Origin of the sequence: Halomonas aestuarii (assembly GCF_001886615.1) — a bacterium.
Classification (GTDB): Bacteria; Pseudomonadota; Gammaproteobacteria; order Pseudomonadales; family Halomonadaceae; genus Halomonas; species Halomonas aestuarii.
On sequence record NZ_CP018139.1, the window covers coordinates 1,468,840 to 1,524,124 of the forward strand.

Consider the following 55,285-nt stretch of genomic DNA (forward strand, 5'->3'; position numbering starts at 1 on the left):
GACTGGCCGTACATATGAGGCTCATTGAAGAGGACCGAGTTGATTGCCCCTGACCACTCGACGGTTTCCTCGAACAGCGGTATGGCGACATCGACGCCCTCCGCCTTCAGCCTTTCCGCAATCTCCATGGACCGATCGTTCAGACGGGTAAAATCCCATGGGATGAAAGGGATCTTGTTGGCCGTACAGAAATCTTCCGCCCAGTCAGGAGCCACCACGATATAGCGGCGGTCGAACTTCTGCGCAGCCTTGATCGCATTGACGCTCCAGCCAAGCAGGGCGATGTAGCCCTTGTCGGGATCCTTTGGCGTTTCCGTCCCACGAACCGAGTCCATGGTGGGATCGCGCCAGGCTGATACATCTCTGGATAATGGAGTTTCTGACGTTACCGACATTCGAGCCTCCCCTTGCTGATTAACTCAGCACGACACCCACAATGTAACGCACCAACTGAGCGGACCCGGTAGTCAAGGCAGTTCTCATCGGGCAGATTCAGCGTTTCAGTGCATTCCAAGCATCAACGTAAAATACAAACCTGCCCAGGGACAAACTGACGCGGCGGCACCGCCACACGGCAGTTCTTCCATGAGGCGGCCGACCGCCACCACACTGCCCCATGAGAGGGTCGACAGCAGTCTAATGACATTAGGCCTGCCCCCGGTGACCCGACCTCCCCTTCATTCACTCCGCCGCTGTCACCTTCCCCTCGGCATCCAGCCGCTGGGCTGTCTGGTCCACCCGACGCAGCCACACCAGCAGCAGCGCGCCCAGCGCCACGAAGCCGCCGGCCAGCCACAGGCCGATGCCATAGTGGCCGGTGGCCTCGGCGAGCATGCCGGTGAGCGCCGGGGCGATGATCTGTGCCGCCCCATAGGCCAGGGTCATGCGCCCCATCAGCCGCGCCGGGCTCTGGGGATAGAGCCGTCCCGCCATGGTCAGCACCAGGCTCACGCAGCCCAGGAAGGTGCCGCCGTAGAGCACGGCGCTGAGCAGCACCATGCCGAGGTGCGTGGTCAGCGCGGGCAGCACGATGCCCACCACCTGCAGCACCATGGCGGCCACCAGCGCCCCCAGGTAGCCGATGCGCCGGGCGACCAGGTCCCACAGCATCACGGCCGGGGCGGCAGCCAGGCCCACCAGGGCGAAGGTCCAGTTGCCCGCGCCGGCCAGCAGCGGCTCGCGCTCCACGATGGCGACGATGAAGGTCGCGCTGATCACGTAGCCGTAGCCGGCGCAGAAGTAGGCGGCCAGCATCAGCCGCATGAAGGTGCGCGTGGGCGGCGAAGCGGCGTGCGCATGGCCACCGCCGGCGCCCGGAAGGGGCCTGGCGGGGCGCGGCAGCCAGCGCCAGGCGGGCACCAGCAGCGCCAGCGCCAGGGCGCCGAACCCCCACCACTGCGCCCGCCAGTCGAACGACAGCTGCAGCATCAGCTCCACCGCCAGGGCCGCCACCAGCATGCCGAGCCCCACCCCGGCGAAGTGGATGCCCAGCTCGCCGCGCTGCCGGTGGGCGATCAGCCAGTGCAGGATCAGCCCCGAGGCGAGCAGCATCGAGGCGCTGCTGGAGAGCCCGGCCACGAAGCGCAGCGCGGCCCAGGCCCAGAAGCTGTCGGTCAGCGCCATGCCCGCCGTGGAGAGCACCGCCAGCACGAGCCCCAGGCGGTAGAGGGTGTCCTTGAGCCGGATGCGGTGGATCGAGGCCGCCATCAGGGCCCCGAGCATGTAGCCGGCATAGTTGAGGGCGGCCAGCCAGCCGCCGTCGGCCTCGCTCATCCAGGTCTGCTGTTGCATCACCGGCAGCAGCGGCGTGTAGGCGAAGCGCGCCACGCCGATGCACAGGATCTGGCTGAACACCCCGGCCAGCAGCACCCTGAAGCGAGGGGAAAGAGGGAAAGGTCTCGCCATGCCTGGCTCTCCTGGGGGACGGGTGAGGCCGCGTCCTGGCCCCACCGAAACGAAAGACCCCGCCGGCGCGGCGCCGGCGGGGTCTCAGGGTAAGGGGAAACGGGCGCCGCGCGGATGCGACCTTAGGCGCGCCGGGGCTCAGGCCTCGGGATCACGGGGCGCGCGCCGGCGTCGCCGCTCGCCCAGCCGGGAGAACGCCCGGCGCACCGGCCGCCACAGCCGGCTGAGCAGCCACAGCACGGGCAGGCCGAGCACCAGCCAGGGGGTGAGGAACACCACCACCAGGATGACCTGACCCACCGACTCGAAGAACAGCGCCACGCTACGATCCAGCGCCCGCCACAGGGGGGCGAGCACGCCGTGCTGGCGGGGCTCCACCCAGCGCTGCTCCTGGAAGCTGGCGGTGATCGCCACGGTGTCGGTGACGCGGGCGAGGTGGCGCTGCTGGCCCTGCATCGACTCGATCTCGCCCTGCACCCGGGCGAGCTCCCGCTCCACCTGCAGCAGGTCCTGGATGCGCCGCTCGCTGAAGCCGCGCCCCTCCCGGGCCAGTTCCTGGAGCCGCTCGCGCAGCACGATCTGCTGGGCGAGCCGGGCCTCGGTGTCGATCATCTGCTGGGTACGGTCGTTGCGGGTGATCTCCACGCCGCTCAGCGCCGGCGATTCGGCCACCAGTCGCACCGGCTCGGCCTCATCCACCCGGTCGCGCGCCACGCGCATGGCGAGATAACCGCTGGCCAGGCCGTGCCGTGGCGTCTGCAGGCGCCCCTGCTGCACCTGGCAGTCAAGGCTGACCAGGCAGGCCTCGTGGGTCTCGCGATAGGCGGCCAGCAGGGCATCGGCCGCCTCGAACTGCAGGTTGTAGCCGCGGCGCTCCTCGATGCGGGCATCGGGCGCCTCGCCGTCGCCCGGGAGGGCGGCACCGGCGACATCCGCCTGGCGCAACATCGCCTCGCCGGAGACGCGTGCCGCCTCCGGGGCCACGTTCGGTCGCGGGGGGCCGTCGAGGGGGGGCGCGCCGCCGTCGCAGCCCGCCAGGCCCAGGACGGCGGCCAGCAGGAGGAGCGGCAGGAGACGACGAGGGGATCGAAGCTGGGCAGGCATGGCGGGCGGTCATCCATGACGGGTCAGGAACCTCTATCGTAGCACCCCGCCCACCCCGCAGACGCCGCGCCCTGCCCCTTGGTATTCTCGATGGGTATATCCATAGCGATTGACGAGGGACCGCCATGTGGGATGAACGCTACGACACCGACGACTACCTCTACGGCACCGAGCCCAACGACTTCCTGCGCGAGCGGGTGGACCTGATCGGCGAGCCGCCGAAGCGGGTGCTCTGCCTGGCCGACGGCGAAGGGCGCAACGGCGTCTACCTGGCCCGGCTGGGCCACCAGGTCCTCTCGGTGGATGCCTCGCCGGTCGGCCAGCGCAAGGCGGCCCGGCTGGCCGAGCGGGAGGGCGTGCCTCTCGAGACCCTGCTCGCCGACCTCACCGAGCATGTCTTTCCGGCGGAGGCCTTCGATGCGGTGGTGTCGATCTTCTGCCATGTGCCCTCGGCCGGGCGGCCGCACCTCCATCGCCAGGTGATCCGCACCCTGGAGCCCGGCGGCATCCTGATCCTGGAGGCCTACACGCCGGCCCAGGTGCCGCGCGACACCGGCGGGCCCGACACCCCGGATCGCACCCCCACCGCGACGGAGCTGGAGGCGGCCTACGCCGACCTCGAGATCCTCTGGAGCCGCGAGTTCGACCGCCCGGTGATCGAGGGCCGCGGCCATACCGGCCTGGGGGCCGTGGTGCAGTTCGTCGCCCGCAAGCGCTGAGCCCCGGCGCCCGGCCCGTCACTCCTGTGCCGTCGGCAGCAGCGCCTCGCTCGACTGGCCCAGCAGGCGCTTGACCAGGGGCGACTCGAAGCGCCGGCGGATGGTGATGGCGTAGAACTCCTCGAAGACACCGGGCAGGGCGCCGAAGTCGGTCAGCGTGCCGGCGCGCAGCTCGTCGCGGACCACCACCGGCGGCATCACCGCCAGGTGGTGGGTGTCGCGCGCCAGCAGGCGCATCATGGCCATGTCATCCACCTCGGCGATGATCGTGGGCGACAGCCGGTGGTAGTCGCACAGCTGGTCGAAGGCCTGGCGCACGCTGCTGTCGGGGCCGGGCACGATCAGGCCGCGGCCGCGCAGCCCCTCGGGGAACGCCGGCAGCGGGGCGAGGCTGGAGGCGCCGATCAGGCCGACCGGCTGGCGCGTCAGCCGCTGGGAGCGCCACGGGTGCTGGTCGTCGCCGCGCACCGACTGGTTGGCGAGCACCACGTCGAGCCGGTGGGCGGAGAGGCGGCGCAGCAGGTCGTCCAGGCCGCCGCTTTGCAGGCTCAGCTCCATGTCCTCGCGGTCGAGCAGCGGCCGAAGGAACTCCTCCTGGAAGTTACGGGACAGCGTCGCCACCGCCCCCACCCGGATGACCTCGCGATGCGCATGGCCGCCCTCGGTGAACAGCGCGGTCAGCTCCTCCCCCTGGCGGAAGATGGCGTCGGCGTAGTCGAAGGCCAGCCGCCCCGCCTCGGACAGGCGCAGCTGGCGCCCCTGGCGGAGGAACAGCTTCTGGCCCAGGCGCTCCTCCAGCTGCCGGATCTGGTGGGAGAGCGCCGACTGCGAGACGTGCAGTGACTCGGCGGTGCGCGTCAGGTGGCCCGACCGGGCGACCTGCCAGAAGTGGTAGAGATGGTGATAGTTGAGCTTCATGCCCGCCCCTCGGCGGCTGGACGGCCGCATCGTTCTCTTTAAACGAACTATAGCTTCTATATTAACTATTTTTCGCAACGATGCGGCGGCGGCATGATACGGCAAATCTTTCGTGTAAGGAGCCGTACCATGACGAACCTGCTCGACGCCGCGGTCCATGCGTCGCTGGCGGCCTGGCTGGCCCTGCCGGTGGCCCTGCTGATCCTAGCCGGCGTGTCCGTCCGCCTGGCCACCCCGGAGCGCCAGCAGCGCTGCTGGCGGATCGGCCAGGGGCTGATGATCGCCAGCTTCGCCGCCAGCGCCCTGATCGGCGGCCTGCTGGTGGCCGATGCCGCCGGCGTGGCCACCGGGTTGCCGGAAGTCGCGGCTCCCCTGGGCCTCTATCCGGATGGGCTGGCGGTGTGGATGGCGCTGCTGATCAGTTTCCTCGGTGCCGTGCTGCTGCGCTTCGCCGACGGCTACCTGCAGGGGGACCGTGGACGCGCCCGCTTCCTGCCCTGGTGCCTGGTGGTGCTGGCCAGTGTTCTGCTGCTGGTGTTCACCCATCACCTGGTGGTGATGCTGATGGCCTGGTTCGGCGTCAGCCTGGCGCTGCATCAGCTGCTGACCCTCTATCCCGATCGCGTCGAGGCGCGGCGGGCCGCCTGGCAGAAGTTCGCCGTCAGCCGCCTGGGCGACCTCTCCCTGCTGGCCGCGGTGGGCCTGATCTACCACCACTACGGCAACCTCGAACTGCCGGTGCTGCTGGCCCAGGCCGCGGCCACCCCGGGCGAGGGCTGGGCCCTCGAGGCCGCCTCGCTGGCCCTGGCCCTGGCCGCGCTGTGCAAGTGCGCCCAGCTGCCGCTGCACGGTTGGCTGATGAAGGTGATGGAGGCCCCCACCCCGGTCTCGGCGCTGCTCCATGCCGGGGTGATCAACCTGGGCGGCTACCTCTGGCTGCGCCTCTACCCGCTGTTCGACGGCATCACCCCGGGACACCTGATGCTGATCGCCATCGGCGGCACCACCGCCATCGTCGCGGTGATGGCCATGCTCACCCAGGCCTCCGTCAAGCATGCCCTGGCGTGGTCCACCTGTGCGCAGATGGGCTTCATGCTGTTCGAGATCGGCATGGGGGCCTACACCCTGGCCCTGGTGCACCTGCTCGCCCACTCGCTCTACAAGGCCCACTCCTTCCTCGCCAGCGGCCGCACCGTGCGCGCGGCGCGGACCTCCCGGCTGACCCTGGCGCCCCTGCCGGTGCGCCTGGCGATGGCCGGCCTCACCGCCGGCGTGGCGGGGGCGATCCTCTTGGGGTGGCCCGCGCTGGTCAGCCACAACCCGGTCCTCGGCGCCCTGCTGATGCTGGCGGTGGGCAGCACCCTGCTGGGGATGCCCGCCGGGCTGGGCCGTCCTCAGCGCCTGGCGTTGGCCGCCATGGCGCTGTCGCTGGTGCCGCTGTATGCGCTGCTGCACGCCCTGGTGTCACCGGCCCTGCCGCAGGCGGTCGAGCCGCTCACCCTGGCCTCCGGCCTGCTCGGCGCCGCGGTGCTCCTGACGCTGGTAAGCCTGGCCCTGCTGGCCATGCTCGAGCCCCGGCATGCCGCGATCGCGCCCTGGCGGATCCACTTCCGCAACGGCCTGTATGCCCACCTGCCGCTGGAGCGCGCCATCGATCGCCTGACGCGCCACCGCCGCCCGACCCCCGCCCGGATCGACACCGTCACCGTCAAAGGAGAGTGGTCATGACCTCGTCCGCCCTTGCAGCCTCGTCCGGCATCGACGAGGCACAGCTGGCCGCCCTGTCGCGTGCCGGCGAGCAGATCGCCCCCAGCTGGCCGCTCGACCGCTGGATCGCCGTCAACCCCTGGTGGGGCATGAAGGCGATGACCATCGAGGATGCCGAGGCCCGCCTGCGCGACGCCGCGGGGGTGAGCCTGACCATGCCGGCCGCCTTCTATGAGGAGGCCTGGGCCAGCGGTCGCATCCGGCCCGAGGACCTGCGCCGCGCCATCGCCCTGCGGGGCACGGCGCTGGAAGAACAAGCCCTGCTGGCCTACCTGACGCATGCGACCCGGCTGGAGCATGCTCCCCAGCCGACGAGGCGCTGCGCGAGCGCCTGGGAGCTGGCCGGCGAGGCGGCCGGGGATGGCCTGCAGGCCGCCGGCGACGCCTTCGACGCCGTCGCGGAGAGCTGCACCGACTATTTCGACCATCACCAGCAGCGCTGGGAGACGGCGTCGGGCGAGACGCTCTATGGCCACTGGCGGATGCAGACCCGGCACGACCGGCGCCTGAGCGCCGCGCTGCGCCGTCACGTCGCGGCGCTGCCCGCCGACACGGCGGCCGCCCGGGAGACCCTGCTCGAGGCCCTGGCACTGTCGCCCGAGGCCCTGGAGCCGCTGGCCCACGCGCTGCTGCTGCGCGTCAACGGCTGGGCCTCCTGGTGCCAGGGGCTGGCCTGGCACACTCCCCGTGCCGCGCGCCATGCCGGCATCGACGAGCTCCTGGTGGTCCTGCTGGCCTGGGAGTGGCTGGGACTCGCCCTGCTGGAGGCGCCCCAGCGCGCCCGGTGGCAGGCGCAATGGGCGTCGTCGCCGGCGCCCCAGCGGGTCGAGCGCGAGGCCTTGTGGTGCTGGCAGACCGCCTTCGAGCTGGGCTATCAGCGCCAGCTGTCGGCGACCCTCACCGCCCGCCCCGAGGCGACGCCGGAGGCGGCACAGGTGCAGGCGGCCTTCTGCATCGATGTCCGGTCCGAGCGGCTGCGGCGCCACCTCGAGGCCGCCTCGCCCGAGGTCGACACCCTCGGCGTGGCCGGCTTCTTCGGCATGCCGATCACCCACGCCAGCGCGGGACCGGAACGTCCCCTGGCCCGGGTCCCCGGCCTGCTGACGCCCCGCTACCGCACCGAGGAGTCGCCGCCGCTGGACGATCGCCATCGCCGGCGCTTCCGGCAGGAGGCCCGTCGCCAGAGCATTCGCCACGCCAAGTACCAGGCGCTGTCGACCTTCACGCTGGTCGAGACGACCGGCCTGGCCTGGGGCTGGAAGCTGCTGAAGGACAGTATCCGCCGGCCTGCCCCGACGCCCGCGCCGACGACGCTGGAGGGACCCTTCCACGCCTATGGCGGCGAGCCGCTGACCCTGGAGGAGCGGGTCGCCCTCGCCCGGGGGCTGCTCGACGGCCTGGCGCTGGGAGAGGAGGCGGCACCGCTGCTGGTGCTGGTGGGCCACGACTCGCAGAGCGACAACAACCCGCATCATGCCGGGCTCGCCTGCGGCGCCTGTGGCGGCCAGGGGGGCGGCGTGAACGCGCGCCTGGCCGCTCGCCTGCTCAACGACGCCGAGGTGCGGCGGAGCCTCGCGGCCCGCGGCGCCAGCCTGCCCGACACCACCCACGTGCTGGCGGCCACCCACTGCACCCTGACCGATCGCGTCACGCTGCTGGAGACCGACGCAGTGCCGGCGCGGCTCGGCCCGGTCCTGGCGCGCTTCGAGCAGGCCCTCGAGCAGGCCGGCCGCGCGACCCGCGAGGAGCGCGCGATGGCGCTGGGCGTGGAAGAGACCGGCGACGAGGCGCGCCTCGACGCGCTCACGCGGCGCGGCGCCGACTGGTCCCAGCCGCGCCCCGAGTGGGGGCTGGCCAACAACGCCGCCCTGCTGCTGGCCCCGCGCGCGGTCAGCCGCGGCCTCGACCTCGAGGGCCGGGTCTTCCTGCACGAGTACGACCCGCAACAGGACCCCGACGGCCGCGTGCTGGAGGCCCTCATGACGGCGCCCATGCTGGTGGCCAGCTGGATCAACCTGCAGTACTACGCCTCGGTGGCCGAGCCGTCACTCTACGGCGCCGGCAACAAGCTGCTGCACTCGGTGGTGGGCGGCCATGTCGGGGTGATCGAGGGCAACTCGCCCCAGCTGCGCATCGGCCTGCCGCTGCAGTCGCTGCATGACGGCACGGCCTGGCGCCACGAACCGCTGCGCCTCAGCGTGGTGATCGACGCGCCGCGGGAGCGCATCGAGGCGGTGCTGGAACGGCAGCCGGTCGTGGCCGAGCTGGTTCACCACCGCTGGCTCTGGCTGTGCCGGCACACCGAGGCAGGGCTGGAGCTGCATACGCCGGAAGGCTGGCGGCCCCTGCATGAGGCCGCCCGGCCTCAGCCGTTGAGCCACCAGGTGGCGGCGTTGAGGTAGGCGGCGAAGCTCACCCAGGCCAGGTAGGGCACCAGCAGCCAGGCGGCCAGGCGCGAGACGCCGGCGAAGCGGCGCAGGCTGAGCACGATCAGCCCCCACAGCAGCAGCAGGTCGAGCAGCGCCAGGCCCATCCAGTGCAGGCCGAAGAAGAGGGGCGACCAGAGGGCGTTGACGCTGAGCTGGGCGACGAAGGGCCAGAGGGTGTGCCACCTGGCCGCGGGGTGAGCGGCCAGGGTGGCGCGCCAGGCGGCCATCGCCATCAGCGCATAGAGCACCGTCCAGGCGATGGGGAAGGCGAGGTCGGGCGGCGTGAGGGGCGGCTTGGCCAGGCCGGCATACCAGTCGCCGGGCGGGGTGGCGATGCCGGTCAGGGCGGCCAGCACGACCAGCGCCAGCCAGCCCAGCAGGATCATCAGGGAACGGGGCGGGATCATGCGTGACATCCTTGCCAGTCGGAGGTCAGGGGAGGCTAGCACACTCCCCTGACCTCCGACTGGCATCGCGTCCCGGGGATCCGGGCGACGGCTATAGTAAGGGGGTCTCGCCACCCCACTTCCGGAGCCCGCCATGACTGCTCGCCTCCCCCTGCACTTCGCCTCCCTCGTCCTGCTGTGCCTGTCCGGCGCCGCATTCGCTCAGTCCGAGCCGGTGGACTACCACGCCTACGAGGATGCCCTGGCCCGGGGCGCCGAGCATGCCGAGCTCTGGCAGGCGGGCTGGACCTCCGTCTATGCCGGCAGCCTGGCGTTCAGCGCCTGGCAGGCCAGCGAGGGGAGCGACGACGAGGCGCGCTTCGATGCTCGGGTGGGCGTGGTGAAGTCGGCCCTGGCGCTGGGCGGCATGCTGCTGGACCGCCAACCCCATCCCGCCGCCTACCGGGAGCTCCAGGCGGGCGCGGACGGCGATATCGCGCATGCCAGACGGCTGCTGCAGTCGGTGGCCGAGGAGGAACGCCAGCGACGCAGCTGGCAGGCACGGCTGGGCTCGCTCGCCGTGAACACCGCGGCGGGGCTGGTGATCGGCGTGGGCAACGACCGCCCCGAGGATGGCGCCATCAACTTCGCCACCGGCATGCTGGTCAGCGAGTTGCAGCTGCGCACCCAGCCGGGTCAGGCCATGGCGGCGGTGAACCGCTTCCAGCCGGTACGGCTGTCGCTCGCCGAGCTCCGGCTGGAGGGCGAGTATGCCTGGCGGGTGGCCCCCGACCGTGTGGGCGTCGTGCTGCGCTACTGACCCCTGCTGCGGCCAGGCCGCCTGCGGTGGCCCGGGCCCGTATTGTTATGTTATAACCTTCGCCGCATTCCCGGAGGCGTTCCCCATGGCACACCCGACCCACCGGCACCGCCCCGAGGGGCCCTGCCACTTCTCGCTGATGTCGCTCTCCGCGGCGCGCCGGCTGCTGCTGGCCGCCGCGCCGCTGGCCGCCCTGTGGCTGGCGGTCTCCTGGGCCGCGGGATGGTGGCAGTGATGGCGCGCCTGCAACTGCACGACCTGCAGCTGGCCCGCGGCGGCCAGACGGTCCTCGAGCACCTGGACGGGCGCTTCATGGACGGCGCCATCACCGCCCTGATCGGGGCCAACGGCGCCGGCAAGAGCACCCTGATATCGGCGATCATGGGCATGCTTTCGCCGGTCGCCGGCCGGGTCGAGTGCCGGGTGCCCCGCGAGCGCCGGGCCTGGCTGCCCCAGCAGCTGGCGCTGGACCTCACCTTCCCGATGAGCGTGGAAGAGCTGATCATGAGCGGCACCTGGCCGAGCCACGGCGCCCTGAAGGGCTACTGCGGCCCCCACTACCGGCGCGGCCGCGAGATCATGGCGCGCCTGGGCATCTCGCACCTGGCGCACCGCCCGCTGGGCGAGCTCTCCGGCGGCCAGCGCCAGCGTGCGCTGCTCGGCCGCACCCTGATGCAGGAGGCCGAGCTGCTGCTGCTCGACGAGCCCTTCGCCAACGTCGACATCGAGACGGTGGACGTGCTGATGGACGTGCTGCGCGACATGGCCGCTCGCGGCGCCACCATCATCGTGGTGCTCCACGACATGGAGCAGCTCGCCCGCCTGGCCGACGACGTGCTGCTGCTCGACGGCGGCCACGGCCGCTGGGTCCGCCCCGATGCCCTGCTCGAGCACCACAGCGGCCTGATCCCCCGGGCACCACGCCTGCCCCTGACCTTTCCGGATGCTTCCCATGCTGGCACTGCTTGACGCCTGGCTGATCGCCCCCCTCGACTACGGCTTCATGCAGCGCGCCCTGGTGGCCGGGCTGGCGCTGTCGCTGGCCGCCCCGCCGCTGGGGGTCTTCCTGATGCTGCGCGGCATGAGCCTGATCGGCGACGCCATGGCCCACGCCATCCTGCCCGGGGTCGCGCTGGGCTTCCTGGCCGCCGGCTTCTCGCTGCCGATGATGAGCCTCGGCGGCATCCTCTCGGGGCTGCTGATCGCGGTGCTCGCCGGCAGCGTGTCGCAGATGACCGGCCACCGGGAGGACTCGGCCATGGCCAGCTTCTTCCTGATCTCGCTGGCCGCGGGGGTGATGCTGGTGTCGATGGGCGGCAGCAGCGTGGACCTCACCCATGTGCTGTTCGGCTCGATCCTGGCCGTCGACTCCACCGCCCTGGTGCTGATCGCCGGCATCAGCAGCCTGATCGTGGTGATCCTGGCGGTGATCTTCCGCGCCCTGGTGGTGGAGTGCCTGGACCCGCTCTTCCTGCGCGGCCAGGGCGTGCGCGGCGGCCTGATCCACGGCATCTTCCTCGGCCTGGTGGTGCTCAACCTCACCGCCGGCTTCCAGACCCTGGGCACCCTGATGGCCGTGGGCCTGATGATGCTGCCCGCCACCACGGCCCGCTTCTGGAGCCAGCGCCTGGAAGGGCTGATCGCCATCGCCATCGCCATCGCCCTGGTGTCCAGCACCGGCGGCCTGCTGATCTCCTATCACCTCAGCCTGCCCTCGGGCCCGGCGATCATCCTGCTGGCCGGTGCCGGCTACGTGCTCTCCGCCCTGTTCGGGCGCCACCACAGCCTCGCCGCTCGCCTGCGCCGCCATGCCATGCCGCTGGGGGCGGCCGACCACGACGGCGCCTGACCCCCACGCGAATCATCTGGAGAACCCCGCCATGCGTCCTTCCCGCACCCTTGCCCGGCTCGCCGGCCTCGCCCTCCTCCTGGCCCTGCCCGCCGCCATGGCGGCCGAGCGCGTCCAGGTGGTCACCAGCTTCAGCATCCTCGCCGACATGATCGAGAACGTCGGCGGCGAGCGGGTCGAGGTGACGGCCCTGGTCGGGCCGGACAGCGATGCCCACGTCTACTCGCCGCGCCCCACGGATGCCCGGGACCTGGCCGAGGCGGACCTGGTGGTCTTCAACGGCCTGCAGTTCGAGGGCTGGATGGAGCGGCTGATCGACGCCAGCGACTTCGACGGCCCGCTGGTGGTGGCCACCGAGGGCATCGAGGGGTCGGCGGCGATGGCCGACGGCCATGACCACGGCCACGACCACGGCCCCCTCGATCCCCACGCCTGGCAGGACCTGGGCAATGGCGAGGTCTACGTGACCAACATCCGCGACGGCCTGATCGCGGCCGACCCGGCCCATGCCGACGCCTACCGGGCCAACGCCGAACGCTACCTGGCGGACATCGAGCGCACCGACGCCGAGCTTCGCGAGCTGCTCGGCGAGATCCCCGAGGAGACCGCGGTGATCACCGGCCACGCCTCCTTCGGCCACCTCGCCCACGCCTATGGCCTGCGCTTCCTCTCGCCCCAGGGGCTCTCCACCGCCGCCGAGCCGAGCGCGGCCGACATGGCGCGGCTGATCGACGTGATCCGCGAGCAGGACGTCCGGGCGCTGTTCCACGAGAACATGACGAGCCCCGCCATGATCGACCAGCTGGCCGAGGAGACCGACCTGCCGGTGGCCGGCACCCTGCATGCCGACGCCCTGGCGAGCGAGGGCGAGGCCAGCACCTGGCTCGGCATGATGCGCCACAACGCCCGGGTGCTGCATGACGCCCTGGCCGAGCCGGGGCAGGGCGGCGACGGCGATCAGGCGCATGATCACGGCCATGACGCCCGGGACGAGGCGCACCCCGACCACGCGCACTGAGCCCCCCGGCCCGCACGATCCCGGCGCGTCCGCCGGCTCCCCTCCGACACGGGCGCCACCTACGGGTGGCGCCCGTTTTGTGACACCATCGAGCCATCCCTCTGTGCCAGGAGCCTCGCCATGCTCGAGTTCCGCCGGGTCACCAAGGCCTATGCCACGCCCCAGGGGCCGCTCGAGGTCCTCGCCGGGGTCGACCTCGCGCTTTCGGCCGGCGAGAGCCTGGCCCTGATGGGCGAGTCGGGCAGCGGCAAGTCGACCCTGCTGCACCTGGCCGCGGGCCTCGACCTGCCCGACCGCGGCGAGGTCCTGCTGGCCGGTCAGGCGATCTCGTCGCTGGACGAGCCGGCGCGGGCGGGACGACGCCGCGAGACCCTGGGCCTGGTGTTCCAGCAGTTCCACCTGGTGCCGAGCCTCTCGGTGCTCGACAACCTGCGCCTGCAGGCGCGCCTGGCGGGCCGCGAGCGGCCCGACTGGACGGCCGAGCTGGTCGAGCGCCTGGGCCTGGCCGGACTGGAGCGGCGCTACCCCGAGCAGCTCTCCGGCGGCCAGCAACAGCGCCTGGCCATCGGCCGGGCCCTGGCGCCCCGCCCGGCCCTGCTGCTCGCCGACGAGCCCACCGGCAACCTCGACGAGGCCACCGCCGGCGAGGTGCTCGACCTGCTGCTGGCGCTGGTGCGCGACACCGGCTGCAGCCTGCTGATGGTGACCCACAGCCCCCGGGTGGCCGCGCCGCTGCAGCGCTGCCTCAAGCTCTCCCGCGGGCGGCTGGCGCCGCATCACCCGTCGGAGCGCGACGCGTGAGCCCGACGCTGACCGCCCTGGCGACCCTGCTCTCCCACTATCGCCGCCACCCCGGCCAGCTGGCCATGCTGCTGCTGGGTCTGTGGGTGGCCGGCGCCCTGTGGAGCGGCGTGCAGGCGATCAACGCCTCGGCCCGGGACAGCTATGCCCGGGCCGAGGCGCTCTTCACCAGCGGCCTGGACCGCCTGGAGCGCCGCGACGGCGAACCGCTGGATCGTGCGGACTTCGTGGGCCTGCGCCGCGCGGGACTGGCCGTCTCGCCGCTGCTGGAGGGCAAGGTGGTCACCGTGCAGGGGGAACGGCTGACGGTGATCGGCATCGACCCGCTGACCCTGCCCGGCGACAGTGCCTTCGCCACGGCGGGCAGCCCATCCACCTCAACCCAAGGCGAGTTGACGGCCTTCTTCACGCCGCCCTGGCAGACCCGCCTGGCGCCGGAGACCGCGGCGCGGCTGGGACGCTCGGGCGAGGCGGCCCGCGGGGCCGAGCCCGCCCTCCGCGACGGCCGGCGGCTGCCGCCGCTGGCCGTCGCCCCGGCCCTGCCGCCGGACACCCTGGTGATGGACATCGCCGCGGCGTCGCGGCTGCTCGGCCGCGGCGACCGGATCAGCCGGCTGGTGACCGAGGCGGGCACCCTGGCGACGGCCCCCGAGGGCTATCGACTGATCCGGGCCGACACCCTGGCCGACCCCGGCGAGCTCACCGCCAGCTTCCACCTCAACCTCACCGCCATGGCGCTGCTCGCGCTGATCGTCGGGCTCTTCATCGTCCAGGCGGCGCTGGGCCTGGCGCTGGAGCAGCGCCTGGGGCTGCTGCGCACCCTGCGCGCCCTGGGCGTGCCGGGCCGCACCCTGGTCGGCCTGCTGGCCCTGGAGCTCGCCCTGCTGGGGCTCGTCGGCGCCCTGGCCGGCATCGCCAGCGGCGTCTGGCTCGCCCGCGCCCTGCTGCCGGACGTGGCCGCCACCCTGCAGAGCCTCTACGGCGCCTCGGTGGGCACCGCGCTGCACCTGCCCTGGCACTATTGGCTCGGCGGGCTCGGCGTGACCCTGGGCGGACTGCTGGTCGCCGGCAGCGGCACCCTGTGGCGAGCCGCCCGGCTCGGGGTGCTGGGGCTCGGCCAGGCCCAGGCCTGGCGCGCCGGCTTCCAGCGCCAGCTGAGGCGGCAGGCCGTCGCCGGCGCCCTCGCCGCCCTGCTGGCCCTGGCCACGGGGGCCTGGCTGGCCACCCGGCCCGCGGGCGAAGGGCTGCTGGCCGGCTTCCTGCTGGTCGCGGCCCTGATGCTGGCCTGCGCCCTCTGGCTGTCGCCGCTGCTGGCGGCGGGCCTGGCGTGGCTGGGAAGGCTCGCCCGGCACCGCCCCCTGGCCCAGTGGGCCCTGGCCGACCTCGAGCTCCAGCTGCCGAGGCTATCGCTGGCCATGATGGCGCTGCTGATCGCGCTCTCCGCCAACCTCGGGGTGGGCAGCATGGTCGGCGGCTTTCGCCTCACCTTCCTCGACTGGCTGGACCAGCGGCTGGCCGCCGACCTCTACCTGCGCCCCCCGGTCGAGCGGTTCGACGAGGTTCAGGCCTGGCTGGCCCGCCGCGACGAGGTCGCCGAGCTGCTGCCCACCGCCGGCACCGAATCGGTGCTGCTGGCGCGGGAGACAGGGGGGCAAGAAAAGGGCGAAGGCGAGGGTGAAGGAAAGGGAGAGAGCGGTCGCCGCGCCCCGCGGCTCCCGGTCACGCTGTTCGGCATCACCCCGGGCGAGCATCTCACCCCGACCTGGCCGCTGCTGGCGACGATGGCAGGCCGGGACGCGGCCTGGGCCGCCCTGACGGCCGGCGAGGCCTTCATCAACGAGCAGCTGGCCCTCGGCCAGGGCATCGCCCCCGGCGACCGGCTCACCCTGCAGGCCCCCGGCGGCCGGGAGCGGGTGACGGTGGCCGCCATCTACCCGGACTACGGCAACCCCCGCGGCGAGGTGGTGCTGGCCACGTCCCGGCTGCGCGAGCGCTTCGCCGCCCCGCCCGGGTCCGTTGGCATCGTGCTCGCCGAGGGACAAGAGGCCGCCCCGCTCACCCGGGCGCTGACCGCCCGCTTCGATCTCGACGACGAGGCGCTGATCGACCAGCGCCGGATCAAGGCGCTCTCCACCGACATCTTCGAGCGCACCTTCGCCATCACCCGGGCCCTCAATGCCCTGACGCTGGCGGTGGCGGCCCTGGCCCTGCTCGCCAGCCTGCTGGCCCAGGCCCGGGAGCGACGCCGCCGGCTGGCGCCGCTCTGGGCACTCGGCGTGCCGCGCCGGGCACTCGCGGGCCTGCAGCTGGCCCAGTTGGGCGGGGCGGCGCTGGTGACCAGCGTGCTCGCCGTGCCGCTGGGGATCGCCATCACGACCTGCCTGGTGACGGTGATCAACGTGGCCGCCTTCGGCTGGCGCCTGCCCCTGCACGTCTTCCCCGGCGAGATCGCGCTGACCCTGGCCACCGCCCTGGTCGTGGCGCTGCTGGCGGCGGGGCTGCCGGCCCTGACGCTGTGGCGCACCCCGCCCCGGGCCCTGCTGGCCGAGGAGGAGACCACATGAGGCGAGGCATGAGGGCATGGCCATCGTGGCTGCTGGTCGCGCTGCTGGCGGGCTGCGGGGAGCCGACGCACCCTCCCCCGGCCGAGGGCTTCGCCGGGCTGGGCGCCGAGGCCGGCGGTTTCGTGCCGGCCGCCCCGGGCACGGCGCTGCGCTTCCCCGAGGATCACGGCGCCCATCCCGACTACCGGCTGGAGTGGTGGTACCTCACCGCCAACCTCGAGGACGCGGGCGGGGAGCCACTGGGCGTGCAGTGGACGCTGTTCCGCCAGGCCCAGCGGCCCCCCGACGAACGAGCGGAATCGCCCGGCCCCTGGTCCGTCGACCAGCTGTGGATGGCCCACATGGCGGTCTCCCGGGGGGCCATCCACCGGGTCGCCGAACGCTTCGCCCGAGGCGACTCCCGCGAGGCGTCGCCCGAGCGGGACCAGGCCGGCGTCACCGCGCGGTCCTTCCGGGCCTGGCTCGACGACTGGTCGATGGAAAGCCGCGTCGAGGACCCCGCGCGGGATGCCCTGGACCGGCTGACGGTCCGCGCCGGTGCCGGGGCGGGCGATGACGCCTTCGGCTACCGGCTGACCCTGGAGGCAGAGGGCCCCCTGGTGCGCCACGGCCAGGGCGGCTTCAGCCAGAAGTCTGCCGACGGTCAGGGCTCGATCTATGTCAGCCAGCCCTTTTTCCGGGTCGCCGGCGAGGTCACCCTCGAGGGCGAGACCCGCGCTGTCACCGGCCGCGCCTGGCTCGACCGCGAGTGGAGCAGCCAGCTGCTCGGGCCGGAGCAGACGGGCTGGGACTGGTTCTCGCTTCACCTGGCCGACGGCCACAAGCTGATGGCCTTCCGCCTGCGCGGCGGCGGCGAGGCGGGCGGCGACTACCTCTCCGGCACCTGGATCGCGCCCGACGGCGAGGCCACGCCGCTCGAACATGACGCCCTGCGCCTGAGCCCGCTGGCGCGACAGCCGGTGGCGGGCCGCGAGATGCCGACCCGCTGGCGGCTCCAGGTCCCGGACCGGGGGCTCGACCTGATCGTCGCGGCACCCCACGCGGAGCGCTGGATGCCCACCACGGTGAGCTACTGGGAGGGCGAGGTGCGGGTCACCGACCACGCCAGCGGCGAGCCGCGAGGAGAGGGGTATCTCGAGATGACCGGCTACTGACTCGGGGCTCTGGCGCAGCCGCGCTGCCTACCGCGCCCCGGAGGCCAGACACCCTTCCACCGCGGCGCCCGCAGCGGCGATTGTTCGACATTGTCGGACAATGTCCACCCGGCAAGACATGAGCGCATCCGTCGTCAAACCGAAGATGACGCCACAACCCCATGAAAGATCGGGCCAACTCCAGAATCTGGCACCCATGATGCTTTAGTCGGAGTACAACATTCGACCCGGAGCCATCACATGGGCGCATCCATTTCGCTTGACTACATCACCCACCGGTTTTCCTCCGGGGCCGCGCCTACCCTTCAGCAGATCGAGGGACGGGTCGAGCCTGGCGAACTGGTGGCGCTGATCGGGCGCAGCGGCTGCGGCAAGTCCACCCTGCTGCACATGCTGGCGGGCCTGCTGATTCCCTCGGAGGGCTGCGTCCGGATCAACGGTCACCAGGTGGCCCGCCCCAGCGCCAAGTGGAACATGATGTTCCAGAAGGCCTCGCTCTACCCCTGGATGAGTGTCGAGGAAAACGCCGCGCTCGGGCTGCTCTTCGCCGGCATGTCCAAGCGTGCCGCCGCCGAGCGCGTCGACACCCTGCTAGAGATGGTCGGTCTGGACGACAAGCGGGGCGTCAACGTCCAGAGCCTGTCGGGCGGGCAACAGCAGCGGGTCGCGCTGGCCCGATCGCTGGCCACCGACCCGGATGTCCTGCTCCTCGACGAACCCTTCTCGGCCCTGGATGCCTTCACCCGCGCGGCCCTCCAGGAGGAGGTGCCGGCGATCTGCCGTGAGCGCGGCATCACCATGGTGATCGTGACCCACGACATCGACGAGGCGGTCACCATGGCCGACCGGGTGCTGATCATGTCGCAGAACCCCGGACGGGTCGTGGAGGAGCTGGATGTCGACCTGCCCTGGCCGCGCCGGCACATGGACAACGGCTTCCAGTCGTTGCGTGAACGACTGATGCAGCGCTTCAAGACCACGGATGACAGACCGACCGGGCATTCAGCGAAGCCGGCCGGGAAAGACGGCTCCGAACACGCCGCCTGATCGCCATCCCCCCTTTTCCCTGGTTCACCATCGCCACAGGCCCCCACCATGAAAAAACAACATCCCGATAGCGACACGATGTCCCCCGAGGAACTGGCATATCTTCAGAAACATGAAATGAGCCGTCGCGACTTCCTGCTCGACAGCATGGCGATGGGGGGGCTTGCCACCTCCCTCGGCCTGACGGCCAGCAGCGCCGCCTGGGCCAGCAACCTGCAGGCGCCAGAGGATGAAGTGGTACGCATCGGCTATCTGCCCATCACGGACGCCACGGTGCTGCTGGTGGCTCACGAACAGGGCTTCTTCGCGGAAGAGGGTCTAAAGAGCGAGCCGCCCACGCTGATCCGCGGCTGGTCGCCCCTGGTGGAAGGCTTCGCCGCCGGCAAGTTCAACCTGGTGCACCTGCTCAAGCCGATCCCGATCTGGATGCGCTACAACAACGGCTTCCCGGTGAAGATCATGTCCTGGGCACACCTCAACGGCTCCGGGCTGGTGGTGGGCCGTCACACCGAGGTGGAGAGTTTCGCCGATCTCGGCGGCAAGCAGGTGGCGGTCCCCTACTGGTACTCCATGCACAACATCGTGCTGCAGATGGGGCTCCGGCATGCCGGGCTCACGCCGGTGATCAAGGCGCAGGGTGACACGCTGGCGCCTGACGAGGTCAACCTGCAGATCCTGCCACCGCCGGACATGCCGGCGTCGCTTGCCGCCCGCAAGATCGACGCCTTCATCGTCGCCGAGCCCTTCAACGCCGCCGGAGAAATGCTGGCAGGCGGCAAGATGCTGCGCTTCACCGGTGACATCTGGCGAAACCACCCCTGCTGTGTGGTCTGCATGAACGAACAGCAGGTCAACGCCAAGCCGGCGTGGACCCAGAAGGTCATGAACGCCATCGTGAAGGCTCAGGACTATGCACAGCAGAACAAGCGGGAAGTCGCCCACATGCTGTCGCGGGATGGTGCCGGCTATCTGCCCATGCCGGCGGCAGTCGTCGAACGCTCCATGACGCACTATGACGACGATAGCTATGCCACGCCCGATGCCATCCAGCACGCCGACTGGGGCAGCGGCCGCATCGATTTCCAGCCCTGGCCGTTCCCGTCGGCCACCCGGCTGATCGTCGAGGAACTGCAGCACACGCTGGTCGGCGGCGACACGAGCTTCCTGCAGGACCTCGACCCCGACTTCGTGGTCGATGACCTGGTCGACTACCGCTTCGTCAAGGCCGCGATGGAACATCACACCGGCTGGCAGCAGGCGCCGGGCTTCAATGCCGACAATCCGTTCGCGCGTGAGGAGGTGATAAAGCTATGAGCCTGGTCGACTCTGCCGCACCCCGTCTTGCCGCCCAATCCAGGGTATCGAGCTGGCTGCAGCAAAGGCTCACGGCCCTGGCCTATCCCGCCTGCGGCATCGGGATTCTGCTGGCCCTGTGGTGGCTCGGCGGCTACCTCATCAACCGCAACCCGGACCTGATGGCCTTCTCCGCCTTCGCTCCGGGGCCCACCTTTGACGCGCTGGTTGCGCTGGTCGCCGGAGGCGAGCTCTGGCAGACCATTGCCTCGAGCCTGCAGCGCATCCTGGCCGGCCTCTTCTGGGGTATCGTGATCGGGGTGCCGACGGGCGTGCTGGTCGGGTATGTGGGTACCGCCATGAAGGTGGCCAACGTGCCCTTCCAGTTCCTGCGCATGATCAGCCCGCTGGCCTGGATGCCCATCGCCGTCCTGGCGTTTCGCACCTGGGATGCGGCCATCATCTTTCTGATCGTGATGGCCACGGTCTGGCCGATCATCTTTTCCACCGCCCATGGGGTACGCCGTATCGACCCGAACTGGTTCAAGGTGGCTCGCAACCTGGGGGCCTCGGGCCCGCAGATGCTGCGCCAGATCATCCTGCCGGCCATCATGACGGATGTCATGGCGGGTATCCGCCTGGCCGTCGGCGTGGCCTGGGTCGTGCTGGTGCCGGCGGAATACCTGGGCGTGACCAGCGGCCTCGGCTATGCCATCAATGATGCCCGGGATATCCTGGCCTACGACACCCTGGCCGCCATCGTGGTGGTGATCGGCATCATCGGCTATGGCCTGGATTCCCTATGCAACATGCTGATACAACGCTTCAACTGGCACGTCGAATAGGCGCTCGACGCTCGCTTTCCCACCCTGTCGGACCCTCCGGGTGCCGGTGGGGTGGTTCACGTTTCAGCCAGGAGCCTCCGCCATGGAGCCTGTCTCACCGCCTCTCCCCGGTCCAATGACCACGACGTCCCGCGACCCGGGCGACGGTGCCGCGGACCTGACCTTGCTCCACGAGGCCGCCAAGCTACTGGGCCAGTCCGCCACCCCCGAACTCGCCATTACCGGCACGCTGCGCCTGATGTCGCAGATGCTGGGCCTCAACCGTGGCCGCGTCCTGCTGCCCGGTCCCGACGACCAGGCGGTCCTGCAGATTCGCTACAGCTATGGCCTGACGCCCGAAGAGGGCAAGCGGGGGCACTATCGCGCGGATGAGGGCATCACCGGCAGGGTCATGAGGACCGGGCAGCTGGCCGTGATCCAGAACATCGAGGAGGAGCCGGACTACCTGTTCCGTGCGGTGGACCGGACCACCCTGCCGGAGGGCGTCGTCGCCTACATCGCGGTGCCGATCATGGACGGCAGCATGCCGCTGGGCGTGCTGGCCTGCCACCGACTGCGGATGCGGCCTCGCCCGATCCAGGCAGACCTGGTGATCCTGCAGATCCTCAGCACCATCATTGCCCAGATTCTCAGGATCAACAGCCTCATCGATGAGCGCACGCGGCTCTTGAAGGATGAAAACCAGGAGCTCAAGGAGACCCTGCAGAAAAGCCAGACCAATCACGGCATCCTCGGCGAAAGCCCGGCCATTCGCGATGCCCTGCGCCAGGTGATGCGGGTGGCCGATACGTCGGTCAGCGTGTTGCTGACCGGCGAGTCAGGCACCGGCAAGGAGCGCTTCTCGCACCTGCTGCATCTCAACGGCGCCCGGCGAGACCAGCCCTTCCTGGCCATCAACTGCGCCGCCATTCCCGAGCAGTTGCTGGAATCGGAGCTGTTCGGCCATGAGCGGGGCGCCTTCACCGGCGCCACCGCCACCAAGCAGGGCAAGATCGAGATGGCCCACGGCGGCACCCTGTTCCTGGACGAGATCGGCGATCTCAACCTGGAACTGCAATCGAAGCTGCTGCGCGTGCTCGAGAGCCAGGTGATACAGCATGTCGGCGGCGTCAAGGATATCCCCGTGGACGTGCGCATCATCACCGCGACCCACCAGAACCTCCAGGAGGCGGTCAACCAGGGGCGCTTTCGTCTGGACCTCTTCTATCGCCTCAACGTGTTTCCGATTCACCTGCCGCCGCTGCGCGAGCGAGAGGGTGACACCCGCCTGCTGGCCCGACACTTCCTGCTCGGCGCCAACCGGGAGTATGCCCGCTATACGCGGTTCGGCCAGGGGGTCATGGAACGCCTGGAGAGCTATCACTGGCCGGGCAACATTCGACAGCTCGAGAACGTCGTCAAGCGCGCGGTGCTGGTCGCCCAGCAGGGCGAGATCCGCATCGAGGATATCGAGACGATCCTGCATCAGGAGTCGGCCGTCAGCGGCCACCCGGAGGCCAACCGGGCGGTTCCGGCCACCGCCAGGCATTCGCCATCTCCGTCATCGGCGCCTGCCCAGGGATCCGGCCACCCCCAGCCAAACGGCCCCTCTCGCCCCTACCAATGGGTGCGCGAGGACGAAGCGGCGATGTTGCAGGAGGCCCTGAAACGCACGGGGGGCAACAAGACGCAGGCCGCGGCCGTGTTGGGCATGACCCCCCGGCAGTTCCGCTACCGGCTGGACAAGCTGGGCCTGCACGACGATTGATGCTGCCGGCGGGTCTCGCGGGACAAGACGCGATGCCGATGAGCGGAATCCGTCACCCTCAAGGGCGCTGTCACTTCCCGTCCCGATGAGGGGTCACGAACGGCTGGTGCAGCATGCGATCCAGCCGCAGGTCATGCGGCTCCCTGAAGGCCTCGATGCCGATCGTCATGCCGAGCTGCCCGGCCGCGGGCTGGTCTCGGTAGGTGCCGAAAAGTCGATCCCACCAGGGCAGGTTGAAGCCGAAGTTGCTGTCGGTTTCCTCGCGGACGATGGAGTGGTGGACACGGTGCATCTCTGGCGTCACCACCACCAGGCGAAGACGGCGGTCGACCCCGGCCGGCAGGCGGACGTTGCCGTGGTTGAACATCGACGTGGCATTGAGCAGCGCCTCGAAGACCAGGACTGCCAGCGCCGGCGCCCCGAGCAGCGTGATCACGACCAGCTTGATCCCCATCGACATCAGGATCTCCAGGGGATGGAAGCGCAGTCCGGTGGTGACATCACATTCCAGATCCGCATGGTGCATGCGATGCAGCCGCCAGAGCCAGGGGACGGCATGGAACAGGCGGTGCTGGAAATAGATGGCCAGGTCCAGCCCGACCACGGACGCGATCAGGACCAGCCACATCGGGGCATCGACCACATTGAAGAGGCCCCATCCCCGCTCGGCCGCGACCAGGGCGGCACCGACCGCGGACAGGGGGAAGACCAGACGCACCACCAAGGTGTCCAGGGCTACGATCGAAAGGTTGCCTGGCCAGCGGTGGCGGCGATCCATGCGCTGGGGCCGACGCCTGGCAGCGACTTCCCATAGCGCAATCGCCAGCAGGAAGACGGTGAAGACGGTGCCGCGAATCAGGGGTTCATGAGCCAGCAGCATGGCTGACATGGCGGTGCCTCCTGTCACGATACATCGGTCGCCTGTCGTCTTCCGTCTCCAGGGATCCGGAGGGAGCCGTCATGCCGGTCACTCCCTCGCGTCTACCGATCAGGGTCATGTCTCGGTTTCCCGGTGGTGACGCTCACCCGGGAAATGTGCCGTGTCAGGCGGACTGTCGGCTCGGCGAGGCCCCCACCGTCAGGCGTGCCAGGCGACGACCATCCCGGACCTGACTCATGGCCAGGCCGCGATGGTCATCGTGATCGACCTGCCAGCCGGTATGCCGCTCCGGCATTCCGTGCATCTCGATGGGCAGGCTCCGGGTCTTGAGCCGGATCACCGGCGCCTGGTGACGGTAGGGTGCGGCGTCATGGCCCAGCATGACCCGGGCGATGGCTCGTGCCTGGGCGGGCAGAGGCTCGATGAAACGACACGGAACGCCGCCAAAGCTGACACAGTCCCCCAGCGCATAGACGTCCGGCTGGCTGGTCTGCAGCGTCTCGGGATCGACCAGGATGCCGCGCTCGAAGTCGAGCCCCGCCAGGCGGGCCAGCCTGCCATCGGTGGCGAGCCCGGTGGCAGCCACCACCTGATCGGCCACCAGCACGCCGCCATCGGCGAGATGGAGCTGGCGCTCGCCCATGGCATCGGCCTCCACCTTCGCCACGTCAACATCCCCCCGATAGGTCACCCCCAGCGCCTCGAGGCTATGCAGCAGGCGTTCGGAGGCCGCCTCAGGCAGCAACGAGGCCAGGGGGTAGGCACGGCGGCCCAGGAGCGTCACCCGGTGGCCGGCCCGGGCCAGGTCCTCGGCCAGCTCGCACCCCACCATGCCTGCGCCGACCAGCACCACGCGCTGCGGACCGTCGGCCAGCTTCGCCTGCAGGCCACTCCAGCCGGCCAGGTCGTTGACCCGCCAGCACAGGGTGGCAGGCAGGCTATCAGGAAGCGCGGGGCGTGCCCCCTGGGCGAGCACCAGCCGGGTGTAGGGGAAGGTGCCGCGGGTGGTGCGAAGCTGGTGCCGTTCGGCGCTGACCCCGACCACGAAGGTCTCGGCCAGCAGGCGAACACCCAGCCGCCGCGCCGCCTCGACGCCGGTCTCGCGCACCAGCTGATCGGGGGTCTGACCACGACTCAGTGCCACGGACAGCTCGGGCTTGTGGTAGCGATCGCCGCGACAGGCCGTCACCAGGGTGATCGGTGTCTCGCCATCGAGTTCGCGAATCGCCTCGACGATGCCCCAGCCGGCCAGGCCCGCGCCGACGACCAGGATGCCCGGCTCACGGGCCACCATCACCGGTCCCATGTCGACCGCACTGACATCGGGACGCTCGAAGGGCTCGAAGTCGGCCTTGGTCACCCCGCACAGCGGACACTCCCAGTCATCCGGGATATCCTCGAACCGGGTGCCCGGTGCCAGGCCGCTGTCCGGATCGCCCTCCTCCTCGTCGTATATCAGCCCGCAGGCACGGCAGATGTACAGACGCCACGGAGTCTCGGCAGACGTCGCGCTCATGACGGCATCTCCTCTTTCATCAGCTTGGCCATCTCCCAGCGAAGGTGCTTGATCGCCGGCGTCACGATGGCCACGAAATGCGCCTCTCGAATGCGCCGCTGGGGCGCGGCACTCATCAGGTAGCCGCGGGCTCCCTGGTGCAGCAGTGCAGACTGGGAGGCCTTGAGGGCCAGTTCGGCGCCCTGGGCACGCGCATCCATCACATCGATCAGGAAGGCCTTGTCGGTCTCATAGGGCGTCCTTGCCAGGGAGAGCACGCGGCTCTGGAGCTCATCCAGTTCGGCCTGGAGCTCGTCGGGCCGGTTGTGGAGGTACTGGTTGACGTGCCCGAGCGACGGCTCGACCTCATGGATCGAGTCGATGGCCCCCTGGACAACGCCGGTGGCCATGCCCGCCTGCAGCAGCACGAAGGCGCCACGGATGCGCTGGATGAAGGGGCGCACGGGGTCGGCGATGATCTGCTCGGGCGTGACGTGGTAATCGTCGAGATGGATCGACCAGGTGCTCGTGCCCTCCATGCCCGAGAACTCGGGGCACTTGCCCAGCCTGACCCGCTCGTCCAGGTCCAGCAGGAACATCACCTCGTGGGAACGGCTGCCATCGGCCTGATCGACGGCAGCGATGAGGCCGCAGTAGTGTCCCCGCTGGATATGGCTGACCCAGGGCAGGGTGCCACTGACGCGATAGCCCCCGTTCGGGTCCGGCAGGGCCTTGAGGGCCATCGCCTCGATACCCGTCATCGCCTTCATCGGGTTGGAGAGGGCGGTACCACCGAAGGTCCTGCCGGCCACATGGTCATCCAGTCGTGCCAGCAGGGCCGGATTGCCGGACTGCTCCATGTAGAGGCCACAGACGTCATGACACCAGGTCATGAAACCGGTGGAGCCGCAGCGACGACTGATCTCATGCATGCTGCCGAGGGCCAGGTCGAAGCGAGTCCCATGCTTGTCGAGATGGCCTGCGAAGGCCCCAGCCTCACCGAGACGGCTCATGATATCGAGGGGGTAATGGCCCTGGTCGATGCGGGAGGCGGCAGGAGCCAGCTGCTCCCGGGCCACCTGGCGGACCTCATCCAGCACCCGGGCGTCGTCGGCCCAGGCACTGATCAAGGTAGGGGCTGCAACGCTGTTCATGGCGAACCTCGTGATACGCAAGTGAAGTGGACAGGCGGGGGATACAGGGTGTGGCGGCCGGACGAGGCCGGCCGCGCCTGTCCTCACTCCATCAGGCTGATGCTGAAGGGGATCGGGTTACGCATGGTGTTGGCCACGGGAGAGTAGAAGTTGGCGTGCTGGACGATCTCGTCGAGCTCCTCACGGCTGGCATCGCCCTCGACCACCACCTTCACGCGGATCTCCTGGAACCCCATCTCGGGCGGCTGCTTTTCGGCGCCACCGGCACCCCAGGCAGCGGGATTACCGATATCCCCCTCCAGAAAGATCTCCAGACGGCTCAGCTTGACCTGCTTCCAGGTCGCTACCGCGGTGATGCCCACTGCCAGGCAGCCCCCGAGGCCAGAGAGCACGATCTCGCCCGGGGCCGGGGCGGTGTCCTGGCCAAACAGATGCAGCGGCTCATCCACGACCACTTCATGGCCGTTGACATGACTGATGGTGCGATACTGCCCCTCGGTGACGGTGTGAACCTTGTTGGTACCGCGGGCATCGGGGTTGTTGCGGCCCTTTTCGGCGAACCCCAGCAGGCCCTCACGATCGATGGGGCGCAGGTGGGTGGTGACGGTCTCGGGCGTGGTGGCGGTGGTCATGGTGTGGCTCCTCATGGTCCGGCAGTGAGGTGCGCCGGTGGCGCACCGGGTGATATTGCTGAGATACAGCACGAGGCGGACCAACACGGCCAAGACCCTGTAAAAAGTCTTCTATATCAAAAGCATGAAATCATCGACGACCCGGGGGCCGTCCCACTCCCGGCTGGACAAAGCGAGCAATCCTCGGCGAAGTCGCTGCCATTGTCCGACAATGTCCGCCCAGGGCGCCCCTCCTCCCGGGGGCGTCAGGCCGGGTTCGGATCAAGGGCCTGCCGGGGATGCGGCGCATCCTGTGGCTGCAACAAAAGAGGCCGCCCCATGGGGCGGCCTCATCGCGTCACGTGTCAGAGCAGGGCTCAGGCGTCGGGGATCTCGAGCGCCTGCTGCACGACCGGCCAGGCCGGATCGCCCTCGCGGGTGGTCACGCCCTCGAGGAAGGCCTTGACCTTGGCGGGGTGGGCGCGCATCCAGTCGACCGCGACCACCTCGGGATCACGCTCCTCGTAGCTGAAGCCGCGGATCATCGCGCTCTGGTCGTCGGCGCTGAACTCGAGCTGGTCGAGCAGTCGGGTGGCGTTGGGGCTGGCCTCGGCGAACTCCGTGGTCACCAGGGTGCGCACATCGCTGCGGCCGCCGCCCGGGCCCCACATGTCCTGGGTGTCGTCCAGGTATTTCACATCGTATTCGATGTTCATCCAGTGCGGCGTCCAGCCGGCGAAGATGATCCACTCCTCGCGATTGATGGCCGCATCCACGGCACTCAGCATGCCCGGAGTGGAGGTCTCGGAGAGGTTCCAGTCACCCAGGCCGTAGGTGTCGTTTTCCACGCCCTCGTTGAGGGTATCGCTCATGCCGGAGCCGACCTCGATGGAGTAGATGGTGCGGTCGAGCTTCTCGGCGATCTCATCGTCGGCCAGGTCCTCGGCGGACGTCACGCCCGCGTCATACACATAGGTCGGCACGGCGAAACCGAGGCGGGCCCCGTCGACGTTGTTGCCCAGGTCGACCAGCCTGACGTCATCGCCCTCGAAGCTGGAGTCGTACATGCCCTGCTGGGCCGGCAGCCAGGCCGCCAGGAAGACGTCCAGCTCGTTCTGCTGCAGGGCCTCGTAGGTGATGGTGGAACCCAGTTCCTGCTGCTGCGGCTCATAGCCGAGGGTCTCGAGCAGGGTCGCGGCCAGCGCCGTCTTGACGGTCACGCCCGGCCAGGCGGGCACGGAAAAGCGCACCTCGGCGGATTCCTCGGCCTGCGCGGCGGTACTCCAGGCCAGCGGGACGGCCAGGAGGCTGCCGGCGAGGGCCAGCGTCATGGAACGGTTAGGCAGTTTCATCGGATCTCCTTGGCAGGTCATGCCATGAATGGACACGACATGACCTTATCGCCAGGCGCGCCCGATGGCAAAAAACCGCCCCTCGTCGAAAGGACAGGTGGGGACGAGGTCGCGGCTTTTCCAGCCCCGGCCGGCAGACGAGCCCGTCACGCCGCCGATTCGCGGAAACCCCGATCACCGTTTATAAGTCATGTACAGGAAATTGATGCCAGGTGACGCGGGATGTCCCCCGACCCGCGGGGATCTGTGAAAAAAGCCCCTTGGAGTCCCTTGAAGTGGCCGCACAACGTTCTACACTAGTTGTACAACAACTCCATCAAGCACTCGCGAGGCACTTCCCCATGTCCATCCCGGCCTACCAACTGGGCGACCAGGTCACCCTGAAGCAGATCGCCAGCGCCGTCTCGAACGGCCTCACTCCCATCGTGGAGGTCGAGTCCATGGACGGCATCTACACGGTGCGCTTCCACCACGCCAACGACGTCTCGCAACTCGCCGACAGCGCCGGCAGGACCCGCACCTTCCTCGGCACCGGCGAGATCCGCGACCTGCTGGGCAGCATCGGCCTGACCCATGGCGTGCTGACCTGGGGCGACCAGTGCGGCGACGAGATGATCGGCGTCCCGGGCCATGCCCTCTCGCCGGACGAACTGCTGGCCAGCGGCACGCGCATCGCCTTCCGATGATGCACGCCAGGGGCTAGTCTGAGGGGAGTCCCGCACGAGCGACCCTCGAGATGCCCCTGACGCGCCTGAGCCCTGTCACCCTATCCCCGCCGCGCGGCTACGCTCGACTGCTGGCCGGCCTGCTGTTCGCCTGCCTGCTGGCGGGCTGTGCAGGGCGGGAGATCGCCACCCGCGAGGCGCTGGACGAGCTCACCATCGACCGGGCTCTGATACTGGCCGAGGCCCGGAGTTCCCTCGGCACCCCCTACCGCTACGGCGGCACCACCGATCGGGGCCTGGACTGCTCGGGCCTCGTACAGCGAGCCTATGCCCGCGCCGGCATCCGGGTACCCCGCACCTCCCGGGCGCAGTACAAGGCCCTGCCACAGATCGACCGGGCCCGCCCCGGGGACCTGCTGTTCTTCGCCACCGCCGGGGGTCGCAAGGCGAGCCATGTCGGCATCTACGCGGGCGACGGCGAGATGATCCATGCCCCGGGGCGCGGCCGCCGGGTCACCCGGACCTCCCTCGCCCTGGACTACTGGCAGGAGCGCTTCCTGGGGGCCGCGGCCCCCGCCCCCTGAGCGCGAGGCCTCGCCGCCGGCGTCACGAAGCCGAGCATGGCGGGGAGACGCCCCCTGGTGTCGCGGGGCACCATAAATATCATATGTGTATAAGAAATCATTTCATGTAAACACTTTGGGTATATGCGGGGCGCCACTAGGATGGACGATCATGATTCCCTTGCGGAGAGACCCCATGTTCACACTCCCCCGCCTCCTGGCTCCCCTGGCGGCGCTGCTGCTGGCCACCGGCCCGGCCCAGGGCAATGACGACACCACGACGCTCGAGGTCGGCTACATGCCGATCCTGCCGGTCGCCCAGCTGTTCGTGATGGAGGGCGAGGGCTGGACCGGCGAGGCCGGCCTCGAGCTCGAGCTGACCCGTTTCTCGAGCGGTCCGGCGATGGTCCAGGCCCTGGCCTCCGGCGAACTCGACGTCATGTACTTCGGCATCGGCCCCGCCATGGTGGCCCGCGCCAACGGCGTGCCGATCAAGGTGCTGGCGGCCAGCATCCGCGAGCAGATCGGCCTGGTGGCCCGCGGCGAGCTGGCGGACACCTTCGCCCGGGTCGAGGACCCCGCCGAGGCCATCGCCCGTTTCACCGAGGCGCAGGGCCGCAAGCCGAAGATCGCCACCTTCCCCCGCGGCTCGGTGCCGGACACCGTGCTGCGCTACTGGCTGGTCGAGCGGCTGGGCGTGGGCGAGGAGGCCGTGGAGATCGTCGCCATGGGCGCCGACCGGGTCCAGCAGGCCCTGCTGGCCGGGGCGGTGGACGCCGCCTCGATCCTCGAGCCGATCCTCACCACCGTGCAGGAGCGGGTCGAGGGCGCCCGGGTCGTGGCCCGCGCCGACGAGATGCTGCCCGGCCAGCCCGGCGCCGTGCTGGCCGCCCGGGAGGCGGCGCTGGCCGACCACCCGGAAGCGATGCGCGCCCTGATGGACCTGCACGTGCGGGCCACCCGGATGCTGCTCGAGGAGCCCGCCCGGGCCGCGCCCCACGTGCGGGAGTTCGTCGGCAAGCGGCTGATCGGCCTCGACACCGTGGAAGCTGCCCTGCGCTCGCCCTCCTCGAACTACCTCGCCGACCCCCACGCGATCCTCGAGGCGACCCGCACCATGCATGACTTCCAGGCCGCCCAGGGCACGCTCAAGAAGCCCGTCGACCTGGAGGCGCTGTTCGACACGAGCCTCTACGACGCCGTGGTCAGAGCGCCGGCGGGCTCATGACGCCGCTGCTGACGCGCCATCGCCGCAGCCTGCTGGGCGCACTGGGCCTGTCCGGCTTCCTGCTGCTCTGGGAGCTGGCCCTGCGCAGCGACCTGCTGCCCGGCAGCCTGGTGCCACTGCCCTCGGCCATCCCCGGCGTGCTCGCCGCGGAGATCGGCGACGGCATCTGGCTCGAGGTGGTGACGGCGAGCCTCGCCCACTACAGCGTCGGGCTGCTGCTGGGCTCGCTGTTGGGCATCGCGGTGGGGGTCGCGGCGGCGCTGCTGCCGGTGTTCGACGCCCTGCACGCCTGGCTGGCCCGGCTGCTGCGCCCGATCCCGCCGCTGGCCTGGATTCCCTTCGCCATCATCTGGTTCGGCATCCAGCCCTCGGCGGCGGCCTTCATCATCAGCATCGGGGTGTTCTGGATCAATTACTTCGCCAGCTACAGCGCGGTGCGCTCGGTGGACCCGGGCTTCGATGAGGTCGCCCGGGCCTTCGGCCAGGGCGGCTTCCTGGCGCGGCTGGCCAAGGTCAGCCTGCCCGCGGCGGCACCGGGCATCCTCGGCGGCATGCGCGCCGGCCTCGGCCAGGGCTGGATGACGGTGGTGGCCGCCGAGCTGTTCGGCATCCCCGGCATCGGCCAGCGCATGATGGAGGCCTCCAGCCTGCTCGCCACCGATATCGTGGTGGTCTACATGCTGACCATCGCCGGGCTCTACGCGGTCTTCGACCTGGCCTTCATGACCCTGCAGCGGCGACTGCTGAGGTGGCAGCCATGACCGCCTCCCAGACCACCCTGCCCCCGGTGCTGCGCGCCCGGGACATCCGCCTGGGCTTCGACGGCACCCCGGTGCTCGACGGGGTCGACCTCGACCTCCATTCCCGGGAGTTCGTCGCCGTGGTCGGAGCCTCGGGGGTCGGCAAGTCGACCCTGCTGCGCGCCCTGACCGGCCTGCTCGCCCCAGAGGCCGGCACGGTGGAGATCCCCGAGGGCAGGGGCGGCGATACCCGTGCCTGGTCCATGGTCTTCCAGGCGCCGCGCCTCTTCCCCTGGCGGCGCGTGCGCGCCAACGTGGAGCTCGGCCTGGAGGGGCTCGCGCTCTCCCGGGCCGAGCGCCGTCGCCGGGCCCTGGAACCCCTGGCCCTGGTGGGGCTGGAGGAGCTGGCCGAGCGCTGGCCGCACACCCTTTCCGGCGGCCAGCAGCAGCGGGTAGGCATCGCCCGGGCCCTGGCCGTGCGTCCGCGGGTGCTGTTCATGGACGAGCCCTTCTCGGCCCTGGACGCCATCACGCGCCGCCGCCTCCAGCAGGAGCTGGTCGACCTGCGTCGGCGTACCGAGGCCGCCATCGTCTTCGTGACCCACGACATCGAGGAGGCCGTGCTGCTCGCCGATCGGGTAATGGTGCTGGGCGGCCAGGCGCCGGGCCGGCCCGCCGGCGTGGTGGAGACCCTCGACATCCCCCTGCCCCTGGACGGTCGACGCGACCATCCCGGCTTCGCCGACTGCCTGCAGGCCGTGGAGCGCCACATCGGCGCGGCCCACTGACGCCTCCCGCCACCGACCTGAGGAGCCCCAATGACCGCGCTTCGCGTCCTGCTGCATGCCCCCACCGCCGAGGCCCTCGCCCGGGCCCGGCGCAACGCCCGCAACCTGATCAAGGCCCGCCCCGGGGCCGAGGTGCTGATCGTCGCCAATGCGGCGGCGGTCGCCTCGGCCCTGGCCACGCCCGACGACACCGACCCCCTCCTGCGGCTCTGCGGCAACTCCCTGGCCGCACAGGGGCTCGAAAATCCCGCCGGCCTGCCGGTGGTCGAGGCCGCGGTGGTCACCCTCGCCGAGTACCAGGCCGACGGCTGGGCCTACATCCGCGCCTGAACCGCCGGGGCCGTGACGCCGCGCCTCACTTAAGCCGACGTTAAGTTTCATGGACCAGAGTATCGGGGAAAGGTCATGGAGACGCCCCGATGCCAACCCCCGACCCCGTTCGCTCCCCCGCTCCCTGCCGACCACCCCCGGCGGCCCTGCCGGCCGTCATGGCCGGCGCCCCCCCGCTCGAGTGGCGGGAGGGTGGAGGATGGCAGGAACGCCGCCGCCTGGAACGGCTGGTGCGCCGCTGCTTCGCCATCGAGCATGGCGCCCGCATCACCCATTTCCTGCCGCGTCTCTTCGGGCTCTGGCAAGGCCAGGTCCCGCTGGCCGCCGTCGGGGCGGCTCTGGCCAGCGCCGGGCCCCTCTTCCAGGAACGCTACCTGGACGACCCCGCCGAGGCCTTCCTCTCCCGGCACCTCGGCAGGCCCGTGGCCCGCGAGGCGATCGCCGAGATCGGCAACCTGGCGAGCCTGCGCCGCGGCCTGCAGCGTCGCCTCTTCGTGCCCCTGATCGACCAGCTGGTCGCCGAGGGGCTCGACTGGGTGATGTTCACCGCGACCCCGACGGTAGCCAACGGCATCCAGCGGCTGGGCATCGAGCTGCATCCCCTCAAGCTCGCCGATCCGGCGCGGCTGGGCGAGGAGCAGGCGGGCTGGGGCCGCTACTACGAGCACCAGCCCCGGGTGATGGCCGGCGACCTGCGCCTGGCCCATGGCGTGCTCACCGAGCGCGGCCTGCTGGAACCGACGCGTTCCGTGGAGGTCGGCCATGTCCCGCTGCGCTGAGGCCCTGCTCGCGCGCCTGGTGCGCCACGCCGAGGAGCGGCCCGACACCCCGGCCCTGGACGACGGCCATCGGCGTATCGCCTATGGCGAGCTGCTCGGCGAGATCGAGGGACGCCGGGCCCGTCTCGCCGCCCGGGACGCCCGTCGCGTGGCCCTGCCGCTGGACAACGGCCTCGACTGGGCCCTCTGGCACCTGGCCCTGCTGGCCGATGGTCGGGTCGACGTCCCGGTCCCCGGCTTCTTCAGCGAGGCCCAGCGCCACCACCTGGTGACCGCGGCCGGCCTGGATGCCTGGATCGGCCCCGGCGGCAGCGCCCTCGGCTTCGCCGCCACCCTGGACCCGGCCATCGCCTGCCGTGAGGTAGCGTTTCTCCCCACGCTCCATGCCGGTACCGGCATGATCACCTTCACCTCCGGCACCAGCGGCAGTCCCAAGGGCGTGTGCCTCGACCGGGATGCGCCCCTGCGGGTCGCCGAGAGCCTCGCCGAGGCGGTGACGCCGCTTCGTCTCGGGCGCCACCTGGCCATGCTGCCCCTGGCCACCCTGCTGGAGAACATCGGTGGCCTCTACGTGCCCCTGATGCTGGGCGCCACCGCCAGCCTGCCCGGGGCCGCCGAACTGGGCTGGACGGGGGGAAGCGGCTTCGATCCACGCCGGGCCCTCTCGGCCATCGAGGCCTTTCGCCCGCACAGCCTGATCCTGGTGCCCCAGCTGCTGCAGGCCCTGGTCGACCTCTCGCCGCAGGCCCCGGCCGGGCTGCGCTTCGTCGCCGTGGGCGGGGCCCGGGTGGCCGGGTCGCTGCTGGACCGGGCCCGGGACGGCGGCTGGCCGGTCTTCGAGGGCTACGGCCTCTCGGAGTGCGCCTCGGTGGTCTGCCTCAACCGCCCGGGCGAGCCCGCCCTCGGGGTGGGCCGCCCCCTGCCCCATGCGCGGGTGCGCCTCGCCGCCGACGGCGAGGTACAGGTCCAGGGCGCCACCATGCTGGGCTACCTGGGCGAGCCCCCCGTCGACGGCTGGCACGCCAGCGGTGACCTCGGCCACTGGGAGGGCGAGCACCTGGTGCTGGACGGGCGCCGCCGGGACATCTTCATCACCGCCTATGGCCGCAACGTCGACCCCCAGTGGGTGGAGGGCGAGCTCTGCGCCCGGCCGGCCATCGCCCAGGCGCTGGTCCATGGCGAGGCCCTGCCGCACAACCGGGCCCTGATCGTGCCCGCCACCCCCGACCTCGACGACCGCACCCTGGCGGCGGCGATCGACGCCGCCAACGCGGGCCTTCCCGACTATGCCCGGATCGGCGAATGGCGTCGCTGCGCGCCCTTCACCCCCGACAACCACCAGCTGACGGCCAATGGTCGCCTGCGTCGCGACACCCTCCACGAGACCTATCGCGACTGGCTCCACGCCCCGGCCGACCGGGCCCAGGATGCCGCCACCGTTCCCAGAAGGAGACACGCCATGACCCCCTACCAGCACCTCCAGGCCGCCACCCGCGCCGAGCGCGACTGGCTGCTGGCCGCCCCGCTGCTGACCCGCGCCCTGAGCGGCGAGGTGAGCCGCGAGGAGTACCTGACCTTCCTCGGCCAGGCCTACCACCACGTGCGCTTCACGGTGCCGCTGATGATGGCGTGCGGGGCGCGCCTGCCCGACCGCCTCGGCTGGCTGCGCAGCGCCCTGGTGGAGTACATCGAGGAGGAGCATGGCCACGAGCTGTGGATCCTAGACGACATCCGCGCGACCGGCGGCGACCCCGAGGCGGCGGCCACGGCCGAGCCCGCCCCGGCCACGCGGCTGATGGTGTCCCACGTGCGCGACGTCATCGATCACGGCAACCCGGTGGGCTTCTTCGGCATGGTGCAGGTGCTCGAGGGCACCAGCACGGCGATCGCCACCCAGGCCGCCGAGGGGCTCCAGGAGAGCCTCGGCCTGCCGGACGACGCGGTGCGCTACCTGACCTCCCATGGCAGCCTGGATATCGGTCACCTGGCCTTCTTCGAGGGCCTGGTGGACCGGCTCGACGGCGAGGACCTGGCGGCGGTGATCGACACCGCGAAGATGGTCTATCGCCTCTATGGCGCCATGTTCCGAGGCATCACTGCCCGTGACGCGACCCGGGAGCTCGCCGATGCCCTGGTTTAGCCCCCTGTCGGCCGGCCCCACCCTGCCGGAGGGTGGCTGGGCCGGCCAGACCGTGCTGCTCACCGGGGCGAGCGGCGGCATCGGCCAGGCGCTGGTCGACGAGCTGGCGGGCGCCGGGGCACGGCTGCTGGTCACCGGCCGCCGCCAGCCGGCCCTGGAGGCCCTGACCGCGCGCCACCCCGGCCAGGTGACGGCCCTGGTCGCCGACCTGACCCGCGCCGATGACCGTCACCGGCTGGTCGAGAGTGCCCGGGAGGCGGGCTGCACCATGCTGGTCAATGCCGCCGGGGTGAACCGGGTGGGCCTGTTCGAGTCCTTGAGCGACGAGGAGATCGAGGCCCTGGTCACCCTCAACCTCACCAGCACCCTGCAGCTGACCCGCGCGCTGCTGCCGCAGCTGCTCGCCGCCGAGCACGGCTGGGTGGTCAACCTGGGCTCGACCTTCGGTACCATCGGCTACCCCGGCCAGGCCGGCTACTGCGCCACCAAGTTCGCCCTGCGGGGCTTCACCCAGGCCCTGCGCCGGGAGCTGGCCGATACCCGGGTCCACGTGCTGCACGTGGCGCCCAGGGCCACCCGCACCGGCATGAATGCCCCGGAGGTCGAGGAGATGAACCGGGCGCTGAGCAATACCATGGATTCCCCGCAACGGGTGGCCCGCCTGGTCCGGCGAGCCATCGAGGCCGGACGCGAGGAGACCCAGCTGGGCGGCCCCGAGCGCCTCTTCGCCCGGCTCAACGCCCTGGTGCCGGGCGTGGTCGACCGGGCCCTGCGCCGCCAGCTGCCCACCATTCGCCGCTTCATCGGCAAGCCCCGAGGAGACACCCCATGACCCGCCGCCTGATGCCCGTCCTGCGGGCCGCCCTGCTGGTGCTGATCGCCGGACTGCCGGCGGCACCCCTGCTGGCCGCGACGCCCTCGAGCGCGGATGAGGGCGTCGCCGAGGGCATCGATCACCTGCAGCATCGCTGGGCCGAGATCCACTACGGCTTGCCGCAGGACGAGCAGGCGAAGGCCCTCGAGGGGCTGGCTGACGAGGCGGACCGGCTGGTGGCCGCGCACCCCGAGGCCGCCGGGCTGCATATCTGGGCCGGCATCGTGCGCTCGACCGAGGCCGGCGCCAGCGGCGGTCTCGGTGCGCTGTCGCTGGTCAAGCAGGCCAGGAGCGACCTGGAGCGTGCCCTGGCGCTGGATCCCCTGGCCCTGGACGGCTCGGCCTATACCAGCCTAGGGGCCCTCTACTACCAGGTGCCGGGCTGGCCGCTCGCCTTCGGGGATGACGACCGGGCGGAGCGTTACCTGAAGCGGGCCCTGGCGATCGACCCCGACGGACTCGACAGCCTGTACTTCCGGGGCGACTATCTGCATGAACAGGGACGCGACGACGAGGCCCGCCAGGCGCTGCAGAAGGCCCTGCAGGCCCCGCCACGACCGGGACGCGAGCGGGCCGACACCGGCCGGCGCGAGGAGGTCAGGGCCCTGATGGACACCCTGGGAAGCTGACGATCGCAAGGACAGGACATGCGCATACTGCTGGTGGAGGATGACCCCAGCCTGGCCGCGGGCATTCGCCTGGCGCTCAAGCCCGAACACTACACTGTGGACCTGCTGGCCGATGGCCGGCAGGCCCTGACGGCCCTCCAGGGCGACGAGCCCTTCGATGCCGTGATCCTCGACCTGGGCCTGCCCGGGCTCGACGGCATGAAGGTGCTCGAGGCGGCGCGCCACAAGGGCAATCGCGTGCCGGTGCTGGTGCTGACCGCCCGGGACGGCGTCGATGACCGCATCGCCGGCCTGGATGCCGGTGCCGACGACTATCTGGTCAAGCCCTTCCAGGTCGACGAGCTGAAGGCCCGCCTGAGGGCCCTGCTGCGCCGCAGCCAGGGACAGGCCAGCAGCGTGCTGGAGGTCCGCGGCATCCGCCTGGACCCCGCCAGCCACAGCATCAGCTACCGGGGGAAGCCCCTGCCGCTGTCGCGGCGCGAGTTCGCCCTGCTGCAGGAGTTCCTCAGCCACCCCGGGCGGGTCTTCACCCGCGACACCCTGACCAGGCTGGTCTACGGCTGGGACGAGGAGGTGGAAAGCAACGCCATCGAGGTGCACGTGCACCACCTGCGCCGCAAGCTCTTCCCGGAACTGATCCGGACCGTGCGCGGCATCGGCTACGTGATGGACAAGGCGCCCCGGGACGACGCCACGTGACCTCGATCCGCCGCCGCACCCTCGGCCTGGTGCTGCTGGTCTTCGGCCTGAGCATGCTGGTGATCGGGCTGACCAGCTACCAGGACGCCGCCCACGAGGTGGAGGAGCTCTTCGATGCGAGGCTGGCCCAGAACGCCCGTCTGCTGGAGGGGCTGGTGGGCGCCCCGCTGCCCCAGGACGAGCGGAATGCCCTGCTGGCCAGCATCGACAAGGCCCTGCAGCGCAGCGACGAGACCCACAGCCCCATGATGCGCCACCCCTACGAGAGCAAGCTGGTCTTCCAGGCCTGGCGCGGCGAGACCCTGGTGCTGCGCTCTGCCCAGGCCCCGCTGGCACCGCTCACCTCTCGGCGCAACGGCTTCGGCAGCGCCCGCCTGGACGACTATGACTGGCGCATCTTCGCCCTGAGCGGGCCGGGCAGCAACCTGAGGATCCTGGTGGCGGAGCGCGAGGACGTGCGCGGCGAGCTGGTCACCGGCATTGCCCTGCGCACCCTGATGCCGGACCTGCTGGGCCTGCCGGTGCTGGGGCTGCTGCTGTGGTGGGCCATCGGCTGGGGCCTGAGGCCCCTGTCGCAGCTGGCCGCGCAGATCCGCAGCCGCAATCCCCAGACCCTGCAGCCCCTGATCATGCACCCGCTGCCGCGAGAGCTGGAGACCATCGCCGGCGCCCTCAACCGGCTGCTGGAGCGGATCCGCGCCCTGCGCGCCCGGGAGCAGCAGTTCATCGCCGATGCCGCCCACGAACTGCGCACGCCGCTGGCCGTGCTCGACCTGCATGCCCAGAACGCCCTGGCCTCCGACGATCCCGAGGATCGCCGCGAGGCACTCGACAAGCTTCGCGACGGCGTGGCCCGGGCCACCCGGGTGGTCTCTCAGCTGCTCACCCTGGCCCGCCTCGAGCCCGAACAGGAGGACGAGGGCCTCTCCCGCGACCTCGACCTGCTGCAGGAGGTCCGCGAGGCACTGGCCAAGCTGATGCCGCTGGCCGTGGAGAGTCGCCAGGAGCTGCAGCTGGATGCCGACGAGGCGGCGGACTGGCGGCTCGAGATGGAGCCCGGCGCCATCGACACCCTGATGCAGAACCTGGTGGGCAATGCCCTCCAGCACTCGCCGACGGGCGCCCTGATCCGGATCGTCCTCGACGCCGGCCCCGACGCCCTGACGATCACCGTTGAGGACCAGGGGCCCGGCATCCCGGTGGACCAGCGCGAGCAGGTGCTGCAGCGGTTCCACCGCGCCGGCCCCGGTGCCGGCGCCGGCCTGGGGCTCTCCATCGTCGACCGCCTCCTGCAGCGCCACCGGGGCAGGCTGTGGCTCGGCGACGCCCCGGGCGGCGGGCTGAGCGTCACGGTCTCGCTGCCGAGGACGCTGCGTGTCGCGTGATCGCCCGCATCGCATAAGCAGCGGTTAAGAATCTCGGGGCAGGATGGCGTCCGGATTCCCGAGACGGCGACACCATGCCCCACCTTTCCCCGGCGACGACTCGCCTCCTGCAACGCCTGGCCCTGGCCTGGTGCGGCTTCATCGTCCTGATGGCGGTGGTGCACTGGCTGGCACTGGACTTTCGCCTGGCCGATGCCCTCTATGGCCTCCAGGGCGGCGAGTGGGTGCTGAAGGACCATGTCCTCCTCCAGGACTGGCTGCATCGTGGTGGACGGACCCTCAGCCAGTGGATGGGGGGTGGCGTCATCCTGGCCCTGCTCGCCAGCCTGCCGTCGACGCCGATGCGTCCCTGGCGCCGGCCGCTGCTCTTCCTGTTTCTCGCCGTGGCGGGCTCGACGCTCGTGGTCTCGACCCTCAAGCACCTGGTGAGCATGGAATGCCCCTGGGACCTGGCCCGCTACGGCGGCGAATGGCCCTACGTGGGACTGCTGAAGTGGCGACCCGGCGGGATGCCCGACACCGCCTGCTTTCCCGCCGGCCACGCCAGCGCCGGCTATGCCTGGCTGGCGCTGTACTTCTTCCTGGCCGCCACCCTGCCGCGACTGCGCTGGCTGGGACTGGCCACGGGCCTCGGACTGGGCCTCGTCTTCGGCATCACCCAGCAGCTGCGGGGGGCCCACTTCCTCTCCCACGACCTCTGGACCCTGATGCTCTGCTGGACGATAAGCACCTTGCTGGCGAGCTGGCTGCTGCCGCAAGGGGGTCAGCCGAGACACCGCTCGACCGCTCCAACCTTCACCCTCGAGACACTCCCCGATGCCTGAGTCGACCTTCCTGTCGCGTCTGAGCCGGGCCACCCGGCGCCCGAGGCTGCCTGTCCTGTCCCCCCAGGCGCTCACCCTGCTGGCCTGCCTGGCCTTCACGCTGTTCTACAACCAGCGGTTCTGGTCGGCGGTGATGGCCGCCGCGCCCCCCGCCGGCCTCGCCGACTGGGGGCAGATCGCCGGCTACGGCGTGGTCATGACCGCGCTGCAACTGGTGGTCTTCCTGCCACTGGTAAACCGGTTAAGCGTCAAGCCGCTGCTGTCGCTGCTTGTGCTGATCGCGGCCGCGGTCAGTTACTTCACCGGCCACTACGGGACCTACTTCGACACCCACATGATCGACAACGTGCTGCAGACCGATACCCGGGAGGCCGGCGAGCTGCTGACCCCGGGACTGGCGCTCTACCTGCTGGTCTTCGCCGGGCTGCCGGCGCTGTTGATCTGGCGCTGGCCGCTGCGGCAGCGCAGCTGGCAGCGTGGGCTCGGCATGTCACTGCTGTGGCTGGCCGGTGGCGTCGGCGTGCTGGCGGTGTCGCTGCTGCTCTCCTTCCAGAGCCTGTCGTCGCTGATGCGCAACCACCACGAAATGCGCTTTCTGGTCACGCCGGGCAACGCCCTCGTCTCCACCGGCCAGGTGATGGCGGCCTCGGGGCCGCTACCGGAGGAGCGCCTGCCGATCGGCGAGGATGCCCACCGCCAGGCCAGCGCCACCGGCACGCCGCGCCTGCTGGTGATGGTCGTCGGCGAGACCGTGCGCGCCGCCGACTGGGGGCTGTCCGGCTACTCGCGCCAGACCACGCCGCGCCTGGCGAGCCGCGACGTCATCAACTTCCACGAGGTGACGAGCTGCGGCACCAATACCGCCGTCTCGCTGCCCTGCATGTTCGCGCCCATCGGCAAGGGCAACTACGACGAGCGCTATATCAAGAGCCACGAGTCGCTGCTGGACGTGCTCAAGCACGCGGGCTACCAGGTGGCCTGGATCGACAACCAGTCAGGCTGCAAGGGCGTCTGCGACGGGGTCGAGCACTACGCCCCGTCGCCGGAGGCCTATCCGACGCTGTGCGACGAGCATGACTGCCGGGACGGCGTGCTGGTCGAGGAGCTCAAGCAGCGGCTGGCGTCTGTGACGGACGATACGGTGATCGTGCTGCACACCCTCGGCAACCACGGCCCGAGCTACTTCCAGCGCTATCCCGAGGACTTCCGGGCCTTCACGCCCACCTGCGAGGAGGCCGACCTGGCCCAGTGCTCCCAAGCGTCGATCGTCAACAGCTACGACAATGCGATCCTCTATACCGACAGCGTGCTGGACGAGCTCATCGGCGTGCTGGAGCAGCAGCGCTCGCTGGCCACGGCGATGCTGTATGTCTCCGACCATGGCGAGTCGCTGGGCGAGAACGGCCTCTATCTGCATGGCCTGCCCTACGCCATCGCCCCGGACGAACAGACCCGGGTCCCCATGACCTGGTGGTCATCGCCGGCGTTCGACCAGACCGCCGGGCTCGAGCGCGACTGCCTGGCCGAACAGGCCACCCAGCCGGTGAGCCATGACAACCTCTTCCACAGCCTGCTCGGCGTGCTGGGGGTCGAGAGCGACGTCCGGGATCCGCGCCTGGACATCAGCCAGGAGTGTCACGCCACGATGGGCTGACGCTATCCCGGCCGGGGCCTCACTCCCGTCCCGGGGCCTCCCGGGTGGCCTGGTCGGGGCCCGTCTCGTACGCCACGCCGTGATCGCGCAGGTAATCGCGGATCATCTGTCGCACCACCTGGGAGGGGGTCAGGTCCTGGGCCGCACACAGCTGCTCGAAGGCCCGCTTCTTGTGCGGGTCGATGAGCAGGGTCAAGCGTGCTGTCTTCTTTTCCATGGCGAGGCTCCCGGTGGTATTACCATCAAATGGTAATGTTCGTCGTCACCCGGGGCAATGCCGGGGTCCCTTTGTCGACCATGCTAACGGCATGTTAATGTCATTCACATAACCACTCGGATCGATCCCCGCCGGGCGAGCGGCCCTTGGCCCATCCACACTGCGGGTGATCCCCCAGGGAGGACCCCGCGAATGGCACGCCACCGACCGTCTCCGACCCGTCCCGGCATCGCCGTCGGCCTGCGCGCGGCCTGGCGAGACGGCTACGGCCTGGCCGATCTGCGCCGCGACATCCTGGCCGGCCTGACCGTCGGCACCGTGGCCGTGCCGCTCTCCATGGCCCTCGCGATCGCCACCGGCGTGCCCCCCCAGCACGGGCTCTACACGGCGATCGTGGCCGGCGCCCTCATCGCGCTGACCGGCGGCTCACGCTTCAATGTCTCGGGCCCGACGGCGGCCTTCGTCGTCATCCTCTTCCCCATCGTCCAGCAGTACGGCCTGGGCGGCCTTTTGATCGCCTCGATGATGGCCGGCGCGATCCTGGTGGTCCTCGGCATCACCGGCATGGGTCGCCTCATCCAGTACGTGCCCTATCCGGTGGTGCTCGGCTTCACGGCGGGGATCGCGGTGGTGATCGCGGTGCTGCAGCTGCCCGACTTCCTGGGGCTTCAGGTCGGCCAGCTGGGGGAGCACTTCGTCGACAACCTGGGGCGCATCGCCGTCTCGTTGCCGACCCTGGACCCGCTCGAACTGGGGATCGGCGCCTTCACCCTGGGCATCCTGCTGCTCTGGCCGCGCCTGGGGCTGCCCATCCCCGCGCCGCTGGTGGGCCTGGTGGCCGGGGCCCTGGCCGCCTACGGGGCCAACCTCTGGCTGGCCGGATCGGGCGCGGAGGTGGAGACCATCGCCTCGCGCTTCATCTGGACGGCAGAGGGCGAGACGGGCGGCGGCATCCCGCCGATCGCGCCGAGCCTGGTGGCGCCCTGGCGGCTGCCCGGGGCGGATGGCGAGCCCCTGGTGCTGGACTTCGCGCTGCTGAGCGCCCTGCTGGGGCCCGCCTTCGCCATCGCCATGCTGGGGGCGATCGAGTCGCTGCTGTGTGCGGTGGTGTCCGACGGCCTGACCCGCACCCGCCATGACCCCAACGCCGAGCTGATCGGCCAGGGGCTGGGCAACATCGTGGCGCCGCTGTTCGGCGGCATCACCGCCACGGCCGCCATCGCCCGGACCGCCACCAGCATCAGAAGCGGCGCCCGGTCGCCGATCGCGGCGGTGGTGCACGCGCTGGTGGTGCTGCTGGCGGTGGTGGCCCTGGCGGGCCTGCTGGGGATGGTGCCGATGGCCGCGCTGGCGGCGCTGCTGTTCATCGTCGCCTGGAACATGAGCGAGGCCCGCCACTTCCTGCACACCCTGCGCTCGGCCCCGCCAGGGGACGTGGCCATCCTGCTGACCTGCTTCACCCTGACCGTGCTCTTCGACATGGTGCTGGCGGTGGGCGTGGGCATCGGGCTGGCCGCCGCCCTGTTCATCCGGCGGATGTCGCTGCTGACCGAGACCCAGCGTGTCGACAGCGGGCCCCATGCCGGCATCGACGCGCTGCCCGGGGAGGTGGCCCTCTACGACATCGATGGCCCGCTGTTCTTCGGCGCCGCCGAGAAGGCGCTCACCTCGCTGCACCTGGTGGACCCGCAGGTACGGGTCGTGATCCTCGACATGCACGATGTGCCGAGCATGGATGGCACCGCCATCGTGGCCCTCCAGGCCCTGATCGAGGAGATGCACCGAGGGGGGATCTCGCTGGTACTGGTCGGCCTGCCGACGCGGATCCTCGTCAAGCTGCGCCGGGCGGGCATCCGCCGGACGGCCGGCCGGCTGACCTGGTGCCGGGACCTGGCACACGCCCGGGGAGTGGCCCTGCGCTGGCTCGCCTAGCTGCCCCGGGGACCTGGCCACGGCCTTTACAGCCACGGAGCCGGCAGGGATAGTGAGGCCTGACGACAGGGGCGCCGCGGCAGGAGTGTCGCGGCTGAGAAGCACCCTCGGAACCTGACCCGGACAATGCCGGCGTAGGGAGTCGTGCGGCGGCGGGCCTCCCGTCCAGGCGCACCTCCCGCGCCGGGGAGGCCCCATGCATCACATCGATCCCGCCGCGCACCTGGCCCGGGTGCGCGAGACCAGCCCGCTGGTCCACAACATCACCAACCATGTGGCCATGAACAGCATGGCCAACGTGCTGCTGGCCATCGGCGCCTCGCCGGCCATGGTCCACGCCCGCGAGGAGGCCGCCGAGTTCACCGCCCTGGCCGGCGCCCTGACGATCAACATCGGCACCCTCTCGCCCCACTGGGTCGACGCCATGGAGTCCTCGGCGCTGGCGGCCGGGGAGACGGGACGCCCCTGGGTGCTGGACCCGGTGGCGGTGGGCGCCACGCACTACCGCCGGGAGACCGGCGCGCGGCTGCTGGCGCTCTCGCCGGACGTGATTCGCGGCAATGCCTCGGAGATCATCGCCCTGGCGGGACAGGCCGGCGGCGGCCGCGGCGTGGACAGCACCGACCCCGCCGAGGCTGCCCTCGAGGCCGCCCGCCGGCTGGCCGAGCGCACGGGCGGCGTGGTGGCCGTGACCGGCGAGATGGATCTGGTCACCGACGGCAAACGCCTCGCCCGTGTCCGGGGCGGGCACCCGCTGATGCCGAGGGTCACCACCCTGGGCTGCGCCCTGACCGGCGTCGTGGGGGCCTTCCTGGCCGGCACGGACCGGCATTTCGAGGCGACGGTGGCGGCGCTCGCCGGCTATGCCGTAGCCGGGGAACTCGCCGGCGAGGTGGCACGGGGCCCGGGCAGCTACGCAGTGGCCTTCCTCGATGCGCTCTACCACCTGGACGCCGAGGCCCTGGCACAGCGGGCCCGCCTGGAGGTCTCCGATGCCCCTTGATCTCTCGCTCTATCTCGTCACCGACCGTGAACTCTGCGCCGAGCAGGGCCTGGTGCAGACCGTGGTCGCCGCGGTCCGTGGCGGCGTCACCCTGGTGCAGCTGCGTGACAAGCACGCCAGTGACGCCGAACTGATCGACCAGGCGCGCCGCCTCAAGGCCGCCCTGGCCGGCACGGGCGTGGCCCTGATCATCAACGACCGGCTGGAGGTGGCGCTCGCCTCGGGCGCCGACGGGCTGCACATCGGCCAGGATGACGGCGACGTGGCCCAGGCCCGGGCCGCCCTGGGCCCTCACGCGATCCTCGGGCTCTCGGTGCAGACCCGCGAGCAGCTCGCCCGACTCGACCCGAGCGCCCTGAACTACCTGGGCCTCGGGCCGGTGTTCGCCACCCCCAGCAAGCGCGACCATGCCGAGCCGCTCGGCTTCGAGGGCCTGGCCGAGCTGGCGGCCGCGAGCCCCCTGCCCGGCGTGGCCATCGGCGGCCTCAAGGCCGAGCATGTCCTCCCGACGCGCCAGGCCGGTGCCCAGGGCCTCGCCGTGATCTCGGCGATCTGCGGCACCCCGGACCCCGAGGCAGCGGCGCGGGCCTTTACGCGGCCGCCTCGCCACTGACCACCCAAGACGCCGTCACCGCGGCAGGCGCGGTGACGGCGTGGATCGGGACAGGCCGAGATCAGACGTCCGAGCGCGGATGCCCCGGGTGTCGGTGGTAGCCATGCAGCATGCCGGCGATCAGGTTGTCCTGCCGCTTGCGGCTCTCGAGGATCGCGCCGATGACATGCAGCGGGATGAGGACGAGGATGGCGTTGGCCATCAGCTCATGGGCCTCCTCGACCCAGCCGACCCCCCAGAAGAGGTCGGTCTCCTCCATCATGTAGCCGGTGGTCCCCAGCCCCAGCAACAGGGCCAGCAGCGTCAGCATCATGACCGCCCCCAAAGGGGTGTGGGTGATGCCGGGCTCGTCTGAGGCGGCATCGCCGGCACCGACGGACTCCTCCGATCGGAGCGAGGCGCGCAGGCGTCGGGGGGTCGGCCAGAAGCTGCGCCAGCGTGCCGACCAGGGGCCGACGAACCCCCAGAGGATGCGCACACCGATCAGCGCCACCACGCCATAGCCGATCCACTGGTGCCAGGTCTCGCCCTCCTCGGTGAGGAAGTAGTTGGCCAGGAAGCCGGCCACCAGCGACCAGTGCACGATCCGAACCAGCGGGTCCCAGACGCGGACCCGCTTGCTACCTGTCTTGCCGCTCATGATGCGGCCTCCTTCAGTCGAATTCCTGCTCGACAATGCTGCCGTCGACCGGGTTGAAGTAGATCTCGACGCGACGCTCCTGGTCGTCCCAGCCGTAGATCTCGTAGCAGCTGGTGTCGGTGGTCTTGAACTCCTTGACCTTGTAGCCCATGTCGGCGATCTGCTTCTGCATCGCCTCCTTGCTCATCCAGTCGCTCTCGGGCGCGTCGGTGCAGGTCGGCTCGGCCAGGGCAGCAACGCTTACGGCCAGCAGGCTGGATACCACGATGCCCTTGAGTACAGTGCGCTTCATTGGAAAACCTCCATAAAGTCAGTGACAAAGGGCCACCTGACCGTCGGCCGGTGGCAGCTCCCGACGGCAGTTGCCGGAAGGGAACAGGGTCATCATGATCAGCCAGACTTACGAAAGACTTAACGCCGTGGAAAAACTTTTCCGGCGTGGTCGACGAAGAACATGGGTCGTCTCAGGAGGTCGGCCGGCGCTTCAGGGAGGTGCGCCGCTCGTGGTAGGCGATGGCCAGGCCGCTGGCGATGATCAGGGTGCCGCCGACGAAGACCCGGAGGTCCGCCACCTCGTCCCAGAACCACCAGCCCAGCAGCACCGCTGTCGAACTGGCAACCACTCGAATGTCGGAATGTCGATTCAACAAGCGGGCAACAATAGTCGGCTCCATGGTGCCGAGGCAGAAACTTGGAGGAAATTCTGCTCCACATGCACCAAAATAATAAAAATCCGATAACTTGCAGTAGAAAAAAGCACCACAAAGAAGCAATAGCGTAACTTTGTATTGACTCAAACCTTAGTTTTGTCATCAGTCATTGTTCGATCAAATTTCGGGAGATATGCTGGACTTCAGAAAATTAAATAAAAAAGTTCTAAAATAAAGGATTGTTGGACAACAACAGAATGGATAAGTGGTAATACAGCTGATCAAAAAAAGGAACAACAAAATGAGTATGTATTCTTCCAAGAAGAAGGCAACGATCGCGACACTGATGTGTGCCTCCGCCATGACATTACCAGGCATCTCTTCCGCCCAGGACAACGAGACGATCAACATAGGTCTCAACGTATCATGGCCGGGATTTTCCTTTTTGGAGGTGGCGCGTCAGAAAGGACTCGCAGGCGACCATGATCTTAACCTCACTATCTTCGAGGATCCTCTTGGGGGCCATGCAGCGCTGGCAGCAGGCCAGATAGACGTATATCTCAGCACAGCTGAATATACCCCATTTGCGATTGAACGCGGAACGGACACTGTATTGGTGTCACATCTCAACATATCGTACGGCGTCGACAAGGTGTTGATTGCCGAAGACATGAATGCACAGGAGCTGAAAGGACAGAAAGTCGGCGCGCCACAAGCCTACATCGGCGAAGTATTGATGGGCATGTGGCTCGACAAGGAAGGCCTGACTCCGGACGACGTGGAGTGGGTAAACCTGAATGCCGACGAGGCTGTCGGTCCGGTCATGTCGGGTGATCTGGCGGCAGCTTACATGTATGAACCTTGGGTAACGCGCGTTCTGGAAAACCTCGATACCGCCAAGATTGCGGCGGATACTTCCGAGCCTTACTACCTCGATACGGGCATCTTCATGGATGCGATGTACATGAACAAGAAGTTCATCAAGGAGCACAGGAAAGCGGCCGTGGACATGATCCGGGCCCGCTTCGATGCCTTGCAGTACTGGCACGACAATACCGAAGAAGTGAATCAGCTTTTTTCGGATTATCTCCAGTGGCCAGTGGCTGATATAGAATCGGTTGTGGGAACCAACGGCAAGTACCTGGAAGATGGGCTGTACATGCTTGACTTTGATGAAACAGCTCGCATCTGTGGTGCTCTTGACGGAGAACCACCGCATGGCATCGAGAATGGCTCCATCATTCAGAGCGTCATGCGAACCAACGAGTGGTGGGTGAAATTGGGCCTGATGGATGAAGTTCAGGACGCAGAGAAAGGAGTCGATTGCAGCCTGATTGCCGACCTGGTCGACAGCGGTTATAGCCAGTCCATGTCCGCACGTTGATCACGTCCGGGGAGCACCAACGCCTGGTGCTCCCCGCCGCATGGTCCAACCCGGCCGACGAGCCGACAGCTTCTTACAAACGGGGAATGGGAATGGCGGGTGAATCAAGACAAGGTGCCTATCGATCACGCTGGTTCGAATTCCTGACCCCCATACCGAGAAGGTGGCGTCTCGTGCTGGGCGCGCTGGTATGGGTCATATTTTTTGGTCTATGGGAAACAGCGGTATTACGCGGCTGGGTCAATACCTTGCTGGTACCTTCGCCCTTCGAGGTTGTCGGCACGCTATATGAGCTGTTCGTAGAGCGCGGTTTCCTGGGGGATGTCGGCATCAGTATTGCGCGCATTGTCGGAAGCTTTCTGGCGGCCTGCCTCATCGCGATACCTCTCGGCATCCTGATGGGATCATTCAAGTCGGTGGAAGCGCTGTTCAACCCCTTCGTTTCAGCATGGCGGTATCTGCCGGCACCCGCCTTCATTCCTATCCTGCTGATGTGGTTTGGCACCGGCGAGGCGCCCAAGCTGGCCCTTCTGTTTCTGGGGGTCATTTTCTTTCTGATCACCTTGATCATGGATCATACGAGCCAGGTGCGTGCAGAGCTTATCGAAACCGCGATGACGCTTGGCGGAAAGCGGTGGCAGATCCTCTGGACGGTCGTGGTACCCGCGGTGATGCCCAACATAGTGACGTCCATGAGGCAAATGCTGGCCATCGCATGGACCTACCTGGTCATTGCCGAGATCATCGCCTCGACAACCGGAATAGGCGCGATGATGATGCGAGCACGCCGCTTCCTGAATACCGATGAGATAATGGCAGGCATACTGATCATTGGCATTCTTGGGTTGGCATTCGACCTCCTTTTCCGTTGGTTACAGCGGGTACTATTCCCCTATCTCGGACAGGAGGGTGACTAATGAACAGGTCAGTCAATAATGCGTCTCCCTCCACAGCCGGCCAAAACTATGCGGCCAATGCCCCCCCCAAACTTAGGCTAAAAGAGGTAGGAAAGTCGTTTCATGTACCGCGCGGCGAGGACATTCAAGCAATCGCGAATGTGAGCTTCGACACCCATGAAAATGAGGTTTGCGTGCTGCTGGGTCCTTCCGGTTGCGGTAAGTCTACCGTGCTGCGCATGGTGGCTGGTCTTGAGCAACCAACCACGGGTGAGCTCATGCTGGACGGGGAGAGGATCACCGGCCCGGCTCAGGAACGGGGGATGGTGTTTCAGGCCTACACCTCCTTCGACTGGCTGACCGTCCAGCAGAATGTCGAATACGGCATGCGATTGAACCGCGTTCCCAAGCAGGAGCGACGAGATCGCGCCGAGCACTTCATCGAACTGGTGGGGCTAAGTCGTTTCGCGGGGACCTACCCCCGTCACCTTTCCGGCGGCATGAAACAACGAGTCGCCATCGCGCGAACGCTGGCTAACGAACCAGCCATTTTGCTGATGGATGAGCCATTCGGGGCACTTGACGCTCAGACCCGCTGGCAGATGCAGGAACTGATGATGGAGATAGTCGAGGCAGCCAATACGACGGTGCTGGTGGTGACTCATGATATCGAGGAAGCCATCTTCCTGGCCGACAGGATCGAATTCATGTCGAGGCATCCAGGCAGGGTTCATGAAGAGATCATCCCAGCATTCAAGCAGGGACAACGGATCGGCCAGAAAGAGGACCTGATAGGCCTGCCCGGGTATGGCGACCTGGAGCGACATATCCTGCAGCTGATGCGCGAACAGGGCAGAGACGAGACCTGAGCACGACATCGCGTGGCAGTCGTCAACAAGATCAACAGAGAGGCCCCATGAAGAAACCGACGGTTATGATGGCAGAAATGACGTGGCCGGAGTTCAGCGCGCGCCTGGAAAACGAGCCTGTCGTGTTTCTACCAACCGGCATGCTGGAACAGCACGGACCGCACCTCCCAATGGGCGTGGACCACCTGTTGCCCACCGCCATCGCAGAGATGGTGGCGCAAGAGGTCGACGGCATCGTGGCCCCGCCCATCAATTATGGATACAAGTCGATGCCCCGCACCGGGGGGGGGCCCTCCTTTCCCGGCAGCACCGGACTCGACGGAACCACGCTGATTCATACGGTGCGCGACGTGATTCGTGAACTGGCGCGTCATGGCGTGCGTCGAATCTGTGTCATCGACGGTCATTTCGAGAACCTGTGGTTCCTCAATGAAGGGATCGACCTGGCGATGCGCGAGGTGGGTGACACTGGGCTTCGGGTGATGTGTCTGCAGCACTGGGAGTTTCTGACTAAGGATACCCTTGATGTGGTCTTCCCCGATGGCTTTCCGGGGATCGAACTGGAACATGCCGCGGTACTCGAGACGTCACTGATGATGCATTTCTATCCCCACCTGGTGCGTACCGACCGAATTCCCGACAACGCCCCCATGGACGCCCCACCCTATGACGTCTGGCCGGCACGCCCGGAGTGGGTGCCCGCCTCGGGCGCGCTCACCTCGGCTGCGCTGGCCTCGCCCGAGAAGGGGGCGGCCATGGCGAAGCAGTATCGCGACGACATGTCGGCTGCCGTGCGGCGAGAGCTGCTCTCGTGAATGGGCACCATACGAGATGCTCAGGCATTCCAGCTGAGGTAATGGCGTCCAAGTTGGCTTCGGGAGGGAATGATGGCGATCTCCTTTGATTTCAGTGGCCAGACAGTGCTCGTAACCGGGGCCAGCCGCGGCATCGGGTTTGCCGTGGCGAAGGCGTTCGCCGCTGCCGGGGCGCGAGTCTGTGTGCTAGCCGAGGATGCCGGCATCGTTCAAGCGGCACGGTTACTCGCGGCGGAAACCGGTAGCGAGGTCTGGGCCCAGCGCTGCGACATCACCGATCGCCATGAAGTCAACAGCGCCCTGCAGGGTATCGAACGACTCGATGTGCTGGTCAACAATGCCGGGGTAGAGCTGCCGACGCCGGTGGAGGATGGCCATGACGACGTCGATGACGCCTTCGAGCGCATCATGGACGTGAACGTCTTGGGCACCTGGCGAATGACGCGGGCCGCGCTGCCGAAGATGACGCCAGGGGGGCGCATTCTCATCACGTCTTCGATCTGGGGGCGCACCGCCGTTCCCGGTTTTGCCGCCTACGTGGCCTCCAAGCATGCGTTGATCGGCCTAGCGCGGACCCTGTCCAGAGAGCTGGGGCCACGTTCGATCCGCGTCAATGCCGTCTGCCCGGGGTGGGTCCGCACCGAGGCGTCGCTTCGCTCGCTGGCGGTGATGGCCAGGGAGCAGGCGGTCAGCGAGGATGAGCTTGCCGAGTCGATTGCCGCCGACCAGTCTCTGGGCGGCCTGATGGAGCCTGACGATGTGGCGGGACTGTACCTGTACCTCGCCTCCGAGGCCGCCACCAACGTGACGGGCCAGGCGATTCCGATCGACCGCGGGGAGGTGATGGCATGAATGACTCACTGGCAGGCGTTCGTATCCTGGTGACCGGAGGCTCAAGGGGCATCGGACGTGCCACCGCCATCTCGCTGGCCTCGGCAGGGGCCCGAGTGGCATTTGGCTATCACGGTGATGACGCCGCGGCGGCGGTCACCTTGGCCGATGTGCGGGTACACGATGCGTCGGCCTGCTCGATTGAGGCGGATGTCGCCAAGGAAGCCGAGGCCGTCGGGATGGTCCAGCGTGCCATCGAGGGGCTCGGTGGTCTGGACGTGGTCGTCAACAATGCCGGCATCCTGCATGAAGAGGGCTTGCTGGAGACCTCCGTCGATGCCTTCGACACGGTCATTGCGGTGAACCTTCGCGGCACCTTCGTGGTGGGACGCGAGGCGATCCGCCACATGGTCCAGCAAGGCAGTGGACGCGTGATCAATATCGCGTCCGACCTGGGATATCTCGGCAGGGAGCGCAACAGCGCGTATTGCGCATCCAAGGCGGGTATCGGTGCCATGACGCGCGCCTGGGCCCTCGAGTTCGCGCCACAGATTCTGGTCAATGCCATTGCGCCAGGCCCCGTCGACACCGACATGCTCGGCGCCGAGGTGATGAGCGAGGCCCAGCGCCAGAAGGAAAGCGCTATACCGCTGGGGCGCATCGGACGCCCCGAGGAAATCGCCAACATGGTCACCTTCCTCGCGGGGCCACAGGCCACCTTCATTACCGGCCAGACCTATGGCGTCAACGGCGGTAGCGTCATGTTATGAACACCCTGACAACCCATAAAGGACAATGACAATGGCTCACGACGCCGCTTTTTTCCGGCCACTTGGGGGCAGCGAGGTGCCGCGCTTCGCAGGACGCTCCACCTTCATGCGACTGCCGCAGATCGAGGACCCGTCCGAGGTCGACATCGCCCTCGTGGGCCTGCCCTGGGACAGCGGCTCGACAAATCGTGTCGGCCAGCGTCACGGACCGCGCGAGATCCGCAACAATTCGACCATGATGCGGCTGGTGCATCAGGCGAGCCGCATCGCGCCCTACGACCTGTGCCGCATCGCGGACCTGGGGGATGTACCGGTCAACCCGATCGACATTCGCGATACGCTCGAGCGGACCCGTAAGTTCTATCGACAGATCCACCATGCCGGTGCCATACCGTTGACGGCTGGCGGCGACCATCTCGGCACCCTGCCGATACTGCGGGCCATCGCCCGCGATGAGCCCATGGCGCTGGTCCAGTTCGACTCGCATTCCGATACCAACGATACCTACTTCGGCGACAATCCCTATACCCATGGCACGCCGTTCCGACGCGCCATCGAGGAGGGCATCCTCGACCCGAAACGCATGGTCCAGATTGGCATTCGTGGTTCACTGTATGAAGCGAGTGACCTTGATTGGGCACGTGAACAGGGCATTCGCATCATCGAGATCGAGGAGTATTTCGATCTGGGACCGGCAAGGGTGAATGCAGAAATCGCCCGGGTGGTCGGCGATGTGCCGACCTATGTCACCTTCGATGTCGACGCCCTGGACCCCGTCTATGCGCCAGGCACCGGCACACCTGAGGTCGGCGGTTTCAGTACGCGTGAAGCCCAGCAGATGATACGCGGCCTTCGGGGACTCAACCTGGTAGGTGCAGACGTCATGGAGGTATCGCCACCGTTCGACTCCTCGGGGATCACCGCCCTGACCGGGGCGACGCTGATGTTCGAGCTGCTGTGTGTCCTGGCGGACGCTGTCTCCAGGCGAGACACGTGATGCAGATGCCCCGCTTTTCTCATGCCTCCGATGAGCCGTCATGAACGGCAAGCATGTCGTCCCGCTATGACTCAAGGGCCTGATGACCGGCGGGGCACGCCCGAACTCACGCCGAAGCGGATCACGGCGACGCCACCTGCCCAGTGGACCCCGTCAGGATGCAGCGTCTGACCCGTCTGACAGCACATCGATCATGCAGTTGCGGAACACATCAGCAGAACGGTAGCTGTGGTGCTTGCTGGTGCAGAGATAGAAACGCGTTTCATGCCCGAGGGTATCGGGAAGAAGGACCTTCATGAGGCCCGCGTTGACCCAGTAATCGGCATAGTGTGCTGGCAGATAGCCGATGTAACGTCCGCTGAGTATCAGCAGGGCGTTGCTCTCCATGTGGGAGACGGTCGGCCGCTCGATGGAGACGGACAGATCGTCGTTTGCGGGAAAGGACACGTAACTCTTGCCCGTAAACGTCGTGTGCTGCAGGGCCTCCAGGATACGGGCAGGGTCGGATTCGTTGAACAGGGGGTGATCAGCCCCGCAATAAAGCTGTTGGGACTCCTTGAAGACGGGCACGCTATCGACGGAGTCGTGGCTCGGTTCGACGGGTGTCAGGATGCAGTGATATCGCCCCTCGAGCAGTCCCTGGATGAGCTCTTCCGGCGAAGAGATATCCACGTGAAGATGCACCTCGGGCGCAAGCTCGGTGAAATTCTGGAACCCCCTGGGCAGTGGTGCCACCCGATTCGTTGCCAGGGCATCCACGACACCGAAATGCAGGTCGCCGGTCAGATGACCGCGGACCTCAGCCACCACGTCGCAAAAGCCGGCGACTGAATCGAACAGCGGTTTCAGGCTCCGGTGGATACGCTCACCCTCCTCCGTCAGGGCGAAACCTTTCCTCCCGCGCTCGCAGAGGGTGAATCCCAGCCGCTCCTCGAGCGTTTTCAGCTGGATACTGATCGTCGACAGCGACAGCCCCAGCACCTGCTGGGCCGGCGCGAGCCCCTGAGCCTGCACCACGGCATGAAAGACGCGAAGCAGCTTGAGGTCGAAGTCGGTCAGGTTCGGAACATTGGAATGACGTGCGGTCATGGGAGTCGCCAGAGTCGGCCAGTAGGAGTCGCCGGACAGTCCGTTGCCACGACGATCAACCTAGCAAAGTGGTCTACCCAATGGAACGTGCGCCTTGGAAATGATCGAGACGACGCCTTCCCGGCACCGCGCAGGCGGGACCCTGGACCGGCGGCCTCCGGTTCCCGCGGAGCATGCGTCGTCGTCTCAGGAGGTCGGCCTGCGCTTCAGGGAGGTGCGCCGCTCGTGGTAGGCGATGGCCAGGCCGCTGGCGATGATCAGGGTGCCGCCGACGAAGACCCAGAGGTCCGGCACCTCGTCCCAGAACCACCAGCCCAGCAGCACCGCCCACAGCAGCGCCGTGTAGTCGAAGGGGGCGGCGAGTGCCGCCGGCGCGTAACGGAACGCCAGGGTGAGGCCGGTCATGGCGCCCACGCTGAGAAAGCCCGCCACCAGGAAGGCAGGCCAATGCCAGGGGGCCGGGGTCTGCCACGCCCAGGGCATGGTCCCGGCAGAGACCACCAGCGGCACCAGGGTCATGTAGAAGACCATGGCCCAGAGGTGCTCCCGCGCGCCGTAGCGGCGCGCCGTGATCATCATCAGGGCATAGAAGACCGCCGCGGCGACCACCACCAGGGCACCGGGCTGGAAGCTCTCGCCTCCGGGACGCACCACCACCAGCACCCCCACGAAGCCCAGGGCCGTGGCCAGCAGGGTCGGTCGATCGACCCGCTCGCCGAGCAGCGGCACGGACAACAGCGTGACGAACAGGGGGGCGGCAAAGGCGATGGCAGTGGCCTCCGCCAGCGGCAACAGGGTCAGCCCCCACATGAAGCAGATCATGGTGGCGGCGAAGATCAATCCCCGAAGCAGGTGCACCCCCGGCCGACGGGTCGACAGGGTACGCAACCCGCCGTTGTAGCGCGCGATCAGGGCGATCAGCGGCACCGACACCAGGGTACGGAGGAAGATGATCTGCAGCGGAGAGTGAGTCTCGCCCAGCCACTTGGTGAGGGCATCCCCCAGGGCCAGGCACAACACCCCACCGCACATGAACAGGATGCCCTTCAGCGACGACGACATGGCAACCGCCTCCTTGCGTGTTCATCGGATGGAGACAACGCCACCCCGTCGGCGGAACCGACGGGGTGGCGTAATCATGAACACGCTAAGGGCTTTTGCCGATCACGGCAAGCCTGGTCACAGGGAGGCCTGGACCACCATGCACTCCATGCCCTGGGCCACCAGACGACGGCAGGCGGTGTGTGCCTGTCCCTCGTTGAGGTCCACCAGGCGCGCACGGTAGACGCCGGTTGCCTCGGCATTGCCCACGGCGACCCGGGCATGGGTCAGCTCGCTGGCCAGCCGATCGGCGGCCCGGGAGGCCAGGCTGCGAGCATGCCCGGCATCGCTGAAGGCACCGACCTGCACGCCCCAGCTCCCC

At 69.0% G+C, this 55,285-nt stretch carries 55 protein-coding genes, 1 pseudogene and 1 riboswitch (2 of these 57 running past the window's edge); of the genes and pseudogenes, 39 read left to right on the forward strand and 17 right to left on the reverse strand.

Annotated elements, in window-relative coordinates:
- From BOX17_RS06715 to BOX17_RS06725, 3 genes are all read right to left on the reverse strand, one after another.
- Positions 1-395, reverse strand: the beginning of a protein-coding gene (locus BOX17_RS06715) for a carboxylate--amine ligase (protein ID WP_071942937.1). 913 nt of this gene lie to the left of the window's left edge; the window shows 395 of its 1,308 coding nt (coding positions 1-395); its start codon is at positions 393-395; its stop codon lies beyond the left edge, outside the window.
- Between the two features lie 286 nt (positions 396-681).
- Positions 682-1,905, reverse strand: a complete 1,224-nt coding sequence (locus BOX17_RS06720) for a YbfB/YjiJ family MFS transporter (protein ID WP_071942939.1) — start codon at positions 1,903-1,905, stop codon at positions 682-684.
- Between the two features lie 138 nt (positions 1,906-2,043).
- Positions 2,044-3,009 carry a DUF4349 domain-containing protein gene (locus BOX17_RS06725; RefSeq protein ID WP_071942941.1) on the reverse strand — a complete coding sequence of 322 codons (966 nt, stop codon included), beginning with the start codon at positions 3,007-3,009 and terminating at the stop codon, positions 2,044-2,046.
- A gap of 125 nt (positions 3,010-3,134) precedes the next feature.
- Here BOX17_RS06725 and BOX17_RS06730 point away from each other — a divergent pair, with 125 nt between their 5' ends.
- Positions 3,135-3,728, forward strand: coding sequence for an SAM-dependent methyltransferase (locus BOX17_RS06730; protein WP_071942943.1), 594 nt, complete (start codon positions 3,135-3,137; stop codon positions 3,726-3,728).
- Positions 3,729-3,746: 18 nt separating this feature from the next.
- Here the strand turns inward: BOX17_RS06730 and BOX17_RS06735 are convergent, their stop codons facing one another.
- Positions 3,747-4,646 (reverse strand): LysR family transcriptional regulator, encoded by a 900-nt coding sequence (locus tag BOX17_RS06735; RefSeq protein ID WP_071942945.1) that lies wholly within the window; start codon positions 4,644-4,646, stop codon positions 3,747-3,749.
- Positions 4,647-4,775: 129 nt separating this feature from the next.
- Between BOX17_RS06735 and BOX17_RS06740 the strand changes: the two genes are divergently transcribed.
- The gene (locus BOX17_RS06740; RefSeq protein WP_071942947.1) at positions 4,776-6,374 is read left to right on the forward strand and encodes an NADH-quinone oxidoreductase subunit L; all 1,599 of its coding nucleotides are present in this window, start codon (positions 4,776-4,778) and stop codon (positions 6,372-6,374) included.
- Entirely contained in the window at positions 6,371-8,815 is a 2,445-nt protein-coding gene (locus BOX17_RS06745; protein WP_071942949.1) for a putative inorganic carbon transporter subunit DabA, read from the forward strand. Before BOX17_RS06740 ends, BOX17_RS06745 begins: the two co-directional genes overlap by 4 nt.
- Here BOX17_RS06745 and BOX17_RS06750 read toward each other — a convergent pair.
- Positions 8,779-9,249, reverse strand: coding sequence for a TspO/MBR family protein (locus tag BOX17_RS06750; protein ID WP_208858099.1), 471 nt, complete (start codon positions 9,247-9,249; stop codon positions 8,779-8,781). The two genes, BOX17_RS06745 and BOX17_RS06750, sit on opposite strands and share 37 nt — an antisense overlap.
- Before the next feature lie 133 nt (positions 9,250-9,382).
- On the opposite strand from BOX17_RS06750, the gene BOX17_RS06755 reads away from it, so the two are divergent.
- The 12 genes from BOX17_RS06755 to BOX17_RS06805 all read left to right on the forward strand — a co-directional run bounded on the left by BOX17_RS06755 (position 9,383) and on the right by BOX17_RS06805 (position 22,366).
- The gene (locus tag BOX17_RS06755) at positions 9,383-10,048 is read left to right on the forward strand and encodes a hypothetical protein (RefSeq protein ID WP_071942953.1); all 666 of its coding nucleotides are present in this window, start codon (positions 9,383-9,385) and stop codon (positions 10,046-10,048) included.
- Positions 10,049-10,133: 85 nt separating this feature from the next.
- Complete coding sequence (locus BOX17_RS16955) at positions 10,134-10,283, forward strand: hypothetical protein (protein WP_164508629.1); 150 nt, start codon at positions 10,134-10,136, stop codon at positions 10,281-10,283.
- A complete protein-coding gene (locus BOX17_RS06760; protein WP_071942955.1) occupies positions 10,283-11,017 on the forward strand; it encodes a metal ABC transporter ATP-binding protein in 735 nt (244 codons plus the stop codon). Before BOX17_RS16955 ends, BOX17_RS06760 begins: the two co-directional genes overlap by 1 nt.
- Positions 11,001-11,897: a metal ABC transporter permease gene (locus BOX17_RS06765; protein WP_071942957.1), complete on the forward strand. Its 897-nt coding sequence runs from the start codon at positions 11,001-11,003 to the stop codon at positions 11,895-11,897. Before BOX17_RS06760 ends, BOX17_RS06765 begins: the two co-directional genes overlap by 17 nt.
- A gap of 31 nt (positions 11,898-11,928) precedes the next feature.
- Positions 11,929-12,915: a metal ABC transporter solute-binding protein, Zn/Mn family gene (locus tag BOX17_RS06770; protein WP_071942960.1), complete on the forward strand. Its 987-nt coding sequence runs from the start codon at positions 11,929-11,931 to the stop codon at positions 12,913-12,915.
- Between the two features lie 120 nt (positions 12,916-13,035).
- On the forward strand, positions 13,036-13,716 hold the full coding sequence (locus BOX17_RS06775; RefSeq protein ID WP_071942962.1) for an ABC transporter ATP-binding protein: 681 nt from the start codon (positions 13,036-13,038) through the stop codon (positions 13,714-13,716).
- The gene (locus BOX17_RS06780) at positions 13,713-16,280 is read left to right on the forward strand and encodes an ABC transporter permease (RefSeq protein ID WP_071942964.1); all 2,568 of its coding nucleotides are present in this window, start codon (positions 13,713-13,715) and stop codon (positions 16,278-16,280) included. The genes BOX17_RS06775 and BOX17_RS06780 overlap by 4 nt, the downstream gene beginning before the upstream one ends.
- 8 nt (positions 16,281-16,288) lie before the next feature.
- Positions 16,289-17,434, forward strand: coding sequence for a lipocalin-like domain-containing protein (locus tag BOX17_RS06785; RefSeq protein ID WP_086830709.1), 1,146 nt, complete (start codon positions 16,289-16,291; stop codon positions 17,432-17,434).
- A 240-nt stretch (positions 17,435-17,674) separates the two neighbouring features.
- Positions 17,675-18,481, forward strand: a complete 807-nt coding sequence (locus BOX17_RS06790; protein ID WP_071942969.1) for an ABC transporter ATP-binding protein — start codon at positions 17,675-17,677, stop codon at positions 18,479-18,481.
- A 117-nt stretch (positions 18,482-18,598) separates the two neighbouring features.
- Entirely contained in the window at positions 18,599-19,795 is a 1,197-nt protein-coding gene (locus tag BOX17_RS06795; RefSeq protein ID WP_244272255.1) for an ABC transporter substrate-binding protein, read from the forward strand.
- Positions 19,792-20,619, forward strand: coding sequence for an ABC transporter permease (locus BOX17_RS06800; RefSeq protein WP_071942973.1), 828 nt, complete (start codon positions 19,792-19,794; stop codon positions 20,617-20,619). The genes BOX17_RS06795 and BOX17_RS06800 overlap by 4 nt, the downstream gene beginning before the upstream one ends.
- Before the next feature lie 82 nt (positions 20,620-20,701).
- Positions 20,702-22,366, forward strand: coding sequence for a sigma-54 interaction domain-containing protein (locus tag BOX17_RS06805; RefSeq protein ID WP_244272257.1), 1,665 nt, complete (start codon positions 20,702-20,704; stop codon positions 22,364-22,366).
- 70 nt (positions 22,367-22,436) lie between these two features.
- On the opposite strand, the gene BOX17_RS06810 is transcribed toward BOX17_RS06805, so the two are convergent.
- The 5 genes from BOX17_RS06810 to BOX17_RS06830 all read right to left on the reverse strand — a co-directional run bounded on the left by BOX17_RS06810 (position 22,437) and on the right by BOX17_RS06830 (position 27,858).
- Complete coding sequence (locus tag BOX17_RS06810; protein WP_071942977.1) at positions 22,437-23,255, reverse strand: sterol desaturase family protein; 819 nt, start codon at positions 23,253-23,255, stop codon at positions 22,437-22,439.
- Positions 23,256-23,409: 154 nt separating this feature from the next.
- Positions 23,410-24,762 (reverse strand): FAD-dependent oxidoreductase, encoded by a 1,353-nt coding sequence (locus BOX17_RS06815; RefSeq protein ID WP_071942979.1) that lies wholly within the window; start codon positions 24,760-24,762, stop codon positions 23,410-23,412.
- On the reverse strand, positions 24,759-25,895 hold the full coding sequence (locus BOX17_RS06820) for an acyl-CoA dehydrogenase family protein (RefSeq protein WP_071942981.1): 1,137 nt from the start codon (positions 25,893-25,895) through the stop codon (positions 24,759-24,761). Before BOX17_RS06820 ends, BOX17_RS06815 begins: the two co-directional genes overlap by 4 nt.
- Positions 25,896-25,978: 83 nt before the next feature.
- A complete protein-coding gene (locus tag BOX17_RS06825) occupies positions 25,979-26,527 on the reverse strand; it encodes an OsmC family protein (RefSeq protein ID WP_086830711.1) in 549 nt (182 codons plus the stop codon).
- Positions 26,528-26,883: 356 nt separating this feature from the next.
- The gene (locus BOX17_RS06830) at positions 26,884-27,858 is read right to left on the reverse strand and encodes an ABC transporter substrate-binding protein (protein ID WP_071942985.1); all 975 of its coding nucleotides are present in this window, start codon (positions 27,856-27,858) and stop codon (positions 26,884-26,886) included.
- A 341-nt stretch (positions 27,859-28,199) separates the two neighbouring features.
- Between BOX17_RS06830 and BOX17_RS06835 the strand changes: the two genes are divergently transcribed.
- The 14 genes from BOX17_RS06835 to BOX17_RS06900 all read left to right on the forward strand — a co-directional run bounded on the left by BOX17_RS06835 (position 28,200) and on the right by BOX17_RS06900 (position 41,156).
- The gene (locus tag BOX17_RS06835) at positions 28,200-28,544 is read left to right on the forward strand and encodes a hypothetical protein (RefSeq protein WP_071942987.1); all 345 of its coding nucleotides are present in this window, start codon (positions 28,200-28,202) and stop codon (positions 28,542-28,544) included.
- A 50-nt stretch (positions 28,545-28,594) separates the two neighbouring features.
- Entirely contained in the window at positions 28,595-29,107 is a 513-nt protein-coding gene (locus BOX17_RS06840; RefSeq protein WP_071942989.1) for a C40 family peptidase, read from the forward strand.
- A 175-nt stretch (positions 29,108-29,282) separates the two neighbouring features.
- Positions 29,283-30,314, forward strand: a complete 1,032-nt coding sequence (locus BOX17_RS06845) for an ABC transporter substrate-binding protein (RefSeq protein ID WP_071942991.1) — start codon at positions 29,283-29,285, stop codon at positions 30,312-30,314.
- Positions 30,311-31,075 carry an ABC transporter permease gene (locus tag BOX17_RS06850; RefSeq protein ID WP_086830713.1) on the forward strand — a complete coding sequence of 255 codons (765 nt, stop codon included), beginning with the start codon at positions 30,311-30,313 and terminating at the stop codon, positions 31,073-31,075. Before BOX17_RS06845 ends, BOX17_RS06850 begins: the two co-directional genes overlap by 4 nt.
- Entirely contained in the window at positions 31,072-31,842 is a 771-nt protein-coding gene (locus BOX17_RS06855; protein ID WP_071942993.1) for an ABC transporter ATP-binding protein, read from the forward strand. Before BOX17_RS06850 ends, BOX17_RS06855 begins: the two co-directional genes overlap by 4 nt.
- Positions 31,843-31,872: 30 nt before the next feature.
- Positions 31,873-32,172 carry a DsrE family protein gene (locus BOX17_RS06860; RefSeq protein ID WP_071942995.1) on the forward strand — a complete coding sequence of 100 codons (300 nt, stop codon included), beginning with the start codon at positions 31,873-31,875 and terminating at the stop codon, positions 32,170-32,172.
- 89 nt (positions 32,173-32,261) lie between these two features.
- A complete protein-coding gene (locus tag BOX17_RS06865) occupies positions 32,262-32,951 on the forward strand; it encodes a thermostable hemolysin (protein ID WP_244272259.1) in 690 nt (229 codons plus the stop codon).
- Positions 32,935-35,091 carry an AMP-binding protein gene (locus tag BOX17_RS17250; RefSeq protein WP_071942999.1) on the forward strand — a complete coding sequence of 719 codons (2,157 nt, stop codon included), beginning with the start codon at positions 32,935-32,937 and terminating at the stop codon, positions 35,089-35,091. Before BOX17_RS06865 ends, BOX17_RS17250 begins: the two co-directional genes overlap by 17 nt.
- Positions 35,078-35,923, forward strand: a complete 846-nt coding sequence (locus tag BOX17_RS06875) for an SDR family oxidoreductase (RefSeq protein WP_083582100.1) — start codon at positions 35,078-35,080, stop codon at positions 35,921-35,923. Before BOX17_RS17250 ends, BOX17_RS06875 begins: the two co-directional genes overlap by 14 nt.
- A complete protein-coding gene (locus BOX17_RS06880; protein ID WP_086830715.1) occupies positions 35,920-36,594 on the forward strand; it encodes a tetratricopeptide repeat protein in 675 nt (224 codons plus the stop codon). The genes BOX17_RS06875 and BOX17_RS06880 overlap by 4 nt, the downstream gene beginning before the upstream one ends.
- An 18-nt stretch (positions 36,595-36,612) precedes the next feature.
- Positions 36,613-37,293: a response regulator gene (locus BOX17_RS06885; RefSeq protein ID WP_071943001.1), complete on the forward strand. Its 681-nt coding sequence runs from the start codon at positions 36,613-36,615 to the stop codon at positions 37,291-37,293.
- A complete protein-coding gene (locus BOX17_RS06890) occupies positions 37,290-38,678 on the forward strand; it encodes an ATP-binding protein (protein WP_071943004.1) in 1,389 nt (462 codons plus the stop codon). Before BOX17_RS06885 ends, BOX17_RS06890 begins: the two co-directional genes overlap by 4 nt.
- A gap of 74 nt (positions 38,679-38,752) precedes the next feature.
- Positions 38,753-39,502, forward strand: a complete 750-nt coding sequence (locus BOX17_RS06895; RefSeq protein ID WP_083582101.1) for a phosphatase PAP2 family protein — start codon at positions 38,753-38,755, stop codon at positions 39,500-39,502.
- Positions 39,495-41,156 (forward strand): phosphoethanolamine transferase, encoded by a 1,662-nt coding sequence (locus BOX17_RS06900; protein WP_071943006.1) that lies wholly within the window; start codon positions 39,495-39,497, stop codon positions 41,154-41,156. The genes BOX17_RS06895 and BOX17_RS06900 overlap by 8 nt, the downstream gene beginning before the upstream one ends.
- Before the next feature lie 19 nt (positions 41,157-41,175).
- Here BOX17_RS06900 and BOX17_RS06905 read toward each other — a convergent pair whose 3' ends face one another.
- Positions 41,176-41,373, reverse strand: coding sequence for a CopG family transcriptional regulator (locus BOX17_RS06905; protein WP_071943008.1), 198 nt, complete (start codon positions 41,371-41,373; stop codon positions 41,176-41,178).
- Between the two features lie 192 nt (positions 41,374-41,565).
- Here BOX17_RS06905 and dauA point away from each other — a divergent pair, with 192 nt between their 5' ends.
- The 3 genes from dauA (at position 41,566) to thiE (ending at position 44,921) form a co-directional block, all read left to right on the forward strand.
- Complete coding sequence (gene dauA / locus BOX17_RS06910; protein ID WP_071943010.1) at positions 41,566-43,305, forward strand: C4-dicarboxylic acid transporter DauA; 1,740 nt, start codon at positions 41,566-41,568, stop codon at positions 43,303-43,305.
- A 57-nt stretch (positions 43,306-43,362) separates the two neighbouring features.
- Positions 43,363-43,463: riboswitch (TPP riboswitch) on the forward strand.
- Positions 43,464-43,501: 38 nt separating this feature from the next.
- On the forward strand, positions 43,502-44,308 hold the full coding sequence (gene thiM / locus BOX17_RS06915) for a hydroxyethylthiazole kinase (protein WP_071943012.1): 807 nt from the start codon (positions 43,502-43,504) through the stop codon (positions 44,306-44,308).
- Positions 44,298-44,921 carry a thiamine phosphate synthase gene (thiE, locus tag BOX17_RS06920; RefSeq protein ID WP_071943014.1) on the forward strand — a complete coding sequence of 208 codons (624 nt, stop codon included), beginning with the start codon at positions 44,298-44,300 and terminating at the stop codon, positions 44,919-44,921. Before thiM ends, thiE begins: the two co-directional genes overlap by 11 nt.
- A 61-nt stretch (positions 44,922-44,982) precedes the next feature.
- On the opposite strand, the gene BOX17_RS06925 is transcribed toward thiE, so the two are convergent.
- The 3 genes and pseudogenes from BOX17_RS06925 to BOX17_RS06935 all read right to left on the reverse strand — a co-directional run.
- Positions 44,983-45,561 (reverse strand): cytochrome b/b6 domain-containing protein, encoded by a 579-nt coding sequence (locus tag BOX17_RS06925; RefSeq protein ID WP_071943016.1) that lies wholly within the window; start codon positions 45,559-45,561, stop codon positions 44,983-44,985.
- Between the two features lie 13 nt (positions 45,562-45,574).
- Positions 45,575-45,853, reverse strand: coding sequence for a PepSY domain-containing protein (locus BOX17_RS06930; protein WP_071943018.1), 279 nt, complete (start codon positions 45,851-45,853; stop codon positions 45,575-45,577).
- Positions 45,854-46,025: 172 nt separating this feature from the next.
- Positions 46,026-46,166, reverse strand: a pseudogene (locus BOX17_RS06935) (DMT family transporter); the annotation flags it as partial.
- Positions 46,167-46,512: 346 nt separating this feature from the next.
- On the opposite strand from BOX17_RS06935, the gene BOX17_RS06940 reads away from it, so the two are divergent.
- From BOX17_RS06940 to speB, 7 genes are all read left to right on the forward strand, one after another.
- Positions 46,513-47,595 (forward strand): ABC transporter substrate-binding protein, encoded by a 1,083-nt coding sequence (locus BOX17_RS06940; RefSeq protein ID WP_071943021.1) that lies wholly within the window; start codon positions 46,513-46,515, stop codon positions 47,593-47,595.
- Positions 47,596-47,768: 173 nt separating this feature from the next.
- On the forward strand, positions 47,769-48,512 hold the full coding sequence (locus BOX17_RS06945; RefSeq protein WP_244272261.1) for an ABC transporter permease: 744 nt from the start codon (positions 47,769-47,771) through the stop codon (positions 48,510-48,512).
- A complete protein-coding gene (locus BOX17_RS06950; protein WP_071943025.1) occupies positions 48,512-49,360 on the forward strand; it encodes an ABC transporter ATP-binding protein in 849 nt (282 codons plus the stop codon). Before BOX17_RS06945 ends, BOX17_RS06950 begins: the two co-directional genes overlap by 1 nt.
- 47 nt (positions 49,361-49,407) lie before the next feature.
- Positions 49,408-50,175 (forward strand): creatininase, encoded by a 768-nt coding sequence (locus tag BOX17_RS06955; RefSeq protein ID WP_071943027.1) that lies wholly within the window; start codon positions 49,408-49,410, stop codon positions 50,173-50,175.
- Between the two features lie 72 nt (positions 50,176-50,247).
- Positions 50,248-51,027: an SDR family NAD(P)-dependent oxidoreductase gene (locus BOX17_RS06960; protein WP_208858101.1), complete on the forward strand. Its 780-nt coding sequence runs from the start codon at positions 50,248-50,250 to the stop codon at positions 51,025-51,027.
- Complete coding sequence (locus BOX17_RS06965) at positions 51,024-51,776, forward strand: SDR family NAD(P)-dependent oxidoreductase (RefSeq protein WP_071943029.1); 753 nt, start codon at positions 51,024-51,026, stop codon at positions 51,774-51,776. Before BOX17_RS06960 ends, BOX17_RS06965 begins: the two co-directional genes overlap by 4 nt.
- 31 nt (positions 51,777-51,807) lie before the next feature.
- On the forward strand, positions 51,808-52,773 hold the full coding sequence (gene speB / locus BOX17_RS06970; RefSeq protein WP_071943031.1) for an agmatinase: 966 nt from the start codon (positions 51,808-51,810) through the stop codon (positions 52,771-52,773).
- A gap of 153 nt (positions 52,774-52,926) precedes the next feature.
- Here speB and BOX17_RS06975 read toward each other — a convergent pair whose 3' ends face one another.
- The 3 genes from BOX17_RS06975 to BOX17_RS06985 form a co-directional block, all read right to left on the reverse strand.
- Entirely contained in the window at positions 52,927-53,862 is a 936-nt protein-coding gene (locus tag BOX17_RS06975; RefSeq protein WP_071943033.1) for a LysR family transcriptional regulator, read from the reverse strand.
- A 186-nt stretch (positions 53,863-54,048) separates the two neighbouring features.
- A complete protein-coding gene (locus BOX17_RS06980) occupies positions 54,049-54,924 on the reverse strand; it encodes a DMT family transporter (protein WP_071943035.1) in 876 nt (291 codons plus the stop codon).
- 117 nt (positions 54,925-55,041) lie between these two features.
- Positions 55,042-55,285, reverse strand: partial view of a D-alanyl-D-alanine carboxypeptidase gene (locus tag BOX17_RS06985; RefSeq protein ID WP_071943037.1) — the final stretch only. 1,145 nt of this gene lie beyond the right edge of the window; 244 of the gene's 1,389 nt are visible here — the last part of the coding sequence; its start codon lies off the right edge, out of view; its stop codon occupies positions 55,042-55,044.

What these genes read in the sequence shown, in the direction of transcription:
- BOX17_RS06720 (WP_071942939.1), bottom strand. Translation starts at nt 1,905, where the DNA reads ATGGCGAGACCTTTCCCTCTTTCCCCTCGCTTCAGGGTGCTGCTGGCC.
- BOX17_RS06725 (WP_071942941.1), bottom strand. Translation starts at nt 3,009, where the DNA reads ATGCCTGCCCAGCTTCGATCCCCTCGTCGTCTCCTGCCGCTCCTCCTG.
- BOX17_RS06730 (WP_071942943.1), top strand. Translation starts at nt 3,135, where the DNA reads ATGTGGGATGAACGCTACGACACCGACGACTACCTCTACGGCACCGAG.
- BOX17_RS06735 (WP_071942945.1), bottom strand. Translation starts at nt 4,646, where the DNA reads ATGAAGCTCAACTATCACCATCTCTACCACTTCTGGCAGGTCGCCCGG.
- BOX17_RS06740 (WP_071942947.1), top strand. Translation starts at nt 4,776, where the DNA reads ATGACGAACCTGCTCGACGCCGCGGTCCATGCGTCGCTGGCGGCCTGG.
- BOX17_RS06745 (WP_071942949.1), top strand. Translation starts at nt 6,371, where the DNA reads ATGACCTCGTCCGCCCTTGCAGCCTCGTCCGGCATCGACGAGGCACAG.
- BOX17_RS06750 (WP_208858099.1), bottom strand. Translation starts at nt 9,249, where the DNA reads ATGATCCCGCCCCGTTCCCTGATGATCCTGCTGGGCTGGCTGGCGCTG.
- BOX17_RS06755 (WP_071942953.1), top strand. Translation starts at nt 9,383, where the DNA reads ATGACTGCTCGCCTCCCCCTGCACTTCGCCTCCCTCGTCCTGCTGTGC.
- BOX17_RS16955 (WP_164508629.1), top strand. Translation starts at nt 10,134, where the DNA reads ATGGCACACCCGACCCACCGGCACCGCCCCGAGGGGCCCTGCCACTTC.
- BOX17_RS06760 (WP_071942955.1), top strand. Translation starts at nt 10,283, where the DNA reads ATGGCGCGCCTGCAACTGCACGACCTGCAGCTGGCCCGCGGCGGCCAG.
- BOX17_RS06765 (WP_071942957.1), top strand. Translation starts at nt 11,001, where the DNA reads ATGCTGGCACTGCTTGACGCCTGGCTGATCGCCCCCCTCGACTACGGC.
- BOX17_RS06770 (WP_071942960.1), top strand. Translation starts at nt 11,929, where the DNA reads ATGCGTCCTTCCCGCACCCTTGCCCGGCTCGCCGGCCTCGCCCTCCTC.
- BOX17_RS06775 (WP_071942962.1), top strand. Translation starts at nt 13,036, where the DNA reads ATGCTCGAGTTCCGCCGGGTCACCAAGGCCTATGCCACGCCCCAGGGG.
- BOX17_RS06785 (WP_086830709.1), top strand. Translation starts at nt 16,289, where the DNA reads ATGAGGGCATGGCCATCGTGGCTGCTGGTCGCGCTGCTGGCGGGCTGC.
- BOX17_RS06790 (WP_071942969.1), top strand. Translation starts at nt 17,675, where the DNA reads ATGGGCGCATCCATTTCGCTTGACTACATCACCCACCGGTTTTCCTCC.
- BOX17_RS06795 (WP_244272255.1), top strand. Translation starts at nt 18,599, where the DNA reads ATGAGCCGTCGCGACTTCCTGCTCGACAGCATGGCGATGGGGGGGCTT.
- BOX17_RS06800 (WP_071942973.1), top strand. Translation starts at nt 19,792, where the DNA reads ATGAGCCTGGTCGACTCTGCCGCACCCCGTCTTGCCGCCCAATCCAGG.
- BOX17_RS06805 (WP_244272257.1), top strand. Translation starts at nt 20,702, where the DNA reads ATGGAGCCTGTCTCACCGCCTCTCCCCGGTCCAATGACCACGACGTCC.
- BOX17_RS06810 (WP_071942977.1), bottom strand. Translation starts at nt 23,255, where the DNA reads ATGTCAGCCATGCTGCTGGCTCATGAACCCCTGATTCGCGGCACCGTC.
- BOX17_RS06815 (WP_071942979.1), bottom strand. Translation starts at nt 24,762, where the DNA reads ATGAGCGCGACGTCTGCCGAGACTCCGTGGCGTCTGTACATCTGCCGT.
- BOX17_RS06820 (WP_071942981.1), bottom strand. Translation starts at nt 25,895, where the DNA reads ATGAACAGCGTTGCAGCCCCTACCTTGATCAGTGCCTGGGCCGACGAC.
- BOX17_RS06825 (WP_086830711.1), bottom strand. Translation starts at nt 26,527, where the DNA reads ATGACCACCGCCACCACGCCCGAGACCGTCACCACCCACCTGCGCCCC.
- BOX17_RS06830 (WP_071942985.1), bottom strand. Translation starts at nt 27,858, where the DNA reads ATGAAACTGCCTAACCGTTCCATGACGCTGGCCCTCGCCGGCAGCCTC.
- BOX17_RS06835 (WP_071942987.1), top strand. Translation starts at nt 28,200, where the DNA reads ATGTCCATCCCGGCCTACCAACTGGGCGACCAGGTCACCCTGAAGCAG.
- BOX17_RS06840 (WP_071942989.1), top strand. Translation starts at nt 28,595, where the DNA reads ATGCCCCTGACGCGCCTGAGCCCTGTCACCCTATCCCCGCCGCGCGGC.
- BOX17_RS06845 (WP_071942991.1), top strand. Translation starts at nt 29,283, where the DNA reads ATGTTCACACTCCCCCGCCTCCTGGCTCCCCTGGCGGCGCTGCTGCTG.
- BOX17_RS06850 (WP_086830713.1), top strand. Translation starts at nt 30,311, where the DNA reads ATGACGCCGCTGCTGACGCGCCATCGCCGCAGCCTGCTGGGCGCACTG.
- BOX17_RS06855 (WP_071942993.1), top strand. Translation starts at nt 31,072, where the DNA reads ATGACCGCCTCCCAGACCACCCTGCCCCCGGTGCTGCGCGCCCGGGAC.
- BOX17_RS06860 (WP_071942995.1), top strand. Translation starts at nt 31,873, where the DNA reads ATGACCGCGCTTCGCGTCCTGCTGCATGCCCCCACCGCCGAGGCCCTC.
- BOX17_RS06865 (WP_244272259.1), top strand. Translation starts at nt 32,262, where the DNA reads ATGCCAACCCCCGACCCCGTTCGCTCCCCCGCTCCCTGCCGACCACCC.
- BOX17_RS17250 (WP_071942999.1), top strand. Translation starts at nt 32,935, where the DNA reads ATGTCCCGCTGCGCTGAGGCCCTGCTCGCGCGCCTGGTGCGCCACGCC.
- BOX17_RS06875 (WP_083582100.1), top strand. Translation starts at nt 35,078, where the DNA reads ATGCCCTGGTTTAGCCCCCTGTCGGCCGGCCCCACCCTGCCGGAGGGT.
- BOX17_RS06880 (WP_086830715.1), top strand. Translation starts at nt 35,920, where the DNA reads ATGACCCGCCGCCTGATGCCCGTCCTGCGGGCCGCCCTGCTGGTGCTG.
- BOX17_RS06885 (WP_071943001.1), top strand. Translation starts at nt 36,613, where the DNA reads ATGCGCATACTGCTGGTGGAGGATGACCCCAGCCTGGCCGCGGGCATT.
- BOX17_RS06895 (WP_083582101.1), top strand. Translation starts at nt 38,753, where the DNA reads ATGCCCCACCTTTCCCCGGCGACGACTCGCCTCCTGCAACGCCTGGCC.
- BOX17_RS06900 (WP_071943006.1), top strand. Translation starts at nt 39,495, where the DNA reads ATGCCTGAGTCGACCTTCCTGTCGCGTCTGAGCCGGGCCACCCGGCGC.
- BOX17_RS06905 (WP_071943008.1), bottom strand. Translation starts at nt 41,373, where the DNA reads ATGGAAAAGAAGACAGCACGCTTGACCCTGCTCATCGACCCGCACAAG.
- dauA (WP_071943010.1), top strand. Translation starts at nt 41,566, where the DNA reads ATGGCACGCCACCGACCGTCTCCGACCCGTCCCGGCATCGCCGTCGGC.
- thiM (WP_071943012.1), top strand. Translation starts at nt 43,502, where the DNA reads ATGCATCACATCGATCCCGCCGCGCACCTGGCCCGGGTGCGCGAGACC.
- thiE (WP_071943014.1), top strand. Translation starts at nt 44,298, where the DNA reads ATGCCCCTTGATCTCTCGCTCTATCTCGTCACCGACCGTGAACTCTGC.
- BOX17_RS06925 (WP_071943016.1), bottom strand. Translation starts at nt 45,561, where the DNA reads ATGAGCGGCAAGACAGGTAGCAAGCGGGTCCGCGTCTGGGACCCGCTG.
- BOX17_RS06930 (WP_071943018.1), bottom strand. Translation starts at nt 45,853, where the DNA reads ATGAAGCGCACTGTACTCAAGGGCATCGTGGTATCCAGCCTGCTGGCC.
- BOX17_RS06940 (WP_071943021.1), top strand. Translation starts at nt 46,513, where the DNA reads ATGAGTATGTATTCTTCCAAGAAGAAGGCAACGATCGCGACACTGATG.
- BOX17_RS06950 (WP_071943025.1), top strand. Translation starts at nt 48,512, where the DNA reads ATGAACAGGTCAGTCAATAATGCGTCTCCCTCCACAGCCGGCCAAAAC.
- BOX17_RS06955 (WP_071943027.1), top strand. Translation starts at nt 49,408, where the DNA reads ATGAAGAAACCGACGGTTATGATGGCAGAAATGACGTGGCCGGAGTTC.
- BOX17_RS06960 (WP_208858101.1), top strand. Translation starts at nt 50,248, where the DNA reads ATGGCGATCTCCTTTGATTTCAGTGGCCAGACAGTGCTCGTAACCGGG.
- BOX17_RS06965 (WP_071943029.1), top strand. Translation starts at nt 51,024, where the DNA reads ATGAATGACTCACTGGCAGGCGTTCGTATCCTGGTGACCGGAGGCTCA.
- speB (WP_071943031.1), top strand. Translation starts at nt 51,808, where the DNA reads ATGGCTCACGACGCCGCTTTTTTCCGGCCACTTGGGGGCAGCGAGGTG.
- BOX17_RS06975 (WP_071943033.1), bottom strand. Translation starts at nt 53,862, where the DNA reads ATGACCGCACGTCATTCCAATGTTCCGAACCTGACCGACTTCGACCTC.
- BOX17_RS06980 (WP_071943035.1), bottom strand. Translation starts at nt 54,924, where the DNA reads ATGTCGTCGTCGCTGAAGGGCATCCTGTTCATGTGCGGTGGGGTGTTG.